The following is a 48,246-nucleotide window of genomic DNA, read 5'->3' on the forward strand; positions in this document are numbered from 1 at the left end:
CAACATTTTTTCACTAAAAAGCCTCGTGGCAGCTTTTTAACCGCTACAGTAATGCGTTATAACTTCCAAGAGAAAGAACTTATTTATGCTAATGCAGGCCATCCTCACGCCTATTTGAAAAAAGCCAACAGGCTGGTTGCCTTAGATCAAGGTGGCATTCCTATAGGGGTACTGCGTGAGCAAAATTGGGATACCTACCGGGTTAGTGTTGATGTAGGTGATATCTTATTTGTGTATACCGATGTGGTCATCGAAACGCAAAATGCCCACAAAGAATTATTTGGTTTCGATCGTTTAGAAAAAGCCATCAGCGCAGCACCCGATGAACCCGAAGCTATGCTGGAGTATCTGGAGCAGCAAATGAAACAGTTTTGCGGTTTTTCAGAGTTTCAGGATGACTTAACCATGTGCGCAATCCAGTTTATCTAAGCTAATTGAGTATTTAATCATTGAGAAGATGAAGATTGGGATGACGATATCCCGTTCTAGGACATCTCCAGTCACAGGTTTAATCGTTTTTATCAATAACTAAAAAGCCCTGAGTTAACGCTCAGGGCTTTTTTTATCTCACTGGTTTGTTGGGCTATTAAGCGGTTAATGCTTCAGCTGGGCCGAAGAATTCATAATGAATTTGGCTTTCTGGTACACCTAAGCTGGTGGCGATGGCCAATGCTGCTTTCATAAAACCGGTAGGGCCAAGCAGGTAAAATTCTACATCACGGTCTGCAGGGAGTTGCTCTGCAATGATTGATGCATCAATAAACCCAGTGGCATGAGGCTGGCAATGTTGTTCTGGCTGGCTGTAAACATACAAAGGCTTGATGTGGTCATGTGTTGAGGCAAGTTGATCAACATGGTGTTTAAACGCATGGACATCACTATTTATGGCCGCATGAATAAAGCGAATATCGCGTCCTGAACCCGCTTCAGTATTGAGCATACTAATCGCAGGAGTAATACCGACACCGCCAGTCAATAATATTAACGGCTTAGTGTTTTTTCGTAAGATGAAATCGCCACTGGGTGCACGTAATTTCACTTTATCGCCTAACTGAATATTGTTATGTAAGTGATTTGAAACCACGCCATTAGGTTCACGCTTGACGCTAATTCTTAAGTAATCTTTGCCTGCCGCGTCAGATAGACTGTAGTTACGACGCATTGATACACCGTCGATATCATCAAATACTAAGGTCAAAAATTGCCCAGCATCAAATTTTGGTAAGCCTTTATTATCAAAAGGTTGAAAGTAGAATGAGGTAATCACTGAGCTTTCATCTACACGTTTGACTAAAATAAAGTCACGCTCGCCACGCCAACCACCTTGTTGTTGCTCTTTAGCTGTATAAATTGATTCTTCCGCCGCAATCAATATGTTGGCTAATTGGCCGTAAGCCTTGGTCCAAGCATCAATCACTTCATCTGTTGCAGCATCACCGAGTACGGCTTTAATGGCTTGTATTAAACAACTGCCAACAGCGTCATATTGTTCAGGTAAAATGCCTAATGCAACATGCTTTTGAACGATTTTACTAACGGCATCACTTAAATTGCCCAATTCATCAATATTGGCACCGTAAGCAATAACCGCATTTGCCAGTGCTTTAGGCTGAGTGCCTTTGGCTTGGTTAGTTTGATTGAAAAATGGTAATACTTCTGGATGCTGTGCAAACAGTAATGGATAAAAATGGCTGGTGATGTCATTAGCGTAAATTTGCAGAGCCGGAACGGTGGCTTTAATAATTTGAACAGTTGCAGTGTCTAACATTAATGATTTCCTTCTAGGGAGTAAAATAGCGATAAGCTTCAATCAATTACCTTGTCTACCCATACATTGCACAGAACACGCCAATATTTATCTAGCTGATTTAGCAGGTATAATTTTCATAAGGGTTAATTTGACCTAGATCAATATATATGTCAAATTAACCGAAATTGGGTTAATTTGACATATTATGAATATTGTTCCCTTTATCGACATTGTAGAAGACTTAAATCGTGACCTGATAAAATCGGAACGATACTTACGACTGATTTTAGCGATTCAGCGCGCTATACCATGTGACGTAGTGGCCTTGTTGAAACTTAAACATGACCATTTAGTCCCTGTGGCTGTTGTAGGGCTAAAGCAACAAGCCCTCGCGAGACAGTTTTCGATCAACCACCATCCACGCTTACAGCAAATTTTAGCTAACCCACATATTACCCGCTTTGATGCCGACTCAACACTGCCCGATCCCTACGACGGTTTAGTCGATGATGGTAGTGAACAATTGCACGTGCATGACTGCATGGGCAGTACCATTTATATCGACGGTAAAGCGTGGGGCGTTTTAACCTTAGATGCCATGAAAGCAGGTAGCTTTGATGCGCTTAACCCAACCGAAACCCGCGCTTATATTGCTGCTGTGGCCGCTGCGATTAGTACCAGTGAACATATTGAAGCATTAGAAGTGCAAGTTGAACGTAATCATCAAGTGGCGCAGTGCATGTTAGCGACTGCTGGACCGTCGAGTATTATTGGAAACAGTGTCGCAATTACGGATTTATTGTCTGAGATAAATACCGTTGCAGCCAGCGATCTATCGGTATTAATCACTGGCGAAACTGGCGTGGGTAAAGAGCTGGTTGCCAAAAGTATTCATCAGCAATCACGTCGCAGCGAGCAACTACTAGTACAAATTAACTGTGCTGCATTGCCAGAAAGCATCGTTGAAAGTGAATTATTTGGTCATGTAAAAGGCGCGTATTCTGGTGCGGTAAGTGACCGTCGCGGCCGCTTTGAATTGGCTGATGGTGGGACATTATTTTTAGATGAAGTGGGTGAGTTACCACTTGCGGTGCAAGCTAAGTTACTACGTGCGTTGCAAAACGGTGAAATTCAACGAGTCGGCAGCGATAATATTATCGTGGTGGATGTCAGAATTGTTGCCGCTACTAACCGTAATTTACAGTTAGAAGTCAAAGAAGGTCGCTTTAGGGCTGACTTATATCATCGCTTGAGTGTGTATCCTTTACCTGTGCCACCATTACGGGATCGTGGTAAAGACGTTATTTTACTGGCTGGCTATTTTTTAGAAAAAAACCAACATCAGCTTGGCGTCGCGAAACTGAGGTTACAGCAAACCGCCATTGATCAGTTAACCCAATACCATTGGCCTGGCAATGTGCGAGAGTTAGAACACTTACTCAGTCGAGCTGCGTTAAGGGCTATTAGCGAGCAAGGGCGTCATGCCAGTATCATTAGCATCAGTCGTGTTCATCTCGGTTCAGAGTTTGTTGTGAGCCATACAGTAGCACCAGCAATAGCCGAGGTTGATAATATCAGCGACAGTAATGCCGCAGCCGCATTATCGCAGGTGTTAACCCTTGGACTACGTGATTCAACCGATGAGTACCAACGACAAATAATACAGACGGTATTAGCGACCGAAAGAGGTAATTTAGCCGCTGTCGCCAGAAGTTTACAGCTGGATAGAAGCAACTTAATTCGCACAATGCGTCGTTTAGGACTTGATCCAAATGCGGCATATTAATCGTAAGGTATAAACCTAAAGTAGGTTGTGTGAATAGCCTGTAATCGAAAATATATTATCGATGAACAGAAATTTATTCCGACAAAAACAGGTCAATATAAGTTGGGTTAATTAGGGTCTTCTAAAGGATGGATGTTATGCAAAAACGTAATATAGGCAATATCGCATTGATCGTTGCCATCGTCTCTGTCGCGATTGCGGCTTTGATGGTGTTTGGCTCGTCATTGGGATTATGGGACCCGATTGTCGGCTTTATGGCCAGCCGTAATTACAATAATCTGTTGGGTTATGTGGTGGTCATTGTTTCTGTGCTGGCATTAGTTATCAGCTTTAGTGTTAAAAGTAGTGCTAAGCAAGACAGCAACGCTAAAGGCAAAGGCATATTAACCTCTACAATAGCGTTATTACTGGGCTTAGCTATATTGTCGCCGAGCATTATGGCGTTGGTTATCAAACCAGTGAAATACCCACCTATTCACGATATTACTACCAACACTCAATCACCACCGCAGTTTGAGTTTTTAACTGACAGCCGCATTGGGGCTAAAAATAGTTTGGTTTATGGCGGAGAAGAGATTGCCGCACAACAACGACAAGCCTTCCCTAATATCCAGCCTATAGCGTCAGACTTATCGGTAGAAGCGGCTTATGAAAAAGCATTAACTGTCGCTAAAGCCATGGGCTGGACCATTGTCGCTCAAGACCCAAAAGCACTGCGCTTTGAAAGTACGGCAACAACGCCTTTTTTCAATTTTGCAGATGATGTCGTTATCGTTGTGTCTACACTAGAACAGGGCAGTCGTATTGATTTACGCAGCGTGTCGCGGATTGGTATTGGCGATGCTGGTGTGAACGCAAAACGCATTCAAGAATTTAGTCAGCGGTTCTCTGAATAGCCTGAGTCTTGAATAAATTATGCAGCAGGTTTTAACCAATAAAAAGGAGCATAAAATGCTCCTTTTTATTAATGACGACAAAACGGTTAATTAACTTAAATGCTTAATCGAAGATACAGCTGCTAACGATTATTATGCTAAGTTTTGTGATGCGAGATATTTCTGACTTTAAATCAGCTTTTTAAATTAGCTCTTTAGCAGAACTGCCATTGTTTGTAACCATCAATCAGTCGGTATCGCGCTTGATGGATATGATGCGAAAGTACAAAGCTGTCTCTCTATTTTACTCGCTTAAAAAGCTATCAAAAAATACATAACAAACAGCGCTATATTGATGCTCTAATTGATATAGGATGCTTATCATTTAACTGCAGTAAGTCCCAAAGATTGCCGTACAGATCTTCAAAAACCGCCACTGTGCCGTAATCTTGCTCTTGAGGTGGGCGCACAAATTTAATCCCATCGAGTTGCATGCGGTTATAGTCGCGCCAAAAATCGTCGGTATTCAAAAAAAGAAAAACCCGTCCGCCGGCTTGGTTACCAATAAAATCATGCTGCTCCGGTTTAGATGCACGAGCTAGCAACAACGACACTCCGTTTGACCCCGGAGGCGACACCACAACCCAGCGTTTGTCTTGTTCTGCTTGATAGGTGTCTTCAATTAGATCAAACTTCAATTTATTAACATAAAAATCAATGGCTTCATCGTAATCATTCACCACTAGCGCGATGTGAACTATAGACTGTTTCATTATTATCCTTTGATAGCGTTGTAAATTAGCCAGTGAGTGAGCGTTGTAAATTAACTAGTGAGTTAATGCAAATTTACTGTGCCGTCGATTATGCATTAATTAACCAGAACTCGGGATAATAAACGCCTCGCAAACAGCCTTTTTCCTTGCTAACTGCGTTATTTTTTACATGAGAAGACTTGCAATAGGCCAGCTATTGACGGGTTAATTCGTTTTGTTAGTAAAACAAATGACAAGTTTGAGAGTGGTTAATGGCTAAGCTTAATATCTTTATCATTCTATTCTCATCTCTACCCCTAGTTCAGGTTAATTCGATAGGTATGGAGATATTGACGCATAAAAAAAGCCACAGCAATGAACTGTGGCTTACTGATACTAGCGAGTCAGTGAATTCTAAATCGATTAGTTCTTTTTAGAATATTTTGCAGCTTCTTCACCCGCTAAGCGACCGAAGGTGATGATGTCTGAAATGGCATTACCACCTAAGCGGTTAGCACCATGAACACCGCCAGTAACCTCACCAGCACCATACAAGCCTGGGATAACCTGCTTCTTAGCATTCATGACTTCAGCTTTAGTGTCGATCATCACGCCACCCATAGTGTGGTGAACACCAGGTGTGACTTCGATTGCGTAGTAGTTACCTTCGTTAAGTGCGCGCGGTAGGTTTGGACGCTCAAAATCAGTGTCTTTACCGCTACTCACTAAGCTGTTGTAACGCGCAACGGTTTCAGTAAGTGCTTTGCCGTCAATACCTTCCATTTTACCTAATTTAACTAGGCTATCTGCCGTTGGTGCAACACCTAAACCAATATACTTATCAATTTTTGACAGTGATTTACGCACAGAATCATCAAAAATCAAATAAGCTGATTTACCGGTTTGCGCTAAAATAGCGGCAGACGCTTTATCACGAGTAGTAATTTCGTTAACGAAACGCTTACCTTCACGGTTAACCAAAATCGCACCATTACCACGTACCGCTTCAGTGACCATTACGCCACCTTTAACAGATAGTGTTGGGTGAGCTTGGATATACTGCATGTCTTTCAATGCGCCACCCGCATTTTCTGCCACATCCAGTCCATCACCTACTGCACCAGGTTGGTTAGTAGAGATAAAGCCTTTTAGCGAAGGATCGAGTTTAGCGACACGTTCGTTATTTTTAGCAAAACCACCCGTTGCTAAGATTACCGCATCGGCTTTCACCCAGTAGTAACCTTTGTACATACCCTTAACCAGAATACCTTTAACAGTGCCTTTATCATCTTTAAGCACTTCAATGCCGCGAGTGTTCATGCGTAAGTCGATATTACGTTTCACTGCATTATCATAAAGTACTTGAACGACATGGGCACCAACACCAGCACCACCAGTTGGACGGTGTGCACGGTTAACAGATGCACCGCCCATCATGCCAACATCGGTTAAATCGGCGCCCATAGCGGTCATCCAATCAACAGAGTCTTTAGAGTGTGAGCTTAATACTTTAACTAATGCAGGGTCATTTATGTTTTGGCCACCTTTCATGGTGTCTTCGAACATTAACTCTGGGCTATCAGTAATTTTTTTGGCTTTTTGTTGATCAGTCCAAGCAGCGTTCATGCCACCTGCAGCCAACTTAGCATTACCGCCAATAACAGGCTCTTTCTCTATAAGAATGACTTTAGCACCACTATCTGTTGCAGATATTGCAGCAGAGAAACCTGCGCCGCCAGAACCGACAACCACTACGTCAACAGTGTCGTGTGGGGCGCTAGCAAGAGCAGCCTGACGTTCTGATTTGTCTTTGGCCAATTCAGCAATAGTCGGTTCGTCACGTAGCCATTTTTTAGCATAAGGCATGTTGAAATCGAAGCTGTGGCAAGAGTCACAGTACACCATCGATTTTTCGTGTGCGCTGTGGCATGAGGTACAAGCTACTTCGCCTGGGAAATGGGAAGCATGAGCATTGTAATGTTCATGTTTTGTGGTTTCAGCTACTTCAGCAAGTGTGCCATGGCAAGATACACATTGGGCATTTTCATAGGTTAAGCTGTCGTTTGACAGTTCACCATCTGGTGTATGACAGCTATCACACTCTTGGTTTTGTACATGGAATTCAGCTAAGTTATCAGCGGCAACAGCATTGCCCATTAGGCCTGCTGTGCCCATTAATGTAGCAATACAGACTGCAAGATTGATCTTTTTCATTTTTGCTCCCCCTTCTATACGTAATGACGGTTTATTCATTAACTATAGAAGCCTCTTATTGTTTTAGTTAGGCTGAAGTGAAACTGACTTCACTTCACTTTAAAAATACGGTCCAAATTAGCATCGAGTTGGTCAGCTATTATTTTCGCTCAATGTAATCTTTGCCTAAGGGGGCGCAATCAACAACCAGATAACCAGAATAGAGGGCAGAAATGACAACTCAATCACAAGCCTAAAAATGCGCTATGCAAACATGCATAGCTATAAAGGGGTATATGCAATTTTGCATAGCTTATGTAGAGGTAGATCACATCGAGTTAACATCATAAGAAAACGTACATAATGATTTGCTAATTCGGGTAATGCTGCACAGTTTCAAGTGGAGAAAATAGGTAATATCGCGGCATGAAAACTCTATTGCTATTACTTATCATCATCACTATGCCTGTGCTCGCGCAAGACAGCATTGTCTTTGGCGTACACTCAAAAACAGCGCCATTAGAGTGGCGTAATAACGGTGTTGATCAAGGCTTTAATATCGAGTTGATGGATAGAATTGGCCAGCTGACCAATAAGCGCATTATTGTACGTCGAAAGAGTTTTCAACAATTGGTAAAAGATGTTCATGATCCTGACAGCGATATCGATGTGATTACTGTGGTTAGCCCGGTGAACATGGATCGCAAGTTAGCTCAATCTGATCCTATATATGCAACCCATGCTAAAGCTTATACCTTGCAGGGTAAGGCGTTAATAAACAATTGGGCAGATCTTGTTGGTAAGCGGGTAGCTATTAAAAATGGTGCCTTTGTTGATGTGTTTTTATCTGACCATCTGCAAAATTTCGACCGCGTGGATGTTGATTTGTATGAAACCGGTTTTCAATTACTGATAAAAAACCAAGTCGACGTGGTTATTGCCGAGAGTTTTGTTGCGCGGCGCTTACTTCCGCTATATCCATCGGTACGCAGTTCCAGTGATGCGTTAATTTATGGTGCGTTTAATTTTGTCGCGAATGAGACAAAAACCGAACAGATGTACCAAATTAACGAGGCGCTTAGGCAGTTAAAATTATCGGGCGAATACGACAAACTGGTTAATAAATGGTTTGGCACCGGGCGTGAAAAAGTTGATTTAACCTCTTCCGAAAAGCGCATGTTTGCCCTCGCAATTTTAGTGGCGATTATGTCTGCTATTGGGATGATTTTCACCGGATTTATAAGCGCTAGTTTACGCCGTCATACTAAAGCGCTCGATGCCGAATTAATTCAACGAAAGCGGATTGAAGTTGAAATATCTGAATTGTCGCAACAGTTCCAATCCGTTCTCGATGGGCTTCCTAATGGCGTGACCATAGTAAACCAGGAACTCCAGCATTTATGGAGTAACGATAACAATATTCACCTGTTAGATTCAGATGGATTTTACTATGTCGACAACGATGTTTTTAAGCTTAAAGCCGCAGTATTGGAGGTGTTATCGACCCAAAAATCGCTTACTGCCGACATGCGGTATCAGCAGCAGTGTTGGCAATTACAAATTCATCCCATTGCCAACAATCAGGTGGTGATTCTACTTGAAGAATCAACCGAGCAGCATCGATTACGCCAAGCTAATGAAGAAGCCAGTCGTTTAGCTTCATTGGGAGAGTTGTCTGCGGGAATTGCCCATGAAATCAATAATCCAACCGGCCTTATTGTGCATGCTGTATCACTATTTACCGCGGCCATGAAAGACTTAACGCCTGCCGCTAAGCACTATCAGAAACAAAATCCTTTCTGGCTTATTGCTGGGCTAAATCCAGACATTGCGATAGAAGAGTTACAGTATAGTTGTGGCTCTATAGAAGAGGGTGCTAAACGTATCAGTCGAATTGTTAATGACCTAAAACGTTACGCCATGCCGCATATTGCCGATCAATATACCCGAGTGAGCTTAAATGATGTGGTTCAAGTGGCCCAGCGCCTCACCGCGAATCAAACAAAATCTCATCAGATCAGCACCCTGTTATGTGACCCTAGCCCTAGCATTACAGGCGATGCTCAACAGTTACATCAGGTGTTAATTAACCTCATTCAAAATGCGTGTAATGCTTGCTCAACCCAGCCCGGGATAATAGTGATAGACACACATGTTGCAAACAATATGGCCATCTTGAGTATCCAAGATAATGGCTGCGGGATGGGCAGTGCCACATTAAAGCGTATTACCGAACCCTTTTTTACCACTAGGCGCAACGAAGGTGGTAGCGGCTTAGGGTTATCGGTGTGCAGTAAAATAATTAAAGAACATCAAGGCGAAATGCAGATTCAGTCTACCTTAGGCAAAGGCACGCAAATTCGACTTATTTTTGCATTAGCACAACAGGATTAGCCCATGAAACTAGCCAGAAATATTCTGTTAATCGACGACGAAGCAGCATGGTTACGCACACTCGCGATAACTCTGAACCGTCTAGTTCCCGAAGCTGAAATTGACACTTGTGTCGACAGTCGCCAGGTGAGTAGTCGCTTACAGGTTGGCGACTATGCGCTAGTGCTAGTCGATCTCACCATGCCATTTCACTCCGGTGAAGAGTTATTAGCGATGATCCGCAGTGATTTCCCTAACACTCGAGTCATTATAGTGACAGGGGTAAATGAGGTTGATACAGCAGTTCGTTGCATTAAAAATGGTGCTTATGACTACTTTATCAAAACAGACAATGTCGATGAACTTGCTCGTACAGTTCGCCGCGCACTTGAAGTAGTCGGGCTTGAAAGAAACTACCTTTACATCAAAGAGAAATTTTTAAGCCGAACCTTAGATAATCCGCATGCATTCAATAACATGTTAACTTGCGAGCCACAGCTATTAGATCAGTTTCGTTATCTTGAAGCCGTATCGTGTAGCCCTGAACCCTTGTTAATTTATGGCGCCAGTGGAACCGGTAAAAGCGAGTTTGCTCAATCTTGCCATGCACTTTATAGCCCTAATGAACCCTTCGTTAGTATTAATCTTGCGGGTATTAGTTGCGAGTCATTTGAGCAAAAAATGTGTGGCCAACTGTATCATCACAATAATGGCGAGCTAGAAGCGGTTGCAGGTTTATTGCATCAAGTGGGCAGTGGGATACTCTATCTTAACGACATTGGCACGCTACCACTGGATGCCCAAATTAAGTTATTAGCGCTGTTAGAAAGCAAACAATATTACCCTTTAGGTAGCGACACTGCCTATCCGGTAAAATGTAAGTTTGTGGTATCAACTCAAGATGATTTACTCAAACTTCATCAAGCAGGTAAGTTTAGGAGCGATCTACTCTATCGTTTACGGGCACATAAAATTAAATTACCGCTGTTAGCTGAGCGGCAGTTAGATATTGCTATGTTGATCAATCATTTCATCGCCCTTGCCGCAGCAGAAATGAATCTGCCTGCGCCGATTCAACCAAGCGACTTAGCGTCAAAACTCGCCAGTTACAACTTTCCCGGTAATCTACATGAACTTAAAGGAATGGTCTTTGATGCTGTAAGCCGCAGCGATGGCATAGCGCTTAACACCTCTGCTTTTATGGAAGCCATTAATGAACACAAGTCATTGACTGCAACGCCGCAAGACCGAATTATCTTTCCCAAACAACTGCCCACCATTGCACAGATGAACCAAGCGTTAATGGACGAAGCCATGAGCCGTACCGCTAATAACCAAACTGCAGCAGCGCAAATACTGGGTATCAGCCAAAGTGCATTAAGTAGGCGGCTTAAAGGACATTAGTGCTGAGCATGATGGAATTTAGTTAATATGTATAAATAGCGGCGACTGAGTGCAGGTCTTGTTAATCTGTTTCTCGCTGAGATTTTCTTGTAACGCTGCATTAGATGTTTCGAATATCTAAGCACTGAATACTAGCTTCTAGTTACTGGCTTTCTGTCACTTGTTATTGATTTCAATCATATTTTTTTCTTTAAATTTTAACATGTTATTCGATTTACATCCTTGTGCATCTTCCCTACCTAAAGGGCAGGGCGAGAGTTCAGTAAATAATGCTGTATTAACACTAAATATGCCTTTCTCTTTGGTTAGCATGCCTTTTTTCTTTAAGCTTCCCAGCATTAAGTCTAACTTTATGACGCTAATATGTAATATATCAGCAATTTCTTCTCGAGTTAGCTTTATATCAATGGTAAGCCACATTGATATAAATGGTGTCTTTAAAGCAACGATAATATCAAATAGAAACTTAATCAGTTTATCTTCCGGTGACGATGTTAATAAGAAAATAGCCAATGCGGTTTGTCTTTCTGTAAAATAGTTGGCATCAAACATAAAGCGTGTAAAAAGCTCAATATCATTCTTTATTAAGTTTTTAATCAAAGATTTATCGACAATAATTATCTCACTGTCGCGAGCGACTTTAATACTTTTACAACAAGTACAATTATTCTCTAATAGTAAATGATAATCAGTCAGTCTGTTGGGTATGATGACATTAACAAATTTAGGCTTAGTATAGTTATTGGTTCTTTTTATATAAAATAATAATCCAGTATTTAAATAAATAAAATTATTAAGAAGAATGCTTTTAGGTATTAGTTCACCTTTGCTCAAGGTTTTTATCTCACCATTTTTTTTAATGAAACTCATGATGTCAGGTTTAACTATATCTGGAAAGAATATAGTAGATTTTCCTTTCATTTCAGAACTTAAGGACATAACTAGAGCCATATCAACATACCTTAATGTTTAATTTCATTACGTGATTTACCAATCGAATACTTGACAGTATAAACCCAAAAAGTATTTAACAAGTTTCAATTCTATGCATATTTATATTGTGCGGTATTTATCACATATTTGTTTAAGTTGTGATGGATGGTAAGTAATTTAAATTAGTTTTGTTTTCTGTTAAGTCAATCACACGTTATTTACCATTGTTTATACCCATATATAGGTATTTTGGCGGATGGTTTGATTAAATTAGCTCAAGAAGTTTGCAGATGATAACGGAATGTTAAGTAGGGCCAGCTAGTTAGTGTTGTTTGGTTTAAACCTCGATAACAACAAATAAGCTTTCGATTATATTTTCTACAACAAACATAGTAACTGACGTTAAAAAGTAATTATTCACAGGTAATGACATGAAAGTAAAAAATTCAGATTTAAGGAGGTATTTAACAATGAGATCTCTCTATCAACTTGCCATGCTCATTGGCTGTGGACTCTTAGTAATGCAAAGTGCTCATGCATTACCGTGGGACGATTTAACAGCAGAAAAATTAGAAACTACGCTACAACAAAAGTTTGATGAAGGAAAGTATTCTCCTAAAGGGGCCGACTCTTGCCTTATGTGTCATAAAAAAAATGAACAGGTGATGGACTTATTTAAAGGCACTCACGGAAAGGTCATTTCAGAGGCATCTCCAATGGCGGGCTTACAGTGTGAGGCATGCCATGGTCCACAAGGTAATCATAATCGCGGTGGTAAAGAACCGATGATAGCCTTTGGTAAAAACAGCAAACTATCTGCTCCAACCCAAAATACTGTTTGCCAAGGTTGCCATAATGACCCTAAACAAATGGCGTGGCATACCAGTACTCATAACTTAGAAGAAATTGCTTGTAGTGATTGCCATACCATTCATACCGCGAAAGACCCCGCACTAGATAAATTGACCGTAAATAACACATGTACCTCATGCCATACCCAACAAAAAGCGGATATGAACAAGCGCTCATCGCATCCAATGAAGTGGGACCAAATGACCTGTATTGATTGTCATTCCCCTCACGGCTCAATGAGCGAAAGCGCACTCAATAAACCAACGGTAAATGACACTTGTTATAGCTGTCATGCCGAGAAACGCGGGCCTTTCTTATGGGAGCATGCGCCAGTAACAGAAAATTGTATTACTTGTCATAACCCTCATGGCAGTGTCAATGACAATATGCTTGAAAGCCGAGCACCACAATTATGTCAGCAATGTCATGCCAATGACGGTCATGCTAGCCGTGTTGTCCCAGAACCTGGTATTGATTCATTTGGTGGCGGCAAAAGTTGTTTGAATTGTCATAGCAAAATTCATGGTTCTAATCATCCTGCTGGCAGTTTGCTACAACGTTAATGGAGAGCAAGTTTATGTCATTTAAATTGAATCTGATCACCATATCCATGATAGCCATGTCATCACCTGTTATGGCTGCTAATTTTGCAGTTGGTAACGCAAACATGGATTCGGTGAATACAAAAAATTATGAGTGTAATCGTTGTATAAGTTCTGCGGGGTACCAAGGTGAGGTAACGCTTGCTGCGGGTTATAACGACATTAATGATATTCATGCGGCTAATGCCTTAGGTACTGACAATAACGGCGGTATTGCGGCAGTGAGTGGAAATATCAAATACCAAGGTGAGTCAGGCTATGAAGCGAAGATTCAAGCTTATCAGTTAGGTATGGATAATGGTTTTGCTCATCTATCTGGCGGTCAAGCTGGCTTGTATGAATTTAACTTAGATATTGATTCTATCAAAACCTATCAAGCTGGCGATGTTCAAAGTTCGCTTTGGCACAACAACGGTATGTTGATGCCTAGTGACAGTCTTAATGAATTTGACCTAAATCAACAACGTGAAAAAGTCGGTTTAGGGTTTGAATTTGATCAAGATTTCTATGGTGTATTTGTTAAATATAGCCAAGAAGATAAAACGGGTTACAAGTCTAGTAGTCTCGTATCACCCAGCCCAATAAATTTTGGTTTACCGACAGATTCTACCACTCAACAATTGGATGCTGGCATCCACTTGTCGGGTGATAACTGGTTAACTGAACTGAGCTACTTTGGCAGCTATTATGAAAACAACATCGACAATCTAAGCCTTCCATACGTTAATGACGTGTATTCGGCGACACCAGATAATCAAGCTCATCAAGTGTCGTTATCAGGTCAATATCAGCTCCACCGCACTGTGATGAATGGACGTATTGTCGCAGGACGTATGATCCAAGATGAAGATCTTATCCAAATGGCGGGTAATCCACTGCAAAATTGGGATGGTCAAATCGATACGCTAGACGGTCGTTTCGCTCTGACCTCAATGATAACTAATCGATTACGTTTAGGTGGCAGTATTGATTACACCAAGCGAGATAATCAAAGCTCTACCGCCGAGTTTGCTCAATATAACTTTAATAGTTTAACCGGCGCTTTTAGACAAAATACCCCTCGTGATTTGGAACGTAATACTTATAAAGTCAACGCAAGCTATCGCATCGCCAGCGGTTATCGCTTGCAAGCTGGTTATGATCGCAAAGACGTTGATCGTACTTTTAGTGACAGAGAACAAACCAATGACGATAACTTATGGATGAAGTTCAATGTTCGCGCATTAGATAACGTTAACGTTAATCTTAAAGTTGAGCATGCCAATCGCAGTGGATCTGAGTATGAAGCAAGCGACCTAACCTCATCTGAAAGCAACAGCTTATTGCGTAAATACTACTTAGCAGATCGTGACCGCAATGCACTCGAATTCAAGATTGTGCATAACCCAACTGATTGGATGAATCTGGGTATCACCACTCGTTATGCCAAAGACGAATATGACGATACTAAAATTGGATTAACTGAATCAGAAGATTACGGATATGACGTTAATGTAAATATTCAATTTAATCAGTATATAGATGGTTATGTGTTTGGGAGTCAGCAATGGATTAACTCTAATCAAGCAGGCAGTCAAAGCTTTAGTTCATCTGATTGGCAAGACGATATTGAAGATGAATTTATCAATATAGGTACGGGTTTAAGCTACAGCGGTTTAATGCAAGACCGTCTGATAGTAGGGATCGATTATCTATTCAGTAATTCCATTAGTGACACCCTAGTTCACAGCTACATTGGCTCTACAGATACGCGTAGCACTTACGGCGATTATTATTCATATAGTCACAGTGCCAGCATGTATGCAGATTATGCCCTAAGTGAGCAAATGGCACTTAAATTAACTTACCGCTATGAACGCTATTTCGATACTGATGCAGCTAACGTAGGGGTCAATGATATTGCAGGGATGATTACCTTGGGTGATATCAATCATAACTACAACGCACACCAAGTGATGTTGTCATTTAGCTATAAATTGCATTAAACGTATCGTAAATACTACGCGAGGATATAGAAATGGAACGTAGAAATTTCTTAAAAATGAGTGCAGCAATTGGCGCTGCAGCAACTATCACTGGGTGTGAAGATAGTGCGAAAAAAATCAATGTAGTACCACCAGAAGTACCAGAGAGTTCGCTTGAACAGCTTAACTGGTCTGCGTGCTTAGTAAACTGTGGTTCAAATTGTCCTATTAAAGTATTCAGTAAAGACGGTGTTATCACCAGAATTGAAACAGACCATGAAACAACTGATGAATATGGTGTAAACCATCAAGCTCGAGCCTGTCCTCGTGGACGTTCACTCCGTCAAAGAACCTATGCAACTGACCGACTACGTTCACCCATGAAACGCGTGGGTAAACGTGGTGAGGCAAAATTTGTCCCTATCAGTTGGGAGCAGGCTTATTCAGAGATAGGCACCAAATTACAAGCCATTAAAGATAACTACGGCCCTGAATCAATTTACATGCATTACGGTACAGGCGCTTACTATGGTTTCTCATCGAATACGGCAACTTGGGGGCGCTTGCTAAATTTAAATGGCGGTTTTTTAGACCACCATTGGGATTATTCATGGGCCGGTGTGTACCCAGCATGTATGGCCACTTATGGCGACCAGTGGGATAGCATTGGTGGTAGTTCGTTAAGCGAAATCGTTAACTCTGATTTATTTATTGGATTTGGTTTTAATCCAAATGAAACTCGCATGAGTGGTAGCGGCGAAGGCTATGATTTTGTTAAGTCTCTAGAGCATAATAACAAAAGTATCAAAGTCTGGATGATTGAACCTAGATACACAGATTCAATGCGTGGTAATGAAGATGAGTGGCTTGCAATTCGCCCAGGTACTGATGCTGCGTTAATTGAAGCTGTTATTTATCAGATGATAAGCAGTGGTTGGGTTGATCAACATGCCAAACCATTTTTAGATAAATATGCTGTGGGTTATGACGAAGCATCGTTAGTGAACACTAAAGCGTCTGTTATGCTAAATGCTGATCCTTTCATTGCTTCACACGCTGAATTTATCGACCCAGCACAAAACTACCATGATTATATTATGGGCCAAGGCATATTTGAGCTTGAAGGTGCAAAAACGCCAGCTTGGGCTGCCGTAGTCTGTGGAGTTCCAGCGAATAAAATTGAACAACTAGCCACCGCTATTATGGCCGCTGAAGCGCCCTATATTTCTGCAGGTGCGGGTATTAGCCGTCATGCAAACGGCGACCAAGCTACCAGAGCCGTTTATACCCTAGCCATTATGACCGGTAAAATTGGCCGCGCTGGTGTCAATAGTGGCGCAATGCCAACAAGTTATAGTTTCGGTGTTGCAGGTATGCCAACAGGCAGTAACCCTGTAGATGTGACCATTCCTGTTTATACATGGTCAGATGCCGTTGTACGTGGTGAAGACTTTAGCGGAACATCTGATGGCGTTCGCTTTACCGCAAGTGGTAGCCAAGAACTATTCGACAATAACCCAGCAAAATTAGGTACCAACATTAAAGCGATTATCAACTGTGCTGGTAATGCTTTAATCAATCAACATTCAGACAGTAACGGTACAGCCCAAATCCTCGAAGATGACAGCATGTGTGAACTGATTATTGTCAGTGATTGTTGGATGACATCTTCTGCTAAGTTTGCCGATTACCTACTGCCAGATAGTACATGGTTAGAATCAGTCGATTATGCCAACGATTCATATGCATCTGGTCAAATGGCCTATGCAACCTTTATGAGTACCTCATTAAAACCGCTAGGCGAATCACAATCTATGTATGAGATTTGTGCTGGTATTGCAAATGCGATGGGTAATGGCGCTGAATACACTGAAGGGCTTAACGGCCAACAATGGTGTGAAAAGCTTTATCAACAAACTAAGGCGATGAATACCGATGTTGATATGCCAGATACTTATGAAGAAGCTCAGAAAGTCGGGGTTTTCCGTAAATACATGTCTGCCTCTGTGGTTGCATTTGAGTCATATATTCAAGATCCAGTTGCGAATCCTAGACCGACAATTTCTGGGAAATTTGAGATTTTTTCAATATCTCTTGCACGTAAAGCGGCCACTTGGTCATTACCTACTGGAGACCAAATTACTCCTCTACCTCAATATGTGGTGACGTGGGACGGCTATCAAGATCAAGATACTATTGATGCTGGCTACCCATTACAGTTATGTGGTTACCATACCAAAGGTCGAACTCACTCAAGCTATCACAATGTGCCATGGCTTAGAGAAGCGGTAGAAGATGCAGTATGGATGAATCCGAAAGATGCCTCTTCTCGCGGTTTAGCTGATGGCGATATGGTTCATGTTTACAACGGTAGAGGAACAATTGAACTGCCTGTTAAACTCACTCCTCGGGTGACTCCTGGGGTCTGTTCTTTAGGGCAAGGTGCTTGGTATAAACCAGATGCGAGTGGAAAAGTAGGTCCATCTGGCCATGTTGTGGATATTGGCGGCTGTATTAATACACTGACAAAATATCATCCTTCCCCTGTATCAAAGGGAAATCCACAGCACACCAATCGTGTTCAGGTAGTCAAGGCTTGATAGGGGTATATTAAAATGACACAAGAAACTCAATTAGGATTTTATTTCGATAGCAGTAAATGCACTGGCTGTAAAACTTGCCATATAGCCTGTAAAGATCGAATGGTTGGCAAAACGCGCAGTAAAGATGATGTGACTAATCAAGGCGTATCAGCAATGCCTGGTATGTTATGGCGCCGGGTTTATGAATACGGTGGTGGTTCATGGGATCAAAATGGCGATGAAAGTTATAATCAAAATGTATTTGCTTATTATGCCTCTGTTGGTTGTAACCATTGTAACGAACCTGTGTGTGTAAAAGCTTGTCCGACTGGTGCTATGCATAAAAGAAAAGAAGACGGACTGGTACTGGTTCAAGAGTCGTTATGTATTGGCTGTGAAAGCTGCTCACGAGCTTGCCCATACGATGCGCCGCAGATTGATATTGAACGTAAAGTCATGACTAAATGTGATGGTTGTTTCGATAGACTAGCAGAAGGTAAAAAACCGATTTGTGTTGAGTCATGCCCTTTACGAGCACTGGACTTTGATACGATGGAAAACCTACGAGCTAAATACGGTAATGGCGATGGTCACTTTGCGCCACTACCTTCTGAATCGATTACCTCGCCTAACCTAATTGTTAAGGCATCAAAGAAGGCCCAACCTGTAGGTGCAAGTACGGGGCGGATCTTAAACGTTCGAGAAGTATAAATTATTGAATAGAGGGTGTAATCAGCGTATTACACCCTTCCATCCCAGTTAAATTTATAAGCAAATATGAACGATATGAACATTGAAAAGCTGCAAGACTTACAAGCCATTGCCAATGTATTGCATTCAGTGCTGACTATTTATCCAGAGTCGGATGTGATCAATACCTTTAAAGATCAAGATATTGTTGAAAATTGGCCTAACCTGTTAGCAACCGATAGCGATCATAAAGGATTAACATACCTAAAAGCTTATCTTGCTCAATGGAGCGGTAATGAGGCTGAGTTGATTAAGCTCAAGCTCGACTACGGCATGCTATTTTACGGTCCAGGTACACCTTTAGCCGCACCGTGGGGGTCTGCTTATACCAGTTCTTCACAGTTACTTAATGATTTTAGTACCGTTACGTTAAAACAGTTTTATGCTACTAACGACATCAATATCGACATGAGAACCAACGAGCCTCTCGATCATATTGGGTTAATATTAGCGGTACTGTCATTTTTATTGACCAAAGCGATGGCAGAACCTCAAAATCCGTACTTTCAAAAAGCGATCAATGAATTACTCGAACAACATTTACTGCCTTGGGCTTATCGATGTTTAGAGCTAGCCTATTCCTATGCTGAAACAGATTATTACAGAGCGTTTGCTATTTTAGCCAAAGAATATCTTTTGTACCTGGAACAAATATTTGATCTTCACCCCAAACGAATCGCAATTTATCGATAGGGTAATCTCTATGGCATTTCTTCAAGCATTAGTACAACAGTGGCACAAAGCCGATTTGGGTTATAGCTTGTTGTTAAATTTTCAGCATTCAGAAGACATAATGCAACTGTTTAATGGCGCGACTGATATCAAGACCGTGGCTAATTTAATCGCTGCGTTAGTCTATAGTGAGGGCGAACCTAGATGGTTAACAAGCGAAAGTCACGATTTTGAAAAACCGCTAAAAAATGAGTTAGTTTTTAGGTGTGTATTAATAAGCTGCCAACTTATATTTATAAAAGTATCTCAAAGAATTAATTTAAACCAAGCGGAAAGACTTATTCTTACCTTATCGAATGTATGGGTTAACCAGAAACGCGATGATCAAAGTAGTAGTGAGTTGATCGAACTGATTAAAAAAATCTACACTCAGGTATATTCTATCGATCTAGCAAGTAGAAGCGTGATTAAAAACATGAAGTAATCTAATTAGCCAGTATTACTATAGATAATTTATTTAACTAATATTTTAACTTTTTTTCTATAAAAATACTGTCTTTACTCAAGTAATACTTAATTTTTTCGCGATGGCAAGATTTACGATTAAAACAAAATTCATAAATTACTCAAACAAACTGAGTTTTAGATCATCTCAATCACTCTTCGTTACTTAATTATTAGCGTTGAAGTGCATGCAATTAGAAGCTGACTCATAGAGTTGATTCATTTTATAAAAAATAGGAAATAGAAAATTATGGAATTTTTACGAACTGATGATAGTTACTTTGTTAATTTACCAGGCTATCAGTTTACACCTAATTACCTATTAGTGGACGATAGTGAAGGAGGCCAGTTACGGATTCATTATCTTGATGAAGGAGACAAAGATGCTGCGCCAATATTATTACTACATGGAGAACCTTCATGGAGTTTTTTATATCGTAAAATGATCCCGATCCTTGTTGCAGCAGGTCATCGAGTTATTGTCCCAGATCTTATTGGATTTGGCCGTTCAGATAAACCAAGTCAACGTTCTGATTATACCTATCAACGTCATGTAGATTGGATAAAATCATTCGTTTTACAACTTGAATTAACCAACATTACTTTGGTATGCCAAGACTGGGGCGGCTTAATCGGGCTGCGTATGGCAGCTGAAGATATTCCGCGCTATACCGGTATTGTTGCAGCAAACACCATGTTACCCACAGGTGATGAAGAAACTAATGATGCATTTATGCAATGGTTTAATTACTCGCAAGAAGTAGTACATTTCCCTACAGGACAGATGATAAATGGTGCATCTGTTTCAAATTTATCAGATGACGTTATTGCTGCATATGACGCGCCATTCCCTGATGAAACATACAAAGCTGGTGCTCGTGAATTTCCCTTGTTAGTGCCTATTACGCCTGATGATCCAGCAACACTGAAAAACCGTGCAGCATGGAAAGTATTATCTCAATGGGAAAAACCTTTTTTGACAGCGTTTAGCGACTCAGATCCTATCACCGCTGGCGGAGATAAAATGATGCAACAAATAATACCGGGTGCAAAAGGGCAAAAACATACAACGATTATCAATGCTGGTCATTACTTACAAGAAGAGCAAGGTGAGGTGCTAGCCGAGGTTGTGGTTAAGTTTATTGCTGATAATCGTTAACGCGCCCTTTAGCCAAGTTCGATAACTGCTTAGTAATAATAATGGTATCCATTATTAACATGCTTATCTCGATGGCTATATGTTCTGTAGAGGGCATATAGCTGCTATTTATCATGATTAGCTTATGGTTTTATTGAACCATATTGATGTTTAATGCTAACATTTTATCTCTGTATTCAATTTCACTATTTATTCCCACCTTAACCTCTCCTAAACCCGTCCATCAGTATGCTTGTTCCAATATGGTGTAATACACACGTTTGGAGATGCAGTTGATGATGGTAAAACCGACCTTACGAAAGGCGATGCTGGCACTGATGGGCATAAGCCTGTTGGGCTGTAGCGCTGTCGATAATGTCAATTACGCCGACCGAGCCAGTCAAGCTGAGGCAGATACAGGCCAACGTTTGATTGAGCCGTTATTGGCAGCATCAAATACCCAAGATGCGCCGACGTAATCGGTAGCGCAATTAACGGATTTAGATAAATCGTATATTATAATGTGATGATAATTATATTATCATCAGGTGTTAACTTAATTCGATTGTACTGTAAGGTAATCGGCCTATAATGAGGGGTATCTTGACGCCGTACTAGGTTATGGGATCGCCGCAATGAAATACCGCACACATTTATTTTCTCTTCGTATCGGGCATGCACTCCGAGAGTCTTTAAAAGACGCTTCCTACAATGCCAATGCATTCACTAAAGATTTATTAGCCGGCTTAACCGTTGGCATTATTGCTATTCCATTAGCAATGGCGCTTGCGATTGCCATAGGGGTCGCGCCGCAATACGGGTTATATACTGCCATTATTGCTGGGTTTGTTATTCCGCTCACCGGTGGCTCGCGTTACAGCGTGTCTGGCCCTACCGCCGCGTTTGTGGTGATCCTTTATCCCATAGTGCATCAATATGGTTTGTCAGGGTTATTGCTTGCCAGCCTGTTATCCGGACTAATGTTGATTATCATGGCGTTGTTTCGCTTAGGCCGTTTTATTCAATATATTCCCGAGTCGGTCACGTTGGGTTTTACCGGTGGTATTGCTGTTGTTATCGCAGTATTACAAGTGAAGGATTTTTTTGGTCTAACTATTAGCGAAATGCCAGAAAGTTTTGTCGGTAAGGTGGCTACCTTGGTTCAAGAAATACCAGGGTTTTCTTGGCCAACATTGCTGGTGGGATTAAGCACCTTAGTAGTGTTTATTCTGTGGCCTAAACTCAAGTTGGCGGTACCCGCACATCTTCCTGCCGTGGTTGTTGCGAGCATTGTGGCGCTGGTACTAAATCAACTCGGTTTTCATGTGGCGACAATTGGTTCTACGTTCAGCTTTACCTTAGCCGACGGCTCAATCGGGGCGGGCATTCCCTCTATGCTGCCTGACTTTGAATGGCCTTGGCTTCGCGCGCAATCCGGTGAAGTGCCATTGGTACTAAGCTGGCAATTGGTGAGTGATTTATTGTCTGCGGCCTTTGCGATTGCCATGTTAGGCGCCATTGAATCGCTACTGTGTGCAGTGGTGCTAGACGGCATGTCAGGTAAAAAACACAGCGCCAATAGCGAATTACTTGGCCAAGGTATCGGTAATATTATCGCGCCATTTTTTGGCGGTATTACCGCGACCGCTGCAATCGCACGTTCGGCGGCTAACTATAAGTCGGGTGCGGTAAGCCCAATCGCGGCCATGATCCATGCGGTGGTGGTATTAGTGTCTTTATTATCGCTCAGTACTGTTTTAGCTTATATCCCCATGGCGGGCATGTCGGCGCTGCTTATCATGGTGGCATGGAACATGAGCGAAGCTCCCAAGATTGTCCATCTGGTTAAAAAATCCCCTGCCAGCGAAGTGTTAGTGTTGATGGTGTGTTTGTTACTGACTATATTCTTCGATATGGTCATTGCGATCAGTGCTGGGATCATTTTGGCGTCGTTATTATTCATGAAACAAGTGGCCGACATGACCAAGGTGCAAGACATTAGCGAGCAGAAAAAGCACGTGCATGTTGAGTTACCGCCGCGTTGGAAAGTGTTTAAAATCAATGGACCATTATTTTTTGCTGCCGCCGACAGTGTCTTTGGCGAGTTGGCGCATTTGAGTGGCGACCAAGATGGGGTGGTGTTGTATTTTGATGGGGTATCGCTTTTAGATTCTGGTGGTGTCTCGGCGCTGTATAAGTTTATTGCTAAATGTAAGCATGATAATACTCGGGTATTGTTGGCCGATTTTCAATTTCAGCCACTTAAAACCTTAGCCAAAGCAGGCTTTAAGCCTGACGGCGTGCAGTGCGTGACGTATTCAACCTTGGCAGGTGCGCTAGACGATGTGGTGGCTGGAGCTTAAAAACACCATAAAGGCTGACAAACCAGTATGGTGTTTTCGATAAACTAGCTGCGATAACGTTTTGTCAGTTATTGGGCTGGTTTAGCCACTTCAATATAATGCCAGGAGTCTGCAATGTGCAGCCTTGCTGAAGTCACACGTTTATTCCGCTCGACATTAATGTGGTTAGTTTGCTCTGACCACAACTCTTGCAGGGCGGTCATCTTAAGATAAAAACCGTCCATATTAATGGTGATCGGCGTTTCCTGATAAACCCACAAATACTTGCCCTGTAACTCGGTGCCAACATAGGTCAGCGTTAACGGATGTTGCTGCTGATCCTGCATCGAAAACGTCGAAATAGCATAATAAGCAAACGCTTCACGGCCAACGGGATCGCCGATCAGATCGGTACTTTTATCGATCACTTGTTGGGCTGCGTGTTCAGCATCGTGTAAATAAAACCGATGCTGGACTTCTAGCATGCCGCTCCGCTGATTAAATACAATACTGGTGTAAGCTTCTTTTTGCTGGTGGGCCGTGACATTGCCCGCCAGCAAACTTAACGCGATAGCCATGAATCCTGCATAAAATGATAGACGCATTATTTTTTCTTCACTTTTATTTCAGGCTCTTTCAGGGCTTCTTTATTGTCATGCATAATGTCGCGATACTTATTGCCCTTACGTTCCTCTTCTTTAAAGGCTTCAATGCGTGAGGGAATAATTTGCCTTGGGTAATAGTTGTTTTCAATATCGACATCGGCTGTTTCGCCGCGACGATCAACCACGGCAGACACTAAGATTTTGTCTTTGTCGGTAACAATGAGCTTACTGACTTCAAACGGTGAACGGCGCCAAATTTCTGCAGGCAGCACCAATGACTCGGTATCACCATTTTCAAACGTGAGTTCGAGTAAAATTGGCATCACTAAGCCACCTAAATTGGCAAAGTTAAACACATAATAGTTTTTATCTTCTTTGAGTGCGCGTGCGAGTGTTTGTTGCTCCCACGGGTCTAGCTCGGCGTGTTTTTTGTTGTACTTGTTGCGTTCTTTATTGGTCACGCTAAATTGATCATATTGGTCATGATAATCAACGTTATCTGAATTAAGTTCTACCCAGGTTTTTAGGCCACTTTGTTGGTTACGCTCAACCGAATAAGGCATGGGTTTGTCTTTATAATCTTGGCGACGACGATCAAAATCAATATCAGGATTATTGCTGTCTAAGCGCAGTTTATAAATGCGATCTAGCGAGATATCAACATGATCAGTGGTGTAAAACTAGCCACGGAAAAACCAATCTAAGTCGACGCCAGAGGCTTCTTCCATGGTGCGGAAAAAGTCGCTTGGAGTAGGGCGCTTGTTCATCCAGCGACGGCTGTACTCTTGAAAGGCAAAATCGAATAGCTCACGGCCTAATACCACTTCACGTAAAATGTTGAGTGCCACAGCAGGTTTAATATAGGCGTTTGGACCAAGCTGTAACACGCTGTCTGACTGCGTCATCACCGGCACTTGCACGTTAGACTTCATGTACTCAATCACGTCACTTGGCTCACGCCCCCACGGTAAATTAGGGTCCCATTCGCGGGTGGCTATGCCGTCTAAAAAGCTGTTTAAGCCTTCGTCCATCCACGTCCATTGGCGCTCGTCTGAGTTCACAATCATTGGGAAATAGTTATGGCCGACTTCGTGGATTACTACGCCGATTAAGAATTGTTTTTCCGACAAGGTATAAGTACGGCTTTCATCATCGTGCCAAATGGTGCGTGGACCATTAAAGCTGATCATCGGGTATTCCATGCCGCCAACAGGGCCGTTTACACTAATGGCCGCAGGGTAAGGATAATCGAAGGTAAAGCGCGAATAGACTTCAAGGGTGTGAATAACCGATGCAGTTGAATAACGCTGCCAAAGTTCTCCACCTTCTTTAGGATAAAACGACATTGCCATCACTTGTGGGTTCTGGCTGCCTTTTTGTTGGTAACCTTGAGCATCCCAAATAAATTTACGTGAAGATGCCCAAGCAAAGTCGCGTACGTTTTCAGCTTTAAAATGCCAGGTTTTATTGCTTTTAGCAGTGCTTGACTCGTTAGTAATTGCTTCGTCTTCTGAGACAATAAATACAGGCTTTTTGGCTGTTTTAGCTTTATCTAGACGGTTGATTTGTTCAGGTGATAACACCTTTTTGCTGTTTTGTAATACGCCAGTGGCTGTGACGATGTGGTCGCTGGGTACGGTCATACTGACATCGTAATTACCAAACTCGAGGGTAAACTCGCCGCTGCCTAAAAACTCTTTATTGTGCCACGCTTCGTAGTCGGAATAGCTGGCAACTCGCGGAAACCACTGCGCCAATAAGAAGATGTCATTACCGCCTTTACGCTTGTCGTCAGGGAAGTGCTCGTAACCCGAACGCGCGCCAACGGCGTCTTCTTCTAAAATGTTATAGCCATAATTAATGTGTAACTGCGTCGATTTATTGTGGCTTAACGGGGTGGGTAAATCGACGCGCATTTGGGCGCCGACAATAGTGTATTTTAAAGGCTTATTATTAGTGTCAGTAACAGCCGCTATTTGATAACCCAAGTTATTGTCAGCTAAAAATTGTTGGCGACGAAGATCACCTAAACTGATTTTGGCAAAGGCATTATCACCGTAAGTGTTGTTAGCACTAACACTACCATCCACGCCATTAAATGCGGCGCTGCGTTCAGATATCGAATCTGATTTAAAACGATTTTGTTCTAGCTGTAACCATAGATATTTGAGCGTATACGGTGAGTTGTTGTGATAAGTAATCACTTGCTTGCCTTGAATGCAACGCTTTTTTTCATCCAGAGTGACATCGATTTTATAATCAACTTGTTGTTGCCAGTAGTCTTTACCTGGTTCGCCAGCAGCATTGCGGTAATCGTTTGGTGTTGGAAGGCTCTCTTCAAGTTGACGAAACTTGTCTACAAAATGACCTTTGCTTTGGACAATTTCAGAAGCCGAACTGGTAATAATAACTGAACTGGTTAATGCCAGTAACAGCAGCTGACGATACACGCGCATAAATACTCCTTTGACGTCAGCAAGCTGATGCCAATAATCCCAAAATGATGATTTGTTATATTTTTTGTAGGCGGAGTGTAACTAAATTGACCCTGTTATGCAGTGATTAGAGTGTTACGAAGTTTTGCACCTTGCTGATGCCAATTCCGTATGGCATAACAACAGCAAGCGAGATTAATTGAAAATAGGCAGGAATTTTTGCAGGTTTTTATGACGGGCCTCGTCAGAGGTCAGTTCAGGTAATATTTTGTATTTACTCATAATCTGCTGATATTCGCCATTGGCTTTTAGCATGTCGATGCCGTTAGCAAAGGTTACAGCATAAGCTTTATTGTGTGGATTAAAGCCAACATATAAAGGCACCGGTTTGCCTATAGTGCCAGCGTAGCGAAGTTGCTTGGTTAAGTTTAATTGACTCGCGGTGTACTCAATGACATTTTTGTTGTCGATGATGACCGAATGACGTCCTTTTACCAGCCGAATAATATTCATCGCTAATGGATCTCTACCCGAGGCAAAGTAGGTATTAGAATGTGCAGCAAACCAAGCATCGAGCTCAACACCATAGTCATAGCCAGTGACGACAGCAGCTTGTTGAGTGCTATTAAGGTCGGTAATCTGCTCAAATGTTTCATTACTATCAACAAGAGTATAAAAGTCATTGCTGTTATAGCCGACAATCACATCAGCATTAATCAATTGGTTTTCCGCAATGGCGTTCGGCGTCAATGCCAGTACAGCATCAATGTTGTTTCTTTGCAGTTCAATCAGTGCGCGTTTATAAGGAAGAATCTGAAATTCAATCGGTTGGCCTTGGATTTCAAAAGCGCGACTTGTGAGTTCTACAACGTAGCCTGTTTGGTTGTTGCAGATATAAGGACACCAAATATCAGATGCGATACGGATAGGTGTAGCATGGGCGTGAATACTGAAAATAGACAGTAAAACGAACAGATACTTTAACAAGTATTTTGCTCCATGTGTTGAAGGGGCGGGTATATTAATGGTTTAAAGAGTATAGGCAATCTTTTTTGATTAAAAAAAATACTACTTTATGTTTTGCTAACAAACATGCCGATTTTGTGAACAGGTAACCGGTGCCAGTAACAGACTATTCATTATAGTTACATTTTAATAACAATTAACCAAGGTGATATTTTTATGGCAATTTTAAACAGAACATTTACTCATGTAGTGGTTGAGCAGCCTGGCGAACCCAGTGCGATGATCATGACTAAATCAACACTTGCGATGCCAACAGAAGGCCAGGTGACGATTAAGGTGTATGCCGCTGGAGTTAATGGGCCTGACATTAAACAGCGCGTTGGTGCTTATCCACCGCCAGCAGATGCCAGCCCGATTATCGGGCTAGAAGTGGCTGGTGAAATTGTTGCCGTGGCAGACGATGTTACCCAATGGAAAGTGGGCGATAAAGTGTGTGCCTTAGTGCCTGGTGGCGGTTATGCCGAATTAGTGAATACTTACGCAGCGCATTGTTTACCCATTCCTACCGGTTACAGTTTTGTGCAAGCTGCCGCGTTGCCAGAAACTTTTTTTACCGTGTGGGGTAACTTGTTTATTCGTGGTGGACTTAACGCGGGTGAAACGGTACTTATTCATGGCGGTTCTGGCGGTATCGGTACGACCGCAATTCAAATGGCGAGTCGTTTAGGCGCAACGGTATTTGCGACCTCTGGCAGTGCAGAGAAATGCCAATACTGTCTTGATCAAGGTGCTAGCGTAGCGATTAACTATAACGAGCAGCACTTTGTTGAGCCGATTTTAGAAGCAACAAATGGATTAGGCGTTAACGTGATTATGGATATTGCAGGTGGCGACTTTATTAACGAAAACCTCAAAGCGATTGCTACCGACGGACGTATGGTGTCGGTTGCCATGCAACGTGGTCCACAAGCAAACGTGGATATTTTCCGTATTATGGCTAAACGAGTGATTTGGACAGGGTCAACGTTACGACCACAAAGCGTGGCGAATAAAGCCCTTATTGCTCAAGGTTTGGCAGAGTTCGTATGGCCGTTATTAAATAGCGGCAAAATGAGCATTCCAATTGATAGTGTGTTCCCATTCTCGCAAGTGGTGCAAGCACATGAACTAATGGAGTCGGGCACACACAAAGGCAAGATAGTGTTAGATCTACAAGCTGATCCTCGTTAAGTAAATGAATACCCTTATCAATACACATATTACTATTGTGGTTTTAATCAGCGATATATTTTGATAAAAAACTTGAAGCTTGATGTTTTTAAGCTAAAGTCGTGATCACAAAGTGATTGGCCTGAAACGGGTTAATCACTTTTGTGAGGCGTTTATTTTGTGAGAAAAATGACGATAAAGTGTTAAAAATTGACGACAACCAACATTTTTATGCGATTACTCGAAAATTTCATCGTTTTAGGCATTGATTCTCAGAAATATTCTGTTTAAATACCCACACAAATACAGAACAGATAATCGTGGCGTAGTATGAAGATGTTATCTTCAATAATCCTGCATCATTTTTAGAATATGTGTTGATTAAGGGCGTTAGCATATATGTATAACACTGCAAAAAAACAACTTTGGTTTGGTGAATTAAGAACATCGAAAGGTAACACTATCGTCGTTCATGATAATCAATTGCCAGAAGCGTCACCAGGGCGAATTTTCATGTACAACACAATCCGTAATACGATTGTGGAGTACGTAGAAGACATCGTTAAAGTTAACTTACACGACTTAGACGAGCAACAAACAAAAGCCGCTATGGCTGAGTTTGGCGATGCTTGGAAGGTGGCACGTAGTGAGTTTATGGCAAAGCATCAGTTACGAATTGATTTATCAAAAGTACCCGATACAGCGCCACCGCGTAAGGCTAAACCGGCTCCAGAGCCAGATGAACCGATTAACGCCGATGATGACATTCCAGAATTTGATGATTCAGATGATGACAATGATAGCTTTGATGACATGGGTGATAGTGTAGACGATTAAACCTGCAGATAACATTGAGTCTCTGGCTCAGTGTATTGCGTGGTCTATGTTATTATCCTGCTTATATCTGCTATAGATTACTGACCACATAAGGAATAATTTATTATTCCTTATGTGGTTTATTCTTTGTCGAAACTGTCGACAATAATCGCACCCATGGACGCGGGCATCGCGATTAAAATAATCCGTTTTAACGCTAAAATTGGGTCGGTGATTAATGGCAATTTATCTAATGCCAATAGCACAATGCTGACCACCAATAACGTTAATATATACGCTGCAATTACCCGCAACAAAAATGCTCGTCTACGCTTAACAATATTTGCCTGAAACACACTCTGATAAGCAAACAGAGTAATAAATGCCAGCGACAATACCACCACCAATACCAAATTTAATGCAGGCAAACTGGCCGACAATCTCCATGCTTCTTCAGAAAATGCAATCGGCACTGACAGGGCAAAAGCCCCAACAGCAATTTGACCAATATCTTCGGCATTAAAATTGGATTTTACTGGCTGATTATTCTGCATCAAACTGATATCGAGTGATGTGGTGATAAACCTTGCCAGGTGTTACCCACACATCGCCGGGCAAGTCAGGTTGATTCGGCGAGTCGGGTAGCATTTGCGGTTCAATACACACAGCTTGATGATCGCTTAATACTCGCTGCTTTTTGCCTACAGTGCCCTGCAAAAAGTTTGCGCCGTAAACCTGCACCCCAGGCTGGTTAGTATAAACCGTCATATTACGGCCGCTATTCGGGCTGGCTAAACAACCAAATCGTTGTAAATCTGCACCGGGATTATCTAACACATAGCAATGGTCAAAACCCTTGGTGGCAGCTAATGCTGGGCGCTCGGTTTGTACCGACATCGGCGTGGCTTTTGCCATGTCTAAATCGCTACCTGCGGTAGGTTGCATTGCGGTAGGTACGCCAACATCATTCATTGTGAGGTACTTTTTAGCATCCACTTGTAAGGTATGCTGTGTATTAGTGTCGCTGCGATTACCGTCTAAATTAAAGTAGCTGTGTTGGGTTAAACTAATGGGACAGGCTTTATCTGTGCTGGCCAGCATTTCAATGTACAAGTTATTACCCACTAAACGGTAATCGAGTTGCACAGTACAATTGCCCGGAAATCCCATGTCGCCGTCAGGGCTTGTTAAGGTTAAGCGAACGCCATCACTTAAGGTACCGAGTTGCCACAATTTTCGATTAAAGCCCTCAACACCACCGTGCAAACAATTGCTCGCTTGATTTACGCTAAGTTGATATTGATGGCCATCATATTGGGTTTTACCATTGGCAATTCGATTGCTATAACGTCCTGCTATCGCGCCTAAATAGGCTTGTTGAGCCAAATAATCTTCGACATTGTCGCAGCCTAAGACGATATTTTTGCGTTCACCGTTACGATCTGGAGTCCATAATGATCGAATGATGCCGCCTAAACTTAATACTTCAAGTGCGATGATGCCATTATCAATTCTAACCCGTTCAATCTCACCACCACGGGGATCTTGCCAAGGTTCCAGCACACTAAAACGTACCATTTATGCCTCTCTAATCTGTAAATTGTTAACCGATGCGTCCTGCACCGCCACTTGCTGAACATAAGTATATTGTTGCTTCGATGCCAGTTTGCTTAAAATATTGGTTTTCAACCAGGTTAATCACCTCATCGGTGAGGTCATGATTAACCAGCGCCAATACGCAGCCATCGCTCATACGCACGCCGCCTTTCTCACCGATTAAAGTGGCAATCATACTCACTAAGGTGTCAATGTCGGCAGTGATAATGTCAAAATCATCGCGCATAGATGCTTGAGACTGTGCCATTAACTGACTAAAACGAGCAATATTGTTTTGTTGCAAAGCTCTGGCGGCATTACTCGTACGTTGATTTTCGGTGATAATATGGCGCGCTCGACGAAATTGGACATCGCTGAGTAAGTCTTTATCTGCTGTGAGTAAGCTTAATGATAAATCACGCAGAGAATCGAGACCAAGTAACTTGGTTATCTGATTACACTCTTGTTTGCGTTGCTCAAATTGTTGGGTAAAACCATGACGGTCTTGTTTTAAGTCGATTACGATTAAGCTGAGTTCTTCAGGTAATAGCACTGATTCGCTTTCTAATTCTAAGCAATCAATTAATAAGGCGTGATCAGGCTCTGCCATCGCGCTAATGATTTGGTCCATCATGCCGCAATCTAACAACATAAATTGGCTTTCACCACGCTGAGCCAATTGGGCAATAGCGATAGGTGATAAGTTTAACTGGCTGGCATAACTGATAGCAGTACCAAAAGCGATTTCAAGCGCTGCCGACGATGATAAACCTGCTCCTAGCGGCACGTCACCCACAATGGCTAAGTCTAAGCCTTTGGCTCGTAACCCCGATTGGTTCATGGCGGCGGTAACGCCTTTTAGATAGTGGCTCCAATCATCGCCTGCAGCAACGGGGCCTTCTTCACCAAAGTGCCATTGCTTAATTTCCCCAGGAAACGCCGTTGTTACAGCGCGAAATAAATTATCATCGCGATGCTTAACAGCAATAACAGTATGAAAATTAATTGCGGCGGGTAATGCGAGGCCTTCGTTATAGTCAGTATGCTCGCCCATAATGTTAACTCGCCCGGGCGCCTGGTATAAATCATCTGGCTTGGTGCCAAATGTACGAACAAATAATTTAGTCGCGCGTTGAGCAGGGTTTGACATACTTCAAAAAATCCAACAAAGGGTGACATGGAAAGACTTGTTACTTGAGTTATAGCATGACTTAACCGTGTCTGTAACTGAGATTTTTTTATCTGAAGCAAAATTGAAAATATGCGGTAGTAAACAAAAACGCCTAGAGAGTTATCTAGGCGTTTGCAATTGTTGATTAGTTTTATGATGGCAACTCAGATGTCGTTTCATTTATTGCCGATTGATTTGGCTTATCACTACTAGCAGCAACTGAACTTGGAACCAGTTCTGGTGGTGAATCGAGTAGCTCTTTAATCACATGGTCTACAAAACCAGCACCTGCAGCTTCATACAAGTTATACACAGTATTAACACCAGACTCTTTTAATGACTCGGCATCTTCAGCGTATTGCACAATCGCGCTAATTTTTCCTTCGTAATTAAGCTTTTGCAGTTGTTGCACTGCAAACAAATTACCCGCGTGATGTGGCATTGCCAATAGTACTAACTCTAAGTGTGGCGCTCGTTCAAGCTTGACCCAAAAGTCAGTATCGCTAGCGTCACCTTGCACAACATTACGGCCTTCATTTCGATGAAAATCAACCAATTCTTGTTTGTGTTCAATCCCTAAAATTTCGCCGGTGTATTTGGCGCGTAATTCATCATATGCCCCAGAACCAATACGGCCCATCCCCAAGATCAAAAAGCGTGGATTACCAATGCGGATTTGTCTGTCTTCAGGGTGTAATGGGTGGCGTTCGAGTTTGGTTAATTTAGACTGGAAACGCTGATAAATATTACTGACGTTATTATTAAACGGCGCTGCAAATAAAAAACTAATACTTAATGCCACAGCAATAATGATCAGCCATTCTGGTGGTAACCAACCTTTGTGTGCCGCGACTGCTGCTACGATTAAACCAAACTCACTGTAGTTACCTAAGTTAAACGAGGCGAGCAGCGAGGTTCGCGACCGCAGCTTAAAGCGAGTTAGCAGATAGACAAACATCAAAATTTTCACTGGAATTAGCGCAACTAAAATCGCCGCTAAACCAATATCGGCTAAGGTCGGCAATCCATTTAACCCAATAGTTAAGAAAAATGCGACTAAGAATAACTCTTTAAAGAAATAAATAGATTTGGCTAATTCAGATGATTTAGCATGCCCAGCGAGTAAAATACCCACAATCAATGCGCCTAAATCGGGTTTTAAACCGACGGCTTCAAATAACCATGCCCCCACCACTAATGCCATAACAAGGCCAAACAATACCAACATTTCGCCGTGTCCGACCCGATCAAATATTTTATAAATAAGCGGTCTTGCAAGCGGTAGTAATAACAATGCAAATGCCCAAACCGACGGGATGTTACCTTTAGAAATGGTTAAAAATATCACCGCGAAGATGTCTTGCATAATCAAGATACCAATCGCGACTCGGCCATAAAGCGACTGCATATCACCGCTATCTTCAAGCACTTTTACCGCAAATACGGTACTGGAAAAACTTAATGCAAAGGAAATTAGCATCAGTTGATTGAAGCTGTATCCGTCGAGCTGTTCAATGCCTAAAAAGCCCAATAACTTCAGTACTGGCACAAAAAATAGAATCGAACCAATTAAATGTAAGCTTGAACCCGCCCACACTTCGGCTTTAAACAGGCTTTTAAGGTCAAGTTTGAGACCAATAGAAAACAATAATAAGGTGACACCTAAGTCAGCAAGTTGCTGCAAAATAGGTAAGCTAGTGTCTTCAATGCCTAAGGTGAACAATACAAAACCAGCAGCAAGATAACCAATCAGTGGCGGTAAACCCACTCGGCTGACAAGCATTCCGCAAAGTAGGGTGATAATCAGGATAGCGGGTTCCATAAAGCGCCTTGAATGAGGGATACAAAATCTTATTGTATAAGAAAAAAGTTAACTTTCGATGACTTTAATAGCCTAAAAGCAAAAAACAGCATCTTTAGTGGCTAAAGATGCTGATTCACTGCATGTTTTTATCTGCTGGTTTGGCTATTAAATTTGGCTATTTAGCTAAAATAGTCAAGGTGATAGTTAGCGTAATAGCCTGTTGAATATAAAGGGTTCAGATAACAAAAAATAGCGTTAGCAAACGCATTAGCAATAGCATAAAAAGCAATTATTGCTAATCGATGGTTATCAAATTTATCCAACTTATTGCAATGTTTTTGCTACCCCTCTTTTATCCTAATCCACCCAGCACAACCTGTTGGATAATCATCATAACAAATAACACTAAGCTAATGCCTTGCCAAAATTTAACGGGTTCGCGGTCGATTAAGGGCGGTTTTGTTTGTGTTAAAAATACCTTACTGGGTTGGCGCAAGTCGGCAATAAATTCAGATAATACTTGAGGGCGGTGTAAGGGATTAATTTTTAATGCGCGTTGTAGGGCGTAGTCTACCCAATGTGGAGTGTTGGAGTTATCATCGATTAAAGTTCGGTAAATTAGTTTTCGTTGTGCAGCAATGCTGGTCGCTTGAGCTATCTTTGCGCTATAAGGGAATTTTCCAGATAGCATTTGATAGGTGATAACGGCCAAAGAATAAATATCAGACTGCTGTGTACCAACCTTACCTAAAAAATACTCAGGCGCAGAAAAGCGAATTGTGCCACGCATAGTTTCTTCTGTCGCAATATCAGTAACACCTGCTATGAAGGTCGAACCAAAATCAATAATTTTCACCGTATTAGATTTATCGATCATTATATTGTTTGGTCGCAAATCCTGGTGAATCATTTCTTGTCGATGAAAAGCCTGCAATCCCTTGGCAACTTGTTCAATAATGGCACGTACTTGTTCTAATGTGGGTTTAGGATTGTCTAACATCCATTGATTGAGCGAACAGCCTTCAATATATTCAGAAACAAGGTATAAATAATTACGTTTACGTTTAGGGATAATGGCTTTAGCAACATGGGGATTATTAATTCGTTTTGCTATCCACTCTTCAAGCATAAAACGTTCAAGGTAGTCATTATCATTACAGCCCTCTGTTGAGGGGGTTTTAATCACCACCGTTTGTTGGCTGTCATTATCCCTGGCCAAAAAAACATGACTCCGACTGCTAATATAAATTTCTCGTAGAATATCGTAACCATCAAATACCATCCTTGGTGCTAGTCTTGGCGGCAAAGGCAAGCTAGTCATTTGATGTACTTCATTTAGCTGGTAATCAGGTACATGGTCCACACGCACTATTTGAATGCTTAAGTTGTCATTACTGCCTAAATCTAGCGCTTGTTGAATAATGTTATGAGCGGCAATGTCTAAAGAGTCTGCGGTCGCTATTTGTTGGGTTATTTGCAATCCATTAATAAACTCATAAACACCATCGGTTGCTAAAACGAAAATATCGCCTTGTTCAATAGTGTGGTGTTGGTAATCAATTTCTAAGGTTTGCTCTATGCCAAGGGCACGGGTTAAGTAGGTCACATCTGTTGATAAAATGCGTCGATGATCTTCTGTTAACTGTTCGAGTTGCTGGTCTACTACGCTATAAACGCGTGTATCACCAGAATGAAAAATATGAGCAGAGTTAGATTTAAGGACTAAAGCACTAAAGGTACAAACATAACCTTTATCTTTATCAAAGCGGTACGAGCTATTACGTGTTTGGGCACAAAGCCAAGAATTAATCGATTGTACAACTTTTTGTACCGAGGATTTGACCGACCAAGAATCAGAGGTGCAATAATAATCTTCGAGAAAACAGGATACCGCGGCTTCACTTGCAACTTGACTCACCTTACTTGAACTTATGCCATCAGCCATCGCTAACACAATGCCTTTAGCGCTGAGTAGCGGTTCTTTAGGCACAATACTACCGATGAAATCCTGATTAACAGCTTTTATGCCTTTATTTGTTGCACCGCCAATACTGACGCTAAGCGGTTCACTCATTGTGGTATTTCCTAAGAGTTTAGTCAGCCAATAAAAATGACTTCACAATCAGCATTGTGAAGTCTTAAATCATGGCTGTAAATTTGCCTAACTAATCTTACGTTCAGGTGATGTTTTCACATGTGTGAAGTATAACGGCAAGCCAACCAAACATAGACCACCGACTAAATTGCCTAGTGCAGTTGGCAATTCATTCCATAACAAATAATCAGTAACAGTAAAGTCACCGCCCATGATCATAGAGAATGGAAATAAGAACATGTTGACAATGGAATGCTCAAAACCCATATAGAAGAACAACATAACAGGCATCCACATGGCCGCCATTTTGCTGCCAGCAGAGGTTGAAATCATCGCACCAACAACCCCCATAGAAACCATCCAGTTACACAACATGCCGCGAATAAAAATAGTTATCCAACCCATTAAACCATGTGATTGATAGCCTAAGGTTCGCGATTCACCTATTGTGCTCACCTTTGCAGCTATTGCACCACCATCAGTGGAATAACCATAGGTTAAGATAAAGGACATAAAGAAGGCGGTCATTAGAGCACCGGCAAAATTACCAACAAAAACTAAGCCCCAATTGCGCATAACGCCAGCAAAGGTGACACCTGGACGCTTATCTATAAGCGCTAAAGGGACTAAGGTGAATACTCCCGTTAATAAGTCAAACTTCATTAGGTATAACATAATGAAGCCCACTGGGAATAAAATTGCCCCAGCTAAAGGGCTATCGGTTTTTACGGCCACCGTAATGGCAAATATTGCAGCAAGACCTAAAATAGCGCCCGCCATAAAGGCTCGAATTAACGTATCTTTTGTCGACATGTAAACTTTTTGTTCACCAGCATCGACCATCTTGGTCACAAATTCACTAGGTTCTATATAAGCCATAAATTTTCCTGGTAATTAAAGTTAAAGGTTGATTAGGTATTAAGTTAACATTACTTCTGTAGTAGCAAAAACAGCGCCAGATAAGTAAGTAATTGTTTATATTTGTATTATTTAAAAAGTGTGTAGCCAATTGTTGTAAACTAATGTGTCTTTTGCACCATGAGTGATCACCACGCTTTGTAAGGTAAAAATTTACCGTTTAAGGTTAAAATTACGCGGTCGCCCTTAGGGTTTTCTTCTTTATCTACCGACATGGAGAAATCGATAGCACTCATAATTCCGTCACCAAATTTTTCTTGAATCACTTCTTTTAGGGTATCTCCATAAACACCCACCACTTCGTATAATCGATAAATGAGTGGATCTTGTGGAATAGCTTGGTCCCATTCTTTTGTTGGGTACTCCATCAATATTTTTTTTGCTTCAATGGGTAAACCAATAAACTCAACCAGTTTTGTCGCACACTCTTCAGAACAACTGTTCATACCTAAGCAAGCTGATGTTGCCCAAACCATTGACATGCCAACGGCGTCAGCAATGCTTTCCCAGGTGAGATCTTTTTCTTTTTTAATGGCAAATATAGCTTCGGTCACATCTAGTTTATTCATGTCTTTCTCCACGTTAGTTAATACCAATCAATTTTGAATTTCCGGATGAATCTGTGCGCTGAATTGGTGCGAATATACTGAGTAGTGCACAATTAAGACGAGTTAATGATTCTGGTTAATTCGATTTGTATTTAACATTGCGAGAACTATGCCAATCAATTTGTTTTTTTAATGCATTGTAATTTAATGATTTTTTATTTTTACTACTATTTACGTGATAACGATTTTTCGTTGATAACGATTTGTCGTTGCAGTTGTAACGATTTTTCGTGGTATGGCGCGATTATTGTATTCAGTCATCACTCCTGATTGTGAATGATTAAAATACAAAAAGAAGTTGTTATGTTAAATAACCTGTTTCTGAATGCCCCAAGTGCAATGATATTAGTTGATCCATTAAATAATAAAGTGCTGCAAGCCAATCTGCAGGCGATATCTTTATTTACGTTAAATAAAGGCAATTTATCTGATTATGCTGCAACAGAACTTTTTCCAAAGTGTGTTGATAAGCTTATTAATTTTACTCAAGAAATATTGGATCATGGTGCTGCTTGGTCGAGCGAATTAAGTATTCTTATCGAAAATGAAGTAACGTATTTAGATGTTGATGCGGTAAAAATAGAAGACAATATTTTACTAAATTGTCAAAATAGCAAGGTGACATTTGCCCGTCATTATCAGTCTATATGCGAAGCAAACTATCGAGCAGGTTTTGACCATTGGAATAAAAATGAAACCATTTTCGAAGAAATAGAAAGACAAAATCAGCTATTGTTAAAAGCAGTAGGAGATGGCATTTATGGCGTAGACGCTCAAGGTAATACGACTTTTGTGAATGAAGCCGCCGAAAAAATATTAGGCTGGGGTAAATCAGAATTAACCGGTAAAAATATGCATCAGGTTATTCACCATTCCCACCTTGATGGCAGCCAATACCATGCACAAGATTGCCCCATTTATGCTGCTTTTAATGATGGAGCGATACACAGTGTTGATATCGAATTTTTTTGGACTAAAGCGGGAACAGCCATCCCGGTTGAATATACCAGCACACCGTTGACTGATAATGGCCGATTAATTGGCGCAGTTGTTGTTTTTCGTGATATTACCGAACGTAAGAAAATTCAAAATGAATTGATCAATGCATTGGAACAAGTTGATGCACTAAAGCGGCGCCTAGAAATGGAAAAAGCTTATTTATTAGAAGAGCTTAATGCTGATTTTAATCATCATCAAATTATTGGACAAAGTACCAAAGTAAAACACATGGTGCATCAAATTGAGTTGGTGGGCCCTACCAATGCTAACGTATTAATTATTGGAGAATCCGGTACAGGTAAAGAATTGATTGCCCGTGCATTGCATGAAGTCAGCGCACGTAAAGCGAGGCCATTAATTAGAGTCAATTGTGCTGCCATTCCTGCTGAACTATTTGAGAGTGAATTTTTTGGACATGTTAAAGGGGCTTTCTCAGGGGCAATATCAGATAGAGTCGGCCGTTTTGAACTTGCTGATGGCGCCACTATATTTTTAGATGAAGTCGGTGAAATTCCATTACAACTGCAAGGCAAGTTATTAAGAGTATTACAAGAACAACAATTTGAACGAGTGGGCGAGTCGATAACACGTAATGTGGATATTAGAGTGATATCGGCAACCAATAAAGATTTAAAAAAACTAGTAGAGCAAAACAAATTCCGAGAAGATTTATACTACCGACTAAACGTTATCCCACTGCAGTCACCGCCTTTACGTGAACGTATTGATGACTTACCTTTACTCGTAAAGCATTTTCTCGATAAAGTCTGTCGACGTGTAAACCAACCACAACCAACAATCACGTTAGGTCAAATGCAAATTTTGCAGCAATATACTTGGCCCGGCAATATACGAGAACTCGAAAACATTATTGAGCGACAAATTATTTTAGCCAATAGTGACAAAGTTAATTTTGATTTTTTAATTACTCAAAGTACCGCTCTAACAGTCAACAGCAAAAGATCCCTAATTCATAACACAAGTGATAATACTGCTATTAACTCACCTAACCAATCGCAGTTATTCAGTGCCCAACAACATAAGTTGATGGAAAAGCAGAATTTAGTGAACGCGTTAATTCACTGCAAAGGCAAAATATATGCTAATGATGGCGCGGCTCAACTATTAGGGTTAAAACCAACAACATTAACATCAAAATTAAAACGCTATGACATTAATCGACAAAACTATATTGGCTAATTAAGCTCATTAATCAAAGGCTGATTTATTATCTTTAATGTATTCAATGTCGATTTTATTTAGGTTGTCTTTGGTTGTTGGTTTTGATGGGGGAGAGCCTAAAAATATCGCTATTTGAATAGAGTGGTGCATGAGAGTACGTAATCAGATTACTGCAATACGCGGACGGCATTAGCGGACTATATCAGGCCGCTAATGCCTTGGTTTACGTTACTTTGCTAACAGTATATCTAAATGAGCAGCAAAATCTTTTGGTCCCATAAAGCCGGTAACCCGCAAGTCTTCACGCTGCTCACCGTCGCTATTAAACATTAACAATGTCGGTAAACCTAACACGCCATAATGTTCTAAAAGGGTGATATCAATGTCATCGCTGGCAGTCACGTCAGCTTGCAATAACACCATTTGGTTCATACGCGTTTCCACGTCGGCATTTTTAAAGGTAATGGCTTCAAATTCTTTACACGCCACACACCAGTCGGCGTATAAATCTAACATCACCGTTTTACCGCTAATACTGGCTTTATCCAATTCAACTTCTAAGTCTTCCAGCGACTTAATACGGATAAAGTGATTGGCTTCGGTGTTGGTTTTGCCAGCAATACTGGTTTGGGTCATATTTGAGGATTGATGACCAAAGCTGCTCATTAATGCTTGGAAGCCATATGAGAAACTTGCCATCAAAGCCAGTAATAACAACACCCCACGGGTGCTTTGTTTCCAGTTAAATGCTGACAACCTGTTTTGATGCATTAAGTAAGCGATTAAGCTTATTGCCCATACTGACCAAAGTAAATCGGACACTAAACCAGGCCAAATACGGCCAATCATTACAATAGAAACTGAAATCAGCAAGAAGCCAAAGATGGTTTTAATAATGTCCATCCACGCTCCTGCGCGCGGTAAGATTTTGCCACCCGAAGTCCCAATCACTAATAACGGTAAACCCATGCCCATGCTGAGTACATACAGTGCTAAAAAGCCTTGCAGTAAGTCGCCAGACTGCGCCACGTAAATCAGCACGCCAGATAACGGCGCCGTGGTACAAGGCGAAGCGACTAAACCTGAAATCACCCCCATCATAAACACACCAATAAGGTTGCCACCTTTTTGATTGTTCGACATCGAGTTCATTTTTTCTTGCCACTTCGATGGCAGCTTTAAATCGTACATGCCAAACATCGATAAGCTCAGCAGCACAAACATCACCGCCAAGAAAATCAAAATAGCAGGGTGTTGTAATGCCGCTTGAAACTTAAGTCCGGCAGAGGCAACCACTAATCCTAATAATGAATAGGTAATGGCCATGCCTTGCACGTAGGCCATTGATAGGGTGAAGGCTTTAGCGGTAGAGAGTTTCTTGCCTTGACCAACAATAATGCCCGACAAAATAGGGTACATCGGAAACACACACGGTGTTAATGCTAAGCCAATACCTAAACCAAAGAAAATCACCAAGGTCCATAATAGGCTATCGTTTTGGAGCATTTGGTTTAACGTGTCTTGCTGAGTAATGGGTGCCGCTGGTGCATCGGTTGCCGTTGTTGATGCTTGCGCATCATCAGGTGCGCCAATCACTTTTTTACTGCTTAACGTGCCGTCATTTGCTTCAATCGCTGCTAACGTTACATCGTGCTTGGTTGGCGGATAACACAAGGTACCTTCTGCACAACCCATAAAGGTGACATGAAATACCGCATCGGCTTGCGCTTCTTTAAACGCAATAGGGATTTCAACAAACGAGTAAAACACCTCTTGGTCGCCAAAGTATTCGTCATGATGGTTTTTACCATGAGGTAATTCAATATCACCAATCACCGCACCGTCGACCGAAAACTGCAGCTTATCGCGATATAAATAATAGCCCTCTGCAATGACAAAATTTATTTTGAGCTGATTACCTTGTTGTTGGTAATCAAACACAAAAGCATCGTTAACCTTCATTAACTCAGGTTCGCTGCTTAAAAAGCTGAATTTATTACTCAATACATTAGCGCTGTGTGCTGCTGGCGCGAGTATCATTGATGACATCATTAACAATGATGTCAGGCATATGGCGACGAGTTTTTTCATGATGGTGAGTTGTCTTTTATCCATTGTAAATAAGGGCCAAAACCACCGGTAATTGGAGTGGCAATGAATTCTGGTACTTCATAAGGATGCATGGTGATCACGAGCTGTTCAATTGCATGGTAATCAATTGCCATGCATTTTATCTGTATTGGCACTTCGTGTGACTGACAAATGTTATTGTCCCAATAATAAATTGACTCAACGGCTTGGCCTATTTGTACACATGCCGCTAACTTTGCCTCTACTAATGCAGTCGCAATATTGGCTGCAATGTCAGCATCTGGGCAAGTGGTTAATATAAGTAGCAGTTCAGGTTTATACATAAGTTGTCTTAAAGTTTACTTAAGCTAATGCTGTTATCATGCACAAGGTCATCACAGTACGCTTTTTTAAACGCATTTTCATTAAACTGAGGTGATATTCGTGACGCGTCTTGAAAAGAGACCCGTTCACCCCCATTTAAGTTTCATCGGCAACAGTTTTTTTACAGGTCGCCACTCTGTTATCTTATAAGTAGTCACTCTATCAAAAAGCGATCCTTAGAGGCCAATATGTTTTTTATTTTATTGTTAATATTTGTTTTAATACCGGTTATTGAACTCAATGTACTCATTGAAGTTGCCAGCTCAATTGGTTCATGGACCACAGTCGCGTTAGTGTTATTTACCGCGGTTGTTGGAGTGTCATTGGTACGCAGCCAAGGCCTTAGTACTTTAATGAGTGTGCAACAAAAATTAGCCCGAGGTGAAGCTCCGGGGCAAGAAATTGTTGAAGGTATGATGTTGGCTGCCGCTGGGGTGTTATTGCTTATTCCTGGTTTTGTCACCGACTTTATTGGCTTAATTTTATTAACCCCATTTACCCGTGCTCCTATCGCGGCGTTTTTATACAAACGTATGCAACTTCGTGTTGTGGCTAATGGTGGTATTCCCCCTGGCTTTGGTGGCGGACAAAGTCCTTTTGGACAGTCCGGTCCATTTGCAGGGCAAAAGCCATTTGATCAACAGGGCAACACTTTCGACGGTGATTTTGAACGTAAAAATGATCGTCCACGTAGCCATCAAATTGAGGTAGTTGATCTTGATGATGACATTAAAAATGATCGTGATGATGATATTGAAGATGAGCGTCATGACGACAATCGCGACGATATTATAGATGTAGAGCCTATTAAGCCCAAAGATGACGACAAGCCGTCTTAATACGCACCACTTATGACACCATCTTAATACACATTATGGTAATACCAGCTTATTTAACAAGACCAAGTTTGATCTGTGATTTGCCGTGATGTGTAGAGCGTATTTTGTTAAGCGCCACGTTTAGCACTTGATCAAATATAACGTAAACAGCCGACTAATGCAGATGCATTACTTGGCTGTTTTTGTTTTTGCGCCTGTCTCGGAATCAGCTTGCCGCTGGAGTTGCTTATCTTGCTGAGCACCAAACCAAAATGCACTGATGATACTTAATCCCCAGTTGGCTAAAAATATCCAAGTGAGTATCGGCATGGTTGAGCTACTGTCGATGGCAACGTTGGATACCGCAGCATAAATGGAGGTTAAATCGTTGCCGATATTGCCTGCTAAAATTTGCTCCGCAATCACTTGTGCACGGCTAATAATTTGATCCATTATCACCACAATACACACCATACTGACACTGATAAATCCCCAGCCGAGTAGCTTTTTACCCAACCAAATCTGGCCACTGCCAGGGCAAACAATGCCAGAGAGCATGGCGGCGTAAATGGATTTTTTCATGTTAAACCAAGATTTATTGCAAGTAATATAGTGTTATTAATCCACTGACACAGATTAAAAAGCAAGTGTGGCTGCCATTATTAACACAGTTTAATATTCGCCAAGGCGAGAGGTTGGTTTATTAGTGTCGTCTTGCTCGCCGTCAGTGGCTAATGAGTTATCTGAACAAGGCACCGTGTGCTTAATCTCTTTTGGCTCACTAATTTGAGTAGCCAGGTAATAACAAGCTATCCCCATCAATGTATTCGCAATGGGTAACGCCAATAAAATCCCTTTCACTCCGCCAACATACGAGCCTAGCGCCGCCAGCGGTAACATTAATAACATTAAGCGGCACAAGTTAATCACCAGTGAACTCAACGGCCTATGGTAAGCGTTTAAGCTAGTGGCAACCATAATAACAATGGCAAGTGGCCCATAAGAGGCAGGCAACACCATAATATAAAAACTCAGCCACTCTATAACCAGTGGGTCGTGAGTAAACAGTCTTGCGATAGGTTCGGCATAAAAATACAGCGGAATAAACAAGATTGTTTGAAATACAAAAGCAAATCGCAACGACATCAATAAGGCTTTTTTGGCGCGTTCAGGTTGGCTGGCACCTAGGTTTTGGGCAATAAACGGCATTAAACTCGACGACAGCGCCATCACCACAATCAATAATACCGACTCAAGCCTAATTCCGGCGCCAAAGGCAGCCACACCCGCATGATCAATCCGTGCCAACATGGCCATTATAATGCCGTTGGCAATAGGATTTATTACATTCATTAACGCCGCTGGGCGGGCGATATGGGATAAGACTTTCCAATGTAAAATTAATCGACCCACATCAAACTCAGCAAACTGAACCAGTTTACGTTTGACAATAATCAAGTGGCCAGCAAATGACATTGCCACTACCCAAGAGAGTGTGGTCGCAATAGCAGCGCCTTGAATTTCTAAACGCGGAAAAGGGCCAATGCCGAAGATAAGTAACGGGTCGAGAACCAGGTTTATAATGGCGGCCAGCATCATAATTTTAGCCGGCGAGTGAGTGTCACCTGTGGCACGTAATGCTTGATTACCCACCATTAATAGCACCAAGGCAGGCGCACCTAAATACCAGTACCACATGTAGTCATTAATTAATGGCAAGCTGGCACCGTTAGCACCAAGCAAACTAAAAATAGGTTCAATAAACACACAGCCGAGTATCGACAAGCCCCAAATAATAAGCAGTGTCATGCACAAGGCATCAAATAAAAACACTCTGGATTCGGGCGCATGCCCAGATCCAATCAAACGACCAAGATTGGTAGACACACCCGCGCCAATGCCAATGCCGATACTGGTAATCACTAAGGTTACCGGAAACGTAAAGCTCACTGCTGCCAGTGCATCTGTACCCAACTGGCTAATAAAAAAAATGTCCACCAGACTGCCACCTAGAATGGTCATAATCCCAATCAGGTTAGGCAAAGTCATGTTAAGCAGTACACGACCAATAGGTGCGCTGAGCAACCCGTGTCTGTCTTTCATCTATTCTCAAACGTTTGGTGTTTCAAAGGAGCCGAATTCTATCAGGATTAGCATTGCTTTAATAAAACAGACGTAAAAAAAGTGCAATTATTTTTAAAATTCCCCTTGGATCTGTGACCAGTCACCCCCATATCACATGCATCAAGGGGGAAACCCTTATTTGTTAGTCAATAGCCTCGCTTTTTGGGCATCAAATCATTAGGAGAGTTCATAGATGAATATTCGTCCATTACATGACCGCGTTATCGTTAAACGCTTAGAAGTTGAATCTAAATCTGCAGGCGGTATCGTGCTTACAGGCAGCGCAGCAGAAAAATCAACTCGCGGTAAAATCCTTGCAGTAGGCAACGGTCGTATCTCAGAAAATGGCACAGTTACACCACTTGACGTTAAAGTGGGCGACGTAGTGATCTTCAATGAAGGTTACGGCGTGAAGAAAGAAAAAATTGACGGTGAAGAAGTGTTAATCCTGTCAGAAGCTGACCTGATGGCAGTCGTAGGCTAAGCCTCACGCATCAATCGACTTTCCAATTAATCATTAAATTTAAAGGAACATCAAAAAATGGCAGCAAAAGAAGTCTTATTTGGTAACGACGCACGCGTAAAAATGCTTGCAGGCGTTAACATCCTAGCCAACGCAGTTAAAGTAACCTTAGGCCCTAAAGGTCGTAACGTTGTTTTAGATAAAAGCTTTGGTTCGCCAATGATCACCAAAGATGGTGTGTCAGTTGCTAAAGAAATCGAACTAACAGACAAGTTCGAAAACATGGGCGCACAAATGGTTAAAGAAGTTGCTTCTAAAGCTAATGATGCTGCCGGTGACGGTACCACTACTGCAACAGTATTAGCACAAGCTATTGTTGTTGAAGGCCTAAAAGCAGTTGCAGCGGGTATGAACCCAATGGACCTTAAGCGCGGTATCGACAAAGCCGTTATCGCAGCCGTTGCTGAACTTAAACTACTTTCTCAAGAATGTTCAGACACTAAAGCGATTGCTCAAGTAGGTACAATTTCTGCTAACTCTGACGAGTCAATCGGCGACATCATTGCAACCGCAATGGAAAAAGTCGGTAAAGAAGGCGTTATCACCGTTGAAGAAGGCCAAGCGCTTGAAAACGAATTAGACGTTGTTGAAGGTATGCAGTTTGACCGTGGTTACTTATCACCATACTTCATCAACAAGCCAGAAACTGGCAGCATTGAATTAGACAGCCCATTCATTTTATTAGTAGACAAAAAAGTTTCTAATATCCGTGAATTGTTACCAATCCTTGAAGGTCTAGCTAAAACAGGTAAGCCATTGCTTATCGTTGCAGAAGACGTTGAAGGCGAAGCATTAGCGACACTCGTTGTGAACAACATGCGTGGCATCGTTAAAGTGGCTGCTGTTAAAGCTCCTGGTTTTGGCGACCGTCGTAAAGCAATGCTTCAAGACGTTGCTATCCTAACTGGCGGTACTGTTATCGCTGAAGAAATCGGTCTAGAACTTGAAAAAGCCACTCTAGAAGATTTAGGTACAGCTAAGCGCGTAATCATCACTAAAGATAACACTACAATCATCGATGGTAGTGGCGACCAAGTGCAAATTTCTGCACGTGTTTCGCAAATCAAACAACAAGTTGAAGATTCAACTTCAGACTACGACAAAGAAAAGCTTCAAGAGCGTATGGCTAAGTTAGCTGGCGGTGTTGCAGTAATCAAAGTTGGCGCAGCAACAGAAGTTGAAATGAAAGAGAAAAAAGCTCGCGTAGAAGATGCATTGCATGCAACTCGCGCAGCGGTTGAAGAAGGTGTGGTCGCCGGTGGTGGTGTTGCCCTTGTTCGCGTAGCAAGCAAAATTAAAGATGTTGAAGTATTGAACGAAGACCAAAAGCACGGTGTGGTAATTGCACTACGTGCTATGGAAGCGCCTTTACGTCAAATCGCAACTAACGCTGGTCAAGAAGCATCAGTTGTGGCTAACACTGTTAAAAACGGCGAAGGTAACTTCGGTTACAACGCGGGTAACGACACTTACGGTGACATGTTAGAAATGGGTATCCTAGACCCAACTAAAGTAACTCGTAGCGCACTACAGTTCGCCGCGTCTATCGCGGGCTTAATGATCACGACTGAAGCGATGATTGCTGAAGTACCACAAGATTCTGCACCAGATATGGGCGGAATGGGTGGTATGGGCGGAATGGGCGGCATGATGTAATCTAGCTAGTTAAAATCAGTTATAGCGGCGTTACTTTGCCACTCACGTAGAAAAACACTACGCTTCGTGACAAAAATCCTTGCTCTAAGCTGATTTTTCCTGCGTTAGATCAAGTGTTGTTTCAAGCCTAAAAGCTTAAAGCCAAATTTCTTGTAAAAGAATAGAGAAAGCCCCGATACCTAACAGTATCGGGGCTTTTTGTTTGGGTTAAATATGTTTACTGATTTAGGGGAAGATCATACTGCTTACCCATTTAGAACTAATTAACGGTTATATTAGAAAAATATGTTGGCATTTTCGACATAACTTTAGTCACTAGTTCGCTATTTTCATCTAATATGTTATTTTCAAAGTTAGCTATATTAATACGACCTTCATTGAAAGATCTTGATAGTAGTTTACATATTTCTCTGTCAACATAACCTTTTGAGTACAACCAAAGTTCAAAGCTATCTGATAAGCCAAGCTTTAAACTATTTTGTAAATGTTTAAGACCTTCTTCTAAATCTTCATTTTCATATTTACCATCACATAAATCAGCTAATGCACCTACAATTAACATTGCATCATAACCTAACGTGTTATCAGTATATTTAACAACTTGATCCATATTTACTTTCCGGGATTGTGTTCCTGCTTGGTATTTAACTTTTTGCTTATCCATAAAGTTAAATATTTCACTGTAACTTGCTCCTGATATCCATAAACATGACGACTCCGGTGTTTTTCAAGGTAGTTGGCACTCTTTACTTAAATTTTAAGCTGCATTTCTTGTTTCTGTTTCAGACTTCTTAT

38 protein-coding genes and 1 pseudogene (1 of these 39 cut by a window edge) are annotated in these 48,246 nt (G+C 41.6%); 20 read left to right on the plus strand and 19 right to left on the minus strand.

What is annotated here, in order from left to right; all coding sequences use genetic code 11:
* Positions 1-429 carry the 3' portion of a PP2C family protein-serine/threonine phosphatase gene (locus AAEY97_RS10230; protein WP_350998630.1) on the plus strand. It extends 729 nt beyond the left edge of the window, so 429 of the gene's 1,158 nt are visible here — the last part of the coding sequence; the start codon falls outside the window, past its left edge; it ends in the stop codon at positions 427-429.
* Between the two features lie 157 nt (positions 430-586).
* On the opposite strand, the gene hmpA is transcribed toward AAEY97_RS10230, so the two are convergent.
* On the minus strand, positions 587-1,768 hold the full coding sequence (hmpA, locus tag AAEY97_RS10235) for an NO-inducible flavohemoprotein (protein WP_350998632.1): 1,182 nt from the start codon (positions 1,766-1,768) through the stop codon (positions 587-589).
* Positions 1,769-1,955: 187 nt separating this feature from the next.
* On the opposite strand from hmpA, the gene norR reads away from it, so the two are divergent.
* Both norR and AAEY97_RS10245 read left to right on the plus strand, forming a co-directional pair.
* The gene (gene norR / locus AAEY97_RS10240) at positions 1,956-3,536 is read left to right on the plus strand and encodes a nitric oxide reductase transcriptional regulator NorR (protein WP_350998635.1); all 1,581 of its coding nucleotides are present in this window, start codon (positions 1,956-1,958) and stop codon (positions 3,534-3,536) included.
* 137 nt (positions 3,537-3,673) lie between these two features.
* Positions 3,674-4,432: a DUF1499 domain-containing protein gene (locus tag AAEY97_RS10245; RefSeq protein ID WP_350998638.1), complete on the plus strand. Its 759-nt coding sequence runs from the start codon at positions 3,674-3,676 to the stop codon at positions 4,430-4,432.
* Between the two features lie 326 nt (positions 4,433-4,758).
* On the opposite strand, the gene AAEY97_RS10250 is transcribed toward AAEY97_RS10245, so the two are convergent.
* Both AAEY97_RS10250 and AAEY97_RS10255 read right to left on the minus strand, forming a co-directional pair.
* The gene (locus AAEY97_RS10250; RefSeq protein ID WP_182743788.1) at positions 4,759-5,184 is read right to left on the minus strand and encodes a VOC family protein; all 426 of its coding nucleotides are present in this window, start codon (positions 5,182-5,184) and stop codon (positions 4,759-4,761) included.
* A 402-nt stretch (positions 5,185-5,586) separates the two neighbouring features.
* Positions 5,587-7,377, minus strand: a complete 1,791-nt coding sequence (locus tag AAEY97_RS10255; protein ID WP_350998643.1) for a flavocytochrome c — start codon at positions 7,375-7,377, stop codon at positions 5,587-5,589.
* A 405-nt stretch (positions 7,378-7,782) separates the two neighbouring features.
* On the opposite strand from AAEY97_RS10255, the gene AAEY97_RS10260 reads away from it, so the two are divergent.
* The gene (locus tag AAEY97_RS10260; RefSeq protein WP_350998645.1) at positions 7,783-9,750 is read left to right on the plus strand and encodes an ATP-binding protein; all 1,968 of its coding nucleotides are present in this window, start codon (positions 7,783-7,785) and stop codon (positions 9,748-9,750) included.
* A gap of 3 nt (positions 9,751-9,753) precedes the next feature.
* A complete protein-coding gene (locus AAEY97_RS10265) occupies positions 9,754-11,133 on the plus strand; it encodes a sigma-54-dependent transcriptional regulator (RefSeq protein ID WP_350998648.1) in 1,380 nt (459 codons plus the stop codon).
* 156 nt (positions 11,134-11,289) lie between these two features.
* Here the strand turns inward: AAEY97_RS10265 and AAEY97_RS10270 are convergent, their stop codons facing one another.
* On the minus strand, positions 11,290-12,084 hold the full coding sequence (locus tag AAEY97_RS10270; protein WP_162024031.1) for a Crp/Fnr family transcriptional regulator: 795 nt from the start codon (positions 12,082-12,084) through the stop codon (positions 11,290-11,292).
* 476 nt (positions 12,085-12,560) lie between these two features.
* Between AAEY97_RS10270 and AAEY97_RS10275 the strand changes: the two genes are divergently transcribed.
* From AAEY97_RS10275 to dauA, 9 genes are all read left to right on the plus strand, one after another.
* Positions 12,561-13,481 (plus strand): DmsE family decaheme c-type cytochrome, encoded by a 921-nt coding sequence (locus AAEY97_RS10275; protein ID WP_502959452.1) that lies wholly within the window; start codon positions 12,561-12,563, stop codon positions 13,479-13,481.
* Between the two features lie 14 nt (positions 13,482-13,495).
* The gene (locus AAEY97_RS10280; RefSeq protein WP_350998650.1) at positions 13,496-15,505 is read left to right on the plus strand and encodes an MtrB/PioB family decaheme-associated outer membrane protein; all 2,010 of its coding nucleotides are present in this window, start codon (positions 13,496-13,498) and stop codon (positions 15,503-15,505) included.
* Between the two features lie 32 nt (positions 15,506-15,537).
* On the plus strand, positions 15,538-18,084 hold the full coding sequence (locus tag AAEY97_RS10285) for a DMSO/selenate family reductase complex A subunit (protein WP_350998653.1): 2,547 nt from the start codon (positions 15,538-15,540) through the stop codon (positions 18,082-18,084).
* A 15-nt stretch (positions 18,085-18,099) separates the two neighbouring features.
* Positions 18,100-18,777, plus strand: a complete 678-nt coding sequence (locus tag AAEY97_RS10290) for a DMSO/selenate family reductase complex B subunit (RefSeq protein ID WP_162024027.1) — start codon at positions 18,100-18,102, stop codon at positions 18,775-18,777.
* A gap of 66 nt (positions 18,778-18,843) precedes the next feature.
* Positions 18,844-19,509 carry a TorD/DmsD family molecular chaperone gene (locus tag AAEY97_RS10295; RefSeq protein ID WP_162024026.1) on the plus strand — a complete coding sequence of 222 codons (666 nt, stop codon included), beginning with the start codon at positions 18,844-18,846 and terminating at the stop codon, positions 19,507-19,509.
* Positions 19,510-19,519: 10 nt separating this feature from the next.
* Positions 19,520-19,972 (plus strand): hypothetical protein, encoded by a 453-nt coding sequence (locus tag AAEY97_RS10300; protein ID WP_162024025.1) that lies wholly within the window; start codon positions 19,520-19,522, stop codon positions 19,970-19,972.
* 270 nt (positions 19,973-20,242) lie between these two features.
* Positions 20,243-21,151, plus strand: a complete 909-nt coding sequence (locus tag AAEY97_RS10305) for a haloalkane dehalogenase (RefSeq protein ID WP_350998658.1) — start codon at positions 20,243-20,245, stop codon at positions 21,149-21,151.
* Between the two features lie 275 nt (positions 21,152-21,426).
* A complete protein-coding gene (locus tag AAEY97_RS10310; protein ID WP_350998661.1) occupies positions 21,427-21,609 on the plus strand; it encodes a hypothetical protein in 183 nt (60 codons plus the stop codon).
* Between the two features lie 156 nt (positions 21,610-21,765).
* Complete coding sequence (gene dauA / locus AAEY97_RS10315) at positions 21,766-23,493, plus strand: C4-dicarboxylic acid transporter DauA (RefSeq protein ID WP_350998664.1); 1,728 nt, start codon at positions 21,766-21,768, stop codon at positions 23,491-23,493.
* Positions 23,494-23,561: 68 nt separating this feature from the next.
* On the opposite strand, the gene AAEY97_RS10320 is transcribed toward dauA, so the two are convergent.
* The 3 genes and pseudogenes from AAEY97_RS10320 to AAEY97_RS10330 form a co-directional block, all read right to left on the minus strand.
* On the minus strand, positions 23,562-24,077 hold the full coding sequence (locus AAEY97_RS10320) for a DUF6702 family protein (protein ID WP_162024022.1): 516 nt from the start codon (positions 24,075-24,077) through the stop codon (positions 23,562-23,564).
* A pseudogene (locus tag AAEY97_RS10325) lies at positions 24,077-26,533 on the minus strand (M1 family metallopeptidase). Before AAEY97_RS10325 ends, AAEY97_RS10320 begins: the two are co-directional and overlap by 1 nt.
* Before the next feature lie 174 nt (positions 26,534-26,707).
* Entirely contained in the window at positions 26,708-27,499 is a 792-nt protein-coding gene (locus AAEY97_RS10330) for a substrate-binding periplasmic protein (RefSeq protein WP_350998668.1), read from the minus strand.
* Positions 27,500-27,694: 195 nt separating this feature from the next.
* Between AAEY97_RS10330 and AAEY97_RS10335 the strand changes: the two genes are divergently transcribed.
* On the plus strand, positions 27,695-28,708 hold the full coding sequence (locus tag AAEY97_RS10335) for an NAD(P)H-quinone oxidoreductase (protein ID WP_350998671.1): 1,014 nt from the start codon (positions 27,695-27,697) through the stop codon (positions 28,706-28,708).
* A gap of 378 nt (positions 28,709-29,086) precedes the next feature.
* On the plus strand, positions 29,087-29,524 hold the full coding sequence (locus AAEY97_RS10340; protein WP_101085004.1) for a hypothetical protein: 438 nt from the start codon (positions 29,087-29,089) through the stop codon (positions 29,522-29,524).
* Between the two features lie 119 nt (positions 29,525-29,643).
* Here AAEY97_RS10340 and AAEY97_RS10345 read toward each other — a convergent pair whose 3' ends face one another.
* From AAEY97_RS10345 to cynS, 7 genes are all read right to left on the minus strand, one after another.
* The gene (locus tag AAEY97_RS10345; RefSeq protein WP_101085005.1) at positions 29,644-30,057 is read right to left on the minus strand and encodes a DUF2391 family protein; all 414 of its coding nucleotides are present in this window, start codon (positions 30,055-30,057) and stop codon (positions 29,644-29,646) included.
* Positions 30,047-31,081: an aldose epimerase family protein gene (locus AAEY97_RS10350; RefSeq protein ID WP_350998674.1), complete on the minus strand. Its 1,035-nt coding sequence runs from the start codon at positions 31,079-31,081 to the stop codon at positions 30,047-30,049. The genes AAEY97_RS10345 and AAEY97_RS10350 overlap by 11 nt, the downstream gene beginning before the upstream one ends.
* A gap of 25 nt (positions 31,082-31,106) precedes the next feature.
* The gene (galK, locus tag AAEY97_RS10355; protein ID WP_101085007.1) at positions 31,107-32,249 is read right to left on the minus strand and encodes a galactokinase; all 1,143 of its coding nucleotides are present in this window, start codon (positions 32,247-32,249) and stop codon (positions 31,107-31,109) included.
* A gap of 172 nt (positions 32,250-32,421) precedes the next feature.
* Positions 32,422-34,092 carry a cation:proton antiporter domain-containing protein gene (locus AAEY97_RS10360; protein ID WP_162024018.1) on the minus strand — a complete coding sequence of 557 codons (1,671 nt, stop codon included), beginning with the start codon at positions 34,090-34,092 and terminating at the stop codon, positions 32,422-32,424.
* A 334-nt stretch (positions 34,093-34,426) separates the two neighbouring features.
* Positions 34,427-36,148 carry a bifunctional protein-serine/threonine kinase/phosphatase gene (locus tag AAEY97_RS10365; protein WP_182743799.1) on the minus strand — a complete coding sequence of 574 codons (1,722 nt, stop codon included), beginning with the start codon at positions 36,146-36,148 and terminating at the stop codon, positions 34,427-34,429.
* Between the two features lie 87 nt (positions 36,149-36,235).
* Entirely contained in the window at positions 36,236-37,048 is an 813-nt protein-coding gene (locus AAEY97_RS10370) for a formate/nitrite transporter family protein (protein ID WP_182743800.1), read from the minus strand.
* Between the two features lie 167 nt (positions 37,049-37,215).
* The gene (cynS, locus tag AAEY97_RS10375) at positions 37,216-37,656 is read right to left on the minus strand and encodes a cyanase (RefSeq protein WP_182743801.1); all 441 of its coding nucleotides are present in this window, start codon (positions 37,654-37,656) and stop codon (positions 37,216-37,218) included.
* Between the two features lie 342 nt (positions 37,657-37,998).
* On the opposite strand from cynS, the gene AAEY97_RS10380 reads away from it, so the two are divergent.
* Positions 37,999-39,894, plus strand: a complete 1,896-nt coding sequence (locus AAEY97_RS10380; protein WP_182743802.1) for a sigma-54 interaction domain-containing protein — start codon at positions 37,999-38,001, stop codon at positions 39,892-39,894.
* A gap of 210 nt (positions 39,895-40,104) precedes the next feature.
* Here the strand turns inward: AAEY97_RS10380 and AAEY97_RS10385 are convergent, their stop codons facing one another.
* Together AAEY97_RS10385 and cutA are read right to left on the minus strand one after the other, a co-directional pair.
* A complete protein-coding gene (locus tag AAEY97_RS10385; RefSeq protein ID WP_350998693.1) occupies positions 40,105-41,967 on the minus strand; it encodes a protein-disulfide reductase DsbD in 1,863 nt (620 codons plus the stop codon).
* Entirely contained in the window at positions 41,964-42,290 is a 327-nt protein-coding gene (gene cutA, locus AAEY97_RS10390) for a divalent-cation tolerance protein CutA (protein ID WP_350998678.1), read from the minus strand. The genes AAEY97_RS10385 and cutA overlap by 4 nt, the downstream gene beginning before the upstream one ends.
* A gap of 228 nt (positions 42,291-42,518) precedes the next feature.
* Between cutA and AAEY97_RS10395 the strand changes: the two genes are divergently transcribed.
* Positions 42,519-43,169 (plus strand): FxsA family protein, encoded by a 651-nt coding sequence (locus tag AAEY97_RS10395; RefSeq protein WP_192114083.1) that lies wholly within the window; start codon positions 42,519-42,521, stop codon positions 43,167-43,169.
* A gap of 168 nt (positions 43,170-43,337) precedes the next feature.
* Here AAEY97_RS10395 and AAEY97_RS10400 read toward each other — a convergent pair whose 3' ends face one another.
* Both AAEY97_RS10400 and AAEY97_RS10405 read right to left on the minus strand, forming a co-directional pair.
* Complete coding sequence (locus tag AAEY97_RS10400) at positions 43,338-43,730, minus strand: hypothetical protein (protein ID WP_350998680.1); 393 nt, start codon at positions 43,728-43,730, stop codon at positions 43,338-43,340.
* 90 nt (positions 43,731-43,820) lie between these two features.
* Positions 43,821-45,251, minus strand: a complete 1,431-nt coding sequence (locus AAEY97_RS10405) for an MATE family efflux transporter (RefSeq protein ID WP_182743804.1) — start codon at positions 45,249-45,251, stop codon at positions 43,821-43,823.
* A 214-nt stretch (positions 45,252-45,465) separates the two neighbouring features.
* On the opposite strand from AAEY97_RS10405, the gene AAEY97_RS10410 reads away from it, so the two are divergent.
* Together AAEY97_RS10410 and groL are read left to right on the plus strand one after the other, a co-directional pair.
* Entirely contained in the window at positions 45,466-45,756 is a 291-nt protein-coding gene (locus tag AAEY97_RS10410) for a co-chaperone GroES (protein ID WP_011639076.1), read from the plus strand.
* 57 nt (positions 45,757-45,813) lie between these two features.
* Positions 45,814-47,451: a chaperonin GroEL gene (gene groL, locus AAEY97_RS10415; RefSeq protein WP_011639075.1), complete on the plus strand. Its 1,638-nt coding sequence runs from the start codon at positions 45,814-45,816 to the stop codon at positions 47,449-47,451.
* A 259-nt stretch (positions 47,452-47,710) separates the two neighbouring features.
* Here the strand turns inward: groL and AAEY97_RS10420 are convergent, their stop codons facing one another.
* Positions 47,711-48,115 (minus strand): hypothetical protein, encoded by a 405-nt coding sequence (locus tag AAEY97_RS10420; RefSeq protein ID WP_350998684.1) that lies wholly within the window; start codon positions 48,113-48,115, stop codon positions 47,711-47,713.
* Positions 48,116-48,246 lie beyond the last annotated feature (131 nt).

The organism is Shewanella sp. TB7-MNA-CIBAN-0143 (assembly GCF_040310065.1).
Taxonomy (GTDB): domain Bacteria; phylum Pseudomonadota; class Gammaproteobacteria; order Enterobacterales; family Shewanellaceae; genus Shewanella.

What these genes read in the sequence shown, in the direction of transcription:
- norR (WP_350998635.1), top strand. Translation starts at nt 1,956, where the DNA reads ATGAATATTGTTCCCTTTATCGACATTGTAGAAGACTTAAATCGTGAC.
- cynS (WP_182743801.1), bottom strand. Translation starts at nt 37,656, where the DNA reads ATGAATAAACTAGATGTGACCGAAGCTATATTTGCCATTAAAAAAGAA.
- AAEY97_RS10260 (WP_350998645.1), top strand. Translation starts at nt 7,783, where the DNA reads ATGAAAACTCTATTGCTATTACTTATCATCATCACTATGCCTGTGCTC.
- hmpA (WP_350998632.1), bottom strand. Translation starts at nt 1,768, where the DNA reads ATGTTAGACACTGCAACTGTTCAAATTATTAAAGCCACCGTTCCGGCT.
- AAEY97_RS10350 (WP_350998674.1), bottom strand. Translation starts at nt 31,081, where the DNA reads ATGGTACGTTTTAGTGTGCTGGAACCTTGGCAAGATCCCCGTGGTGGT.
- AAEY97_RS10290 (WP_162024027.1), top strand. Translation starts at nt 18,100, where the DNA reads ATGACACAAGAAACTCAATTAGGATTTTATTTCGATAGCAGTAAATGC.
- AAEY97_RS10405 (WP_182743804.1), bottom strand. Translation starts at nt 45,251, where the DNA reads ATGAAAGACAGACACGGGTTGCTCAGCGCACCTATTGGTCGTGTACTG.
- AAEY97_RS10255 (WP_350998643.1), bottom strand. Translation starts at nt 7,377, where the DNA reads ATGAAAAAGATCAATCTTGCAGTCTGTATTGCTACATTAATGGGCACA.
- galK (WP_101085007.1), bottom strand. Translation starts at nt 32,249, where the DNA reads ATGTCAAACCCTGCTCAACGCGCGACTAAATTATTTGTTCGTACATTT.
- AAEY97_RS10400 (WP_350998680.1), bottom strand. Translation starts at nt 43,730, where the DNA reads ATGAAAAAATCCATTTACGCCGCCATGCTCTCTGGCATTGTTTGCCCT.
- AAEY97_RS10410 (WP_011639076.1), top strand. Translation starts at nt 45,466, where the DNA reads ATGAATATTCGTCCATTACATGACCGCGTTATCGTTAAACGCTTAGAA.
- AAEY97_RS10420 (WP_350998684.1), bottom strand. Translation starts at nt 48,115, where the DNA reads ATGGATAAGCAAAAAGTTAAATACCAAGCAGGAACACAATCCCGGAAA.
- AAEY97_RS10385 (WP_350998693.1), bottom strand. Translation starts at nt 41,967, where the DNA reads ATGAAAAAACTCGTCGCCATATGCCTGACATCATTGTTAATGATGTCA.
- AAEY97_RS10245 (WP_350998638.1), top strand. Translation starts at nt 3,674, where the DNA reads ATGCAAAAACGTAATATAGGCAATATCGCATTGATCGTTGCCATCGTC.
- AAEY97_RS10280 (WP_350998650.1), top strand. Translation starts at nt 13,496, where the DNA reads ATGTCATTTAAATTGAATCTGATCACCATATCCATGATAGCCATGTCA.
- AAEY97_RS10275 (WP_502959452.1), top strand. Translation starts at nt 12,561, where the DNA reads ATGCTCATTGGCTGTGGACTCTTAGTAATGCAAAGTGCTCATGCATTA.
- AAEY97_RS10380 (WP_182743802.1), top strand. Translation starts at nt 37,999, where the DNA reads ATGTTAAATAACCTGTTTCTGAATGCCCCAAGTGCAATGATATTAGTT.
- AAEY97_RS10365 (WP_182743799.1), bottom strand. Translation starts at nt 36,148, where the DNA reads ATGAGTGAACCGCTTAGCGTCAGTATTGGCGGTGCAACAAATAAAGGC.
- AAEY97_RS10395 (WP_192114083.1), top strand. Translation starts at nt 42,519, where the DNA reads ATGTTTTTTATTTTATTGTTAATATTTGTTTTAATACCGGTTATTGAA.
- groL (WP_011639075.1), top strand. Translation starts at nt 45,814, where the DNA reads ATGGCAGCAAAAGAAGTCTTATTTGGTAACGACGCACGCGTAAAAATG.
- AAEY97_RS10320 (WP_162024022.1), bottom strand. Translation starts at nt 24,077, where the DNA reads ATGCGTCTATCATTTTATGCAGGATTCATGGCTATCGCGTTAAGTTTG.
- AAEY97_RS10360 (WP_162024018.1), bottom strand. Translation starts at nt 34,092, where the DNA reads ATGGAACCCGCTATCCTGATTATCACCCTACTTTGCGGAATGCTTGTC.
- AAEY97_RS10265 (WP_350998648.1), top strand. Translation starts at nt 9,754, where the DNA reads ATGAAACTAGCCAGAAATATTCTGTTAATCGACGACGAAGCAGCATGG.
- AAEY97_RS10370 (WP_182743800.1), bottom strand. Translation starts at nt 37,048, where the DNA reads ATGGCTTATATAGAACCTAGTGAATTTGTGACCAAGATGGTCGATGCT.
- cutA (WP_350998678.1), bottom strand. Translation starts at nt 42,290, where the DNA reads ATGTATAAACCTGAACTGCTACTTATATTAACCACTTGCCCAGATGCT.
- AAEY97_RS10250 (WP_182743788.1), bottom strand. Translation starts at nt 5,184, where the DNA reads ATGAAACAGTCTATAGTTCACATCGCGCTAGTGGTGAATGATTACGAT.
- AAEY97_RS10305 (WP_350998658.1), top strand. Translation starts at nt 20,243, where the DNA reads ATGGAATTTTTACGAACTGATGATAGTTACTTTGTTAATTTACCAGGC.
- AAEY97_RS10300 (WP_162024025.1), top strand. Translation starts at nt 19,520, where the DNA reads ATGGCATTTCTTCAAGCATTAGTACAACAGTGGCACAAAGCCGATTTG.
- AAEY97_RS10335 (WP_350998671.1), top strand. Translation starts at nt 27,695, where the DNA reads ATGGCAATTTTAAACAGAACATTTACTCATGTAGTGGTTGAGCAGCCT.
- AAEY97_RS10295 (WP_162024026.1), top strand. Translation starts at nt 18,844, where the DNA reads ATGAACGATATGAACATTGAAAAGCTGCAAGACTTACAAGCCATTGCC.
- AAEY97_RS10310 (WP_350998661.1), top strand. Translation starts at nt 21,427, where the DNA reads ATGATGGTAAAACCGACCTTACGAAAGGCGATGCTGGCACTGATGGGC.
- AAEY97_RS10340 (WP_101085004.1), top strand. Translation starts at nt 29,087, where the DNA reads ATGTATAACACTGCAAAAAAACAACTTTGGTTTGGTGAATTAAGAACA.
- AAEY97_RS10285 (WP_350998653.1), top strand. Translation starts at nt 15,538, where the DNA reads ATGGAACGTAGAAATTTCTTAAAAATGAGTGCAGCAATTGGCGCTGCA.
- AAEY97_RS10270 (WP_162024031.1), bottom strand. Translation starts at nt 12,084, where the DNA reads ATGGCTCTAGTTATGTCCTTAAGTTCTGAAATGAAAGGAAAATCTACT.
- dauA (WP_350998664.1), top strand. Translation starts at nt 21,766, where the DNA reads ATGAAATACCGCACACATTTATTTTCTCTTCGTATCGGGCATGCACTC.
- AAEY97_RS10345 (WP_101085005.1), bottom strand. Translation starts at nt 30,057, where the DNA reads ATGCAGAATAATCAGCCAGTAAAATCCAATTTTAATGCCGAAGATATT.